The 57,671-nt window shown below is 32.3% G+C and carries 56 protein-coding genes and 1 tRNA gene (2 of these 57 only partly in view); 47 read left to right on the top strand and 10 right to left on the bottom strand.

Features of this window, described 5'->3' with window-relative positions; all coding sequences use genetic code 11:
• The 9 genes from HPY57_12420 to HPY57_12380 all read left to right on the top strand — a co-directional run.
• Positions 1 to 11, top strand: partial view of a sodium-dependent transporter gene (locus HPY57_12420; GenBank protein NPV12582.1) — the 3' end only. It extends 1,447 nt beyond the left edge of the window; the window shows 11 of its 1,458 coding nt (coding positions 1,448-1,458); its start codon lies beyond the left edge, outside the window; it ends in the stop codon at positions 9 to 11.
• 4 nt (positions 12 to 15) lie between these two features.
• Positions 16 to 126, top strand: coding sequence for a MetS family NSS transporter small subunit (locus HPY57_12415; protein NPV12581.1), 111 nt, complete (start codon positions 16 to 18; stop codon positions 124 to 126).
• Positions 119 to 1,189 carry a DNA polymerase III subunit delta gene (gene holA / locus HPY57_12410; GenBank protein ID NPV12580.1) on the top strand — a complete coding sequence of 357 codons (1,071 nt, stop codon included), beginning with the start codon at positions 119 to 121 and terminating at the stop codon, positions 1,187 to 1,189. The genes HPY57_12415 and holA overlap by 8 nt, the downstream gene beginning before the upstream one ends.
• Positions 1,190 to 1,218: 29 nt before the next feature.
• Positions 1,219 to 1,830 (top strand): sigma-70 family RNA polymerase sigma factor, encoded by a 612-nt coding sequence (locus HPY57_12405; GenBank protein ID NPV12579.1) that lies wholly within the window; start codon positions 1,219 to 1,221, stop codon positions 1,828 to 1,830.
• A gap of 3 nt (positions 1,831 to 1,833) precedes the next feature.
• Complete coding sequence (locus HPY57_12400; GenBank protein ID NPV12578.1) at positions 1,834 to 2,433, top strand: hypothetical protein; 600 nt, start codon at positions 1,834 to 1,836, stop codon at positions 2,431 to 2,433.
• Positions 2,434 to 2,528: 95 nt separating this feature from the next.
• A complete protein-coding gene (locus tag HPY57_12395) occupies positions 2,529 to 3,695 on the top strand; it encodes a 1-deoxy-D-xylulose-5-phosphate reductoisomerase (GenBank protein ID NPV12577.1) in 1,167 nt (388 codons plus the stop codon).
• Complete coding sequence (gene rseP, locus HPY57_12390; GenBank protein ID NPV12576.1) at positions 3,682 to 5,052, top strand: RIP metalloprotease RseP; 1,371 nt, start codon at positions 3,682 to 3,684, stop codon at positions 5,050 to 5,052. Before HPY57_12395 ends, rseP begins: the two co-directional genes overlap by 14 nt.
• Positions 5,053 to 5,187: 135 nt before the next feature.
• Positions 5,188 to 6,210 (top strand): PorV/PorQ family protein, encoded by a 1,023-nt coding sequence (locus HPY57_12385; GenBank protein NPV12575.1) that lies wholly within the window; start codon positions 5,188 to 5,190, stop codon positions 6,208 to 6,210.
• The gene (locus tag HPY57_12380) at positions 6,207 to 6,779 is read left to right on the top strand and encodes a hypothetical protein (protein NPV12574.1); all 573 of its coding nucleotides are present in this window, start codon (positions 6,207 to 6,209) and stop codon (positions 6,777 to 6,779) included. Before HPY57_12385 ends, HPY57_12380 begins: the two co-directional genes overlap by 4 nt.
• Positions 6,780 to 7,080: 301 nt before the next feature.
• Here HPY57_12380 and rpsT read toward each other — a convergent pair whose 3' ends face one another.
• Complete coding sequence (rpsT, locus tag HPY57_12375) at positions 7,081 to 7,338, bottom strand: 30S ribosomal protein S20 (protein NPV12573.1); 258 nt, start codon at positions 7,336 to 7,338, stop codon at positions 7,081 to 7,083.
• 138 nt (positions 7,339 to 7,476) lie between these two features.
• Here rpsT and HPY57_12370 point away from each other — a divergent pair, with 138 nt between their 5' ends.
• From HPY57_12370 to HPY57_12310, 13 genes are all read left to right on the top strand, one after another.
• A complete protein-coding gene (locus tag HPY57_12370) occupies positions 7,477 to 8,313 on the top strand; it encodes a 4-hydroxybenzoate octaprenyltransferase (GenBank protein ID NPV12572.1) in 837 nt (278 codons plus the stop codon).
• Positions 8,314 to 8,315: 2 nt separating this feature from the next.
• On the top strand, positions 8,316 to 8,867 hold the full coding sequence (locus HPY57_12365) for a UbiX family flavin prenyltransferase (protein ID NPV12571.1): 552 nt from the start codon (positions 8,316 to 8,318) through the stop codon (positions 8,865 to 8,867).
• Between the two features lie 87 nt (positions 8,868 to 8,954).
• Entirely contained in the window at positions 8,955 to 9,527 is a 573-nt protein-coding gene (locus tag HPY57_12360) for a sigma-70 family RNA polymerase sigma factor (protein ID NPV12570.1), read from the top strand.
• Positions 9,499 to 9,762 (top strand): hypothetical protein, encoded by a 264-nt coding sequence (locus HPY57_12355; protein NPV12569.1) that lies wholly within the window; start codon positions 9,499 to 9,501, stop codon positions 9,760 to 9,762. The genes HPY57_12360 and HPY57_12355 overlap by 29 nt, the downstream gene beginning before the upstream one ends.
• 70 nt (positions 9,763 to 9,832) lie before the next feature.
• Positions 9,833 to 10,231, top strand: a complete 399-nt coding sequence (locus HPY57_12350; protein NPV12568.1) for a thioredoxin family protein — start codon at positions 9,833 to 9,835, stop codon at positions 10,229 to 10,231.
• Positions 10,232 to 10,239: 8 nt separating this feature from the next.
• Positions 10,240 to 10,620 carry a DUF302 domain-containing protein gene (locus tag HPY57_12345; GenBank protein ID NPV12567.1) on the top strand — a complete coding sequence of 127 codons (381 nt, stop codon included), beginning with the start codon at positions 10,240 to 10,242 and terminating at the stop codon, positions 10,618 to 10,620.
• Entirely contained in the window at positions 10,617 to 10,790 is a 174-nt protein-coding gene (locus HPY57_12340) for a hypothetical protein (protein ID NPV12566.1), read from the top strand. Before HPY57_12345 ends, HPY57_12340 begins: the two co-directional genes overlap by 4 nt.
• Positions 10,791 to 10,811: 21 nt before the next feature.
• Positions 10,812 to 11,006, top strand: a complete 195-nt coding sequence (locus HPY57_12335) for a DUF2892 domain-containing protein (GenBank protein ID NPV12565.1) — start codon at positions 10,812 to 10,814, stop codon at positions 11,004 to 11,006.
• 15 nt (positions 11,007 to 11,021) lie between these two features.
• A complete protein-coding gene (locus HPY57_12330) occupies positions 11,022 to 11,678 on the top strand; it encodes a glutaredoxin (protein NPV12564.1) in 657 nt (218 codons plus the stop codon).
• 11 nt (positions 11,679 to 11,689) lie between these two features.
• Complete coding sequence (locus HPY57_12325; GenBank protein ID NPV12563.1) at positions 11,690 to 11,902, top strand: hypothetical protein; 213 nt, start codon at positions 11,690 to 11,692, stop codon at positions 11,900 to 11,902.
• The gene (locus HPY57_12320; protein NPV12562.1) at positions 11,895 to 12,125 is read left to right on the top strand and encodes a DUF1858 domain-containing protein; all 231 of its coding nucleotides are present in this window, start codon (positions 11,895 to 11,897) and stop codon (positions 12,123 to 12,125) included. The genes HPY57_12325 and HPY57_12320 overlap by 8 nt, the downstream gene beginning before the upstream one ends.
• A 177-nt stretch (positions 12,126 to 12,302) precedes the next feature.
• Positions 12,303 to 12,803 (top strand): hypothetical protein, encoded by a 501-nt coding sequence (locus HPY57_12315; protein ID NPV12561.1) that lies wholly within the window; start codon positions 12,303 to 12,305, stop codon positions 12,801 to 12,803.
• A 62-nt stretch (positions 12,804 to 12,865) separates the two neighbouring features.
• Positions 12,866 to 12,941 (top strand) — tRNA-Met (locus HPY57_12310).
• A gap of 104 nt (positions 12,942 to 13,045) precedes the next feature.
• Here the strand turns inward: HPY57_12310 and HPY57_12305 are convergent.
• Both HPY57_12305 and HPY57_12300 read right to left on the bottom strand, forming a co-directional pair.
• Entirely contained in the window at positions 13,046 to 13,816 is a 771-nt protein-coding gene (locus tag HPY57_12305; protein ID NPV12560.1) for an ATP-binding cassette domain-containing protein, read from the bottom strand.
• A complete protein-coding gene (locus HPY57_12300; GenBank protein ID NPV12559.1) occupies positions 13,813 to 14,592 on the bottom strand; it encodes an ABC transporter ATP-binding protein in 780 nt (259 codons plus the stop codon). The genes HPY57_12305 and HPY57_12300 overlap by 4 nt, the downstream gene beginning before the upstream one ends.
• 103 nt (positions 14,593 to 14,695) lie before the next feature.
• Between HPY57_12300 and HPY57_12295 the strand changes: the two genes are divergently transcribed.
• The 12 genes from HPY57_12295 to HPY57_12240 all read left to right on the top strand — a co-directional run bounded on the left by HPY57_12295 (position 14,696) and on the right by HPY57_12240 (position 35,463).
• The gene (locus tag HPY57_12295) at positions 14,696 to 16,354 is read left to right on the top strand and encodes a hypothetical protein (GenBank protein ID NPV12558.1); all 1,659 of its coding nucleotides are present in this window, start codon (positions 14,696 to 14,698) and stop codon (positions 16,352 to 16,354) included.
• Positions 16,351 to 17,340, top strand: coding sequence for an ABC transporter permease (locus HPY57_12290; GenBank protein NPV12557.1), 990 nt, complete (start codon positions 16,351 to 16,353; stop codon positions 17,338 to 17,340). Before HPY57_12295 ends, HPY57_12290 begins: the two co-directional genes overlap by 4 nt.
• Positions 17,341 to 17,344: 4 nt before the next feature.
• Positions 17,345 to 18,643 carry an ABC transporter permease gene (locus HPY57_12285; protein NPV12556.1) on the top strand — a complete coding sequence of 433 codons (1,299 nt, stop codon included), beginning with the start codon at positions 17,345 to 17,347 and terminating at the stop codon, positions 18,641 to 18,643.
• Positions 18,640 to 22,263 carry a tetratricopeptide repeat protein gene (locus HPY57_12280; protein NPV12555.1) on the top strand — a complete coding sequence of 1,208 codons (3,624 nt, stop codon included), beginning with the start codon at positions 18,640 to 18,642 and terminating at the stop codon, positions 22,261 to 22,263. The genes HPY57_12285 and HPY57_12280 overlap by 4 nt, the downstream gene beginning before the upstream one ends.
• A 1-nt stretch (position 22,264) precedes the next feature.
• Positions 22,265 to 23,638 carry a sigma 54-interacting transcriptional regulator gene (locus tag HPY57_12275; GenBank protein NPV12554.1) on the top strand — a complete coding sequence of 458 codons (1,374 nt, stop codon included), beginning with the start codon at positions 22,265 to 22,267 and terminating at the stop codon, positions 23,636 to 23,638.
• Between the two features lie 325 nt (positions 23,639 to 23,963).
• Positions 23,964 to 24,530 (top strand): hypothetical protein, encoded by a 567-nt coding sequence (locus HPY57_12270; GenBank protein ID NPV12553.1) that lies wholly within the window; start codon positions 23,964 to 23,966, stop codon positions 24,528 to 24,530.
• A 40-nt stretch (positions 24,531 to 24,570) separates the two neighbouring features.
• Positions 24,571 to 25,821 carry a tetratricopeptide repeat protein gene (locus tag HPY57_12265; GenBank protein NPV12552.1) on the top strand — a complete coding sequence of 417 codons (1,251 nt, stop codon included), beginning with the start codon at positions 24,571 to 24,573 and terminating at the stop codon, positions 25,819 to 25,821.
• A gap of 11 nt (positions 25,822 to 25,832) precedes the next feature.
• Positions 25,833 to 27,146, top strand: coding sequence for a GAF domain-containing protein (locus HPY57_12260; protein NPV12551.1), 1,314 nt, complete (start codon positions 25,833 to 25,835; stop codon positions 27,144 to 27,146).
• Between the two features lie 172 nt (positions 27,147 to 27,318).
• Positions 27,319 to 28,434 (top strand): PAS domain-containing sensor histidine kinase, encoded by a 1,116-nt coding sequence (locus tag HPY57_12255; protein ID NPV12550.1) that lies wholly within the window; start codon positions 27,319 to 27,321, stop codon positions 28,432 to 28,434.
• A 48-nt stretch (positions 28,435 to 28,482) separates the two neighbouring features.
• Positions 28,483 to 31,782 (top strand): PAS domain S-box protein, encoded by a 3,300-nt coding sequence (locus HPY57_12250; GenBank protein ID NPV12549.1) that lies wholly within the window; start codon positions 28,483 to 28,485, stop codon positions 31,780 to 31,782.
• Positions 31,783 to 31,785: 3 nt separating this feature from the next.
• Complete coding sequence (locus HPY57_12245) at positions 31,786 to 34,293, top strand: PAS domain S-box protein (protein NPV12548.1); 2,508 nt, start codon at positions 31,786 to 31,788, stop codon at positions 34,291 to 34,293.
• Positions 34,294 to 34,305: 12 nt separating this feature from the next.
• Positions 34,306 to 35,463: a hypothetical protein gene (locus HPY57_12240; protein NPV12547.1), complete on the top strand. Its 1,158-nt coding sequence runs from the start codon at positions 34,306 to 34,308 to the stop codon at positions 35,461 to 35,463.
• A 24-nt stretch (positions 35,464 to 35,487) separates the two neighbouring features.
• Here HPY57_12240 and HPY57_12235 read toward each other — a convergent pair whose 3' ends face one another.
• Positions 35,488 to 36,480: an inorganic phosphate transporter gene (locus HPY57_12235; protein NPV12546.1), complete on the bottom strand. Its 993-nt coding sequence runs from the start codon at positions 36,478 to 36,480 to the stop codon at positions 35,488 to 35,490.
• Positions 36,481 to 36,489: 9 nt separating this feature from the next.
• Entirely contained in the window at positions 36,490 to 37,107 is a 618-nt protein-coding gene (locus HPY57_12230) for a DUF47 family protein (protein NPV12545.1), read from the bottom strand.
• A gap of 235 nt (positions 37,108 to 37,342) precedes the next feature.
• Between HPY57_12230 and HPY57_12225 the strand changes: the two genes are divergently transcribed.
• From HPY57_12225 to HPY57_12205, 5 genes are all read left to right on the top strand, one after another.
• A complete protein-coding gene (locus HPY57_12225) occupies positions 37,343 to 39,208 on the top strand; it encodes a family 10 glycosylhydrolase (protein ID NPV12544.1) in 1,866 nt (621 codons plus the stop codon).
• A 47-nt stretch (positions 39,209 to 39,255) separates the two neighbouring features.
• Positions 39,256 to 39,540, top strand: a complete 285-nt coding sequence (locus HPY57_12220) for a hypothetical protein (GenBank protein ID NPV12543.1) — start codon at positions 39,256 to 39,258, stop codon at positions 39,538 to 39,540.
• Positions 39,537 to 39,857, top strand: a complete 321-nt coding sequence (locus HPY57_12215) for a YbjQ family protein (protein NPV12542.1) — start codon at positions 39,537 to 39,539, stop codon at positions 39,855 to 39,857. The genes HPY57_12220 and HPY57_12215 overlap by 4 nt, the downstream gene beginning before the upstream one ends.
• Complete coding sequence (locus tag HPY57_12210; GenBank protein NPV12541.1) at positions 39,850 to 41,616, top strand: family 10 glycosylhydrolase; 1,767 nt, start codon at positions 39,850 to 39,852, stop codon at positions 41,614 to 41,616. The genes HPY57_12215 and HPY57_12210 overlap by 8 nt, the downstream gene beginning before the upstream one ends.
• A gap of 330 nt (positions 41,617 to 41,946) precedes the next feature.
• Complete coding sequence (locus HPY57_12205; GenBank protein NPV12540.1) at positions 41,947 to 44,109, top strand: hydantoinase; 2,163 nt, start codon at positions 41,947 to 41,949, stop codon at positions 44,107 to 44,109.
• 73 nt (positions 44,110 to 44,182) lie between these two features.
• On the opposite strand, the gene HPY57_12200 is transcribed toward HPY57_12205, so the two are convergent.
• Genes HPY57_12200 through HPY57_12190 form a run of 3 tightly spaced genes read right to left on the bottom strand, consistent with a single transcriptional unit; the run spans position 44,183 to position 47,466 of the window.
• A complete protein-coding gene (locus HPY57_12200) occupies positions 44,183 to 45,652 on the bottom strand; it encodes a T9SS type A sorting domain-containing protein (protein ID NPV12539.1) in 1,470 nt (489 codons plus the stop codon).
• Between the two features lie 19 nt (positions 45,653 to 45,671).
• Positions 45,672 to 47,048, bottom strand: coding sequence for a M20/M25/M40 family metallo-hydrolase (locus HPY57_12195; GenBank protein NPV12538.1), 1,377 nt, complete (start codon positions 47,046 to 47,048; stop codon positions 45,672 to 45,674).
• Positions 47,049 to 47,079: 31 nt separating this feature from the next.
• Entirely contained in the window at positions 47,080 to 47,466 is a 387-nt protein-coding gene (locus tag HPY57_12190) for a DUF1232 domain-containing protein (GenBank protein NPV12537.1), read from the bottom strand.
• Positions 47,467 to 47,731: 265 nt separating this feature from the next.
• Between HPY57_12190 and HPY57_12185 the strand changes: the two genes are divergently transcribed.
• Together HPY57_12185 and HPY57_12180 are read left to right on the top strand one after the other, a co-directional pair.
• A complete protein-coding gene (locus HPY57_12185; protein ID NPV12536.1) occupies positions 47,732 to 48,079 on the top strand; it encodes a hypothetical protein in 348 nt (115 codons plus the stop codon).
• Positions 48,076 to 48,321 carry a hypothetical protein gene (locus HPY57_12180; protein ID NPV12535.1) on the top strand — a complete coding sequence of 82 codons (246 nt, stop codon included), beginning with the start codon at positions 48,076 to 48,078 and terminating at the stop codon, positions 48,319 to 48,321. Before HPY57_12185 ends, HPY57_12180 begins: the two co-directional genes overlap by 4 nt.
• A gap of 21 nt (positions 48,322 to 48,342) precedes the next feature.
• On the opposite strand, the gene HPY57_12175 is transcribed toward HPY57_12180, so the two are convergent.
• Complete coding sequence (locus tag HPY57_12175; protein ID NPV12534.1) at positions 48,343 to 48,696, bottom strand: nuclease; 354 nt, start codon at positions 48,694 to 48,696, stop codon at positions 48,343 to 48,345.
• 131 nt (positions 48,697 to 48,827) lie between these two features.
• Between HPY57_12175 and HPY57_12170 the strand changes: the two genes are divergently transcribed.
• The 4 genes from HPY57_12170 (at position 48,828) to ychF (ending at position 54,554) form a co-directional block, all read left to right on the top strand.
• A complete protein-coding gene (locus tag HPY57_12170; GenBank protein ID NPV12533.1) occupies positions 48,828 to 50,441 on the top strand; it encodes a T9SS type A sorting domain-containing protein in 1,614 nt (537 codons plus the stop codon).
• Positions 50,442 to 50,746: 305 nt separating this feature from the next.
• Positions 50,747 to 51,976: a hypothetical protein gene (locus HPY57_12165; GenBank protein NPV12532.1), complete on the top strand. Its 1,230-nt coding sequence runs from the start codon at positions 50,747 to 50,749 to the stop codon at positions 51,974 to 51,976.
• A 19-nt stretch (positions 51,977 to 51,995) separates the two neighbouring features.
• Positions 51,996 to 53,276 carry a hypothetical protein gene (locus tag HPY57_12160; GenBank protein ID NPV12531.1) on the top strand — a complete coding sequence of 427 codons (1,281 nt, stop codon included), beginning with the start codon at positions 51,996 to 51,998 and terminating at the stop codon, positions 53,274 to 53,276.
• A gap of 195 nt (positions 53,277 to 53,471) precedes the next feature.
• Positions 53,472 to 54,554, top strand: coding sequence for a redox-regulated ATPase YchF (gene ychF / locus HPY57_12155; protein NPV12530.1), 1,083 nt, complete (start codon positions 53,472 to 53,474; stop codon positions 54,552 to 54,554).
• Here ychF and HPY57_12150 read toward each other — a convergent pair.
• Positions 54,551 to 55,366, bottom strand: coding sequence for a glycosyltransferase (locus HPY57_12150; GenBank protein NPV12529.1), 816 nt, complete (start codon positions 55,364 to 55,366; stop codon positions 54,551 to 54,553). The genes ychF and HPY57_12150 overlap by 4 nt on opposite strands.
• A 63-nt stretch (positions 55,367 to 55,429) precedes the next feature.
• Between HPY57_12150 and HPY57_12145 the strand changes: the two genes are divergently transcribed.
• Both HPY57_12145 and secD read left to right on the top strand, forming a co-directional pair.
• Positions 55,430 to 56,050, top strand: coding sequence for a hypothetical protein (locus tag HPY57_12145; GenBank protein ID NPV12528.1), 621 nt, complete (start codon positions 55,430 to 55,432; stop codon positions 56,048 to 56,050).
• Positions 56,051 to 56,160: 110 nt separating this feature from the next.
• Positions 56,161 to 57,671, top strand: partial view of a protein translocase subunit SecD gene (gene secD, locus HPY57_12140; protein ID NPV12527.1) — the 5' portion only. Its footprint extends 391 nt past the window's final position; 1,511 of the gene's 1,902 nt are visible here — the first part of the coding sequence; the start codon lies at positions 56,161 to 56,163; its stop codon lies beyond the right edge, outside the window.

Below are 57,671 nucleotides of genomic sequence, written 5' to 3'. Positions count from 1 at the left end.
AGGTGAAGTAAAATTATGGATTATAGATCAATCATTGTAATGATTCTTTCGATTACGATCGTTTGGGGTGGATTTATATTTCTTTTATTTAAGGCTCTAAGAAATAATAAAATGAAAAATGGCTGATCCGCAGGATATTAAATTATTATTTAATAAAATAAATAACGAAGATATACCTTCAAATGCTTTGATTTACGGGGAAGAGACTTTTTTCATTGATAAGGCAATCGAAAAACTTGAAGAATTTGCAAATAAAAAATCGTTGGAATTCACTAATATTTCTGCTAATGATTACAAGCTGAATGATTTAATTGATCTTGCAAATCAAAATACTTTGTTCAGTTCCGGTCGAATTCTACTGGTAAAAAATTTTGGAAGCTACATTAAATCCAGTCCCTCATCTGATGATGACGGAATAGAATTGAATACAAAATCCTCAAAATCAGCTGGTCCAACAAAACAATTACTCGAATATCTCAAAAATCCAAATCCAGCGACTTATCTTTATTTAACTCATTACGATAAAATTGATATGAGATTGAAATTTTATAAAGACTCTTCCAAGCTAATTCCATTCTTTCATGCTCGACGAGTTTATGAAAAAGAGATATTCGAATTTATTGAGCAGAAATTCCGGGAAAAGAAAATTCAAATTGACAATGAAACCATTAAATATATTTACCTGACAGTTGGAAATAACCTTTATGATTTAGAATCAGAATTAAATCGTTTATTCATTTCAATTGAAGGATTAAAAAAAGTTGATATCGAAGCCATTAAGAAATTTTTAATTCCAATTAGAAAATATTCAATCTTTGATTTACAAAATGCATTTCGGGATAAAGATTTAAGTCAGGCTTTGAGAATTGGATTGAATTTAATTCAAAACAATCAACCGCTCGTTTATATCATAAGTATGCTTCAAAAATACTTCTTCAGCCTTTTGACATTTAATGAAATCAAGAATCAATACAAAGTAGACGAGAAAGTGGCAGCTATTATTGGCTGTCATCCATTTTTTCTAAAGGATTATGAAGCTGCATCCAAACGGTATAAGTTTGAAGAACTTGAAAAAATTTTTGATATTTTGCTAAGAAAAGATATAGAATTAAAATCAATGAACATTAAAGATGATGTTCTTTACACAGCAATGATTTCAGAGATTGGACTGGCAATAAATAAGCTTTGACAGGAACCACTAATACATATCTAAGTTTAATGGATAAACTTGACAAAAAACAATTAGCCGAAAAAACTGACGAAGAATTAATTCTCGAATTTCAGAAGACTAATTCTATTGATATTTATAATGAATTAGTCAGAAGATATAAGGACCCATTAATGAACTTTATTTTTAAATTTGTCGGCTCTAAAGATCTAGCTGAAGATATTTTGCAGGAGACATTTTTCAGACTTTATCGGAATAAAGACTACTATACAACCGTAGCTAAATTCTCTACATGGATTTATACAATAGCAGCAAATCTGGCAAAAACAGAACTTCGTCGGAGGAACAGACGCGCAATCTTTTCAATTCACAGTGGAAATTCGAAAGAAGAAGGTGAAGAAATTAGTGAATATGAACTGCCAGATGAAAGATATCGTCCCGATCTTCAAACCGACAGCAATATAAAAAGTGAAATAATACAGAAAGCTTTGCTAAAAGTTAAACCGATTTATCGTGAGTTAATAATCTTACGAGATATTCAAGAACTTTCTTATGAAGAAATTGCTGAAATTACTGGATTAAAAATTGGAACAGTAAAATCACGGATTAATCGCGGGAGAGCCCGCTTACAAGAACTATTAAAAGACATATATTATGAATAAGCTATGGGAACAAATAATATCGAAAAATTGCTTACAGATTTAAAAAATTTACCAAAACAATGTGCCCCCGAAGGTTTTGAACAAAAACTTCTGGAACGAATTCATAAATACGAAAACAGTAAAACTTCGGGAGAATCAATTTTCAGGAGGTTCATAATTACTTACTATAATCCGATTTATGTGCCTGCTTTGACAATTATTTTAGTTGCTGTTCTTATTGTTAATACGGTAAGCAATAATCAAATTAAGATTAACTCTGTTGAGTCTTCAATTGAAAAAGCAATTCCTGTAATTCAGGAGACTAAACAAATCACAAAAACTGAACCTCAGAAAATTTCGGTTCCAAAAAAACGAGATTATGTCGTCAAACGGGATAAAATAAATTTAAATCTTGGACCAGGAATCAATCTCGATGAGAGGGATTACTCCTCTGAAAATGAAAATCCAAACTCACCAGCATTTGTAAATTTTCCATTCCCAGATGAACCAATCACTATTCGCATTCCGCCTCCTGAAGTTATCTTCAAAAATGAAATGGAAAGATTGAATAACTTCAATCACAATAAAGATTCAATTAGAATGATTAATTCGAGGAGAAAGTAGAGAAAGATATATACGAATTTTTTCTTAGATGTAAGTTTCTGCTCCTTATTTTTTAAGGAAAATTGATATATTGAGTTGAAAATTGAAGTTATTTAATGAAATCTAAGCAAAACATAATTATACTTGGCTCGACAGGTTCAATTGGGACTTCTGCTCTTGAAGTAATTGAAAAGAATTCAGACAAGTTTGCGGTTAAATATCTATCAACTAATACTCGAATTGATTTATTAATTGAGCAGGCTAAAAAATTCAATCCCCAAGGGATCATTGTTACCGATGATAATGCTTACAATCAATTAAAAGAATCTAATTTGCCATTCAAGGTTTATTCACGATCAGATCTTATAAAGATTATTGTTGAAGAAGACATTGATATAGTTATTGCTGCAATGGTTGGTTTTGCTGGGCTGGAATCAACAATAGAAGCTGCAAAGTCGGGCAAAAAAATCGCATTAGCGAATAAAGAAACTCTTGTTGTAGCAGGACACATCATAACCAGACTTGCTCAAGAATTTGGTTCGATTATTATTCCGATTGACTCTGAACATTCGGCAATTCTTCAATGTCTTATTGGAGAGAAAAAAGAACAAATAAAAAGGATAATACTCACCGCATCTGGCGGACCTTTCCTTAATCGAGATTTTGATGATTTTGAAAATATTACAATTGAAGAGGCACTTAATCATCCGAACTGGAAAATGGGAAATAAGATCACAATCGATTCAGCTACGATGATGAACAAAGGTCTTGAAGTGATAGAAGCTCACTGGTTATTTGGACTGCCGAAAGATAAAATAAAAGTTATCATTCATCCTCAATCAATTATTCATTCAATGGTCGAATTTATTGACGGCTCAATTAAAGCACAGATGGGTATTCCTGATATGAAACTTCCAATTCAGTATGCTTTGAGTTATCCCGAGAGATTTCCCATAAGTTATTCATCAATGGATTTTATGAAATATTCTCAATTGACTTTTCTTGAACCTGATTTTGAAAAATTTAAATGTCTGGCTCTTGCTTATAAAAGTCTGGAATTAGGTGGAAGTTATCCCGTTATTTTAAATGCTGCTAATGAAGTAGCTGTTCAGAAGTTTTTAAATAATGAAATTAAATTCACACAGATCCCTGAAATTATTGAAGATGCACTTGATAAGTTTGGTTCTACAAAAGAACTCGATCTTAATGAAATTTTTGAATTTGATGCAAAGGTGCGGTCTTATTATCAAAAATCAACCAAGGTGAATTATGGAATTTCTTAATTCTCTTCTTTATTTCGTTATCACAATCGCTATTCTTGTTTTTGTCCATGAGTTTGGCCACTTCATTGCAGCAAAACTTTCAGGAATGCGTGTTGATGCTTTTGCAATTGGTTTTGGTCAAAGATTATTTGGTTATAATAAAAAATTGGGTTTTAGTTTTGGCTCTCTTCCCAAAGATGTTGATCTTGAAGGCGATACTGATTATCGAGTATGTATTCTTCCACTTGGCGGTTATGTTAAAGTCGCTGGAATGATTGACGAAAGTTTGGATAAAGATTTCCTTCAACATGAACCAAAACCCTGGGAATTTAGATCTAAGTCAACAGGCAAGAAACTTTTCGTTCTATCAGCAGGTGTTTTAATGAATGTATTGCTTGCTTTGATGATATTTTGGGGAATTAATTTTGTAAAACCTTCGCAGCACCTTCTAACAACTACAATCGGATATGTTCCGCACAAAAGTGCACTTGAGCTTGCTGGATTTCAAACGGGTGATAAAATTCTTTTCATTGATGATAAACCAGTTAAATATTGGGATGAAATTTTGAATTTCATCTTTGTAAAAAAGATTGGTGAAGAAATTAATGTAAAAGTAGAAAGAAATGGAAAGGTTATAGATCTTCAAATTGAAAGCAAACTTCTTCAAATTGATAAAAAAACAGGATTATCATTTTTGCCAAGAGAAACAAAAGTGTTTGTTGCTGATGTAATTGCAAATTCTCGAGCCGAAGCAGCTGGCTTGAAAAAAAACGACACAATTCTTTATGTAAATAATCAAGAAATAATCTCATCCAGGCAGTTAATTGATATTATCAGTTCATCGCCTGAAAAACCTCTCGAGATGGTTATTAAAAGAGGTAATGATACCCTAAAAGTACAAGTCACCCCAACTAAAGATGGAAAAATTGGCATCCTTAGCGGAATAATTATTTATGCCCCAATAGAATTTGAACATTATGACTTTTTGCAGGCAGGTCTAAAAGCTTTTGAAAACATCGGTGAAAATATCATGCTCTTTTTCTCAATCATTGCTAAAGTCATCACTGGAAGAGTTGAGTTTTCAAATGCATTTGGTGGACCAATTAAAATTGCTCAGATGGCAGCACAAACTGCGGACATTAATTTATTGAGCTTTATTAATTTTATTGCCCTTCTAAGTCTTAGTCTTGCAATTATAAATATTCTTCCGTTTCCAGTTCTCGATGGTGGTCACATTATAATTGTTCTTCTTGAAGGAATACTAAGGCGAGAAATTTCTCCTAAAGTTAAAATTATAATTCAAAATATTGGGTTTATAATTTTGCTTTTATTTATGGCTTTTGTGATTTATTCTGATATTATGAATTTTAACAAGTGATTTGACTTCAAATTATTTTATCGAAAACTTACTTGATTTTTTAATTTCTGATTAAAATATTGTAATTAACAAAGAGAGGACAATCGACATACCCAAATTGCTACTATGTTCAATAAACTAAAGGAAGGTGAAAAAATGAAAAAGCTAATCTTCACTCTCGTTTTATTTGTCATTTCTTCTTCTGCCTTTTCCCAGGGTATGTCGGTTGGCAAATACTCTGGAGAATTTTTAGCAATTGGAGTTGGCGGGCGAGCTCTTGGAATGGGAAGCGCATTCACTGCTATTGCTAATGATGTATCGGCTGGTTATTGGAATCCTGCTGGTTTAACACGCCTCGATTATCCTCAAGCGATGATAATGCACGATGAAAGATTTGCAGGTTTGGTAAACTATAATTATGGTGCAGTAGCTCTTCCGTATAAATCAGATATGACGCTCGCTTTTAGTGTAATTAGACTTGGAGTTGATGGAATTCCGGATACTAGAAATGCTTTAGTTGATCTTAATGGAAATCTTAATCTTGATGATAATGAGATCCTGGACTATTCAAAGATTACAGAGTTTAATTACGCTGATTGGGCATTTCTTTTTTCATTTGCAAAAAAATATAATGATAAAATTTCTTACGGAGCTAACTTAAAAGTTATTAAGAGAGACATTGCTGAGTTTGGTGCCTGGGGAATTGGTTTCGATATTGGTGCAATTTACTCACCTTTTGATGATTTGTATCTCGGTGCAAATTTACAAGACATTACAACAACTATTGTCGCCTGGGATAACGGAACAACTCAATTAATTTCACCAACTTTGAAAATTGGAGCCGCTTATCAGTTAAATGTTTTGAAAGGCACTCTTACCCCCGCTTTCGATGCTGATATAAGATTTGAAAATAGAAGATTTGCTTCTATGCTTAATGTTGGTCCAGTTAGTTTTGATTTCCATTCTGGACTTGAATATACTTATGATAATCTTATTTCAGTTAGATTTGGTTACAATGATGTCAAGCAATTGACTTTAGGTGCGGGAATTGTGCTTCCAAAATTAAATATTGATTATTCGTTTGTTAAGTTTGATCGTCAGGGGGAACTTGGAAATACCCACAGAATTTCATTGATGTTAACTCTGCAAGAGCCCAAATATCAAAGATTGAACGATTGAAGAAATTATTTGCAATAATTGTAGTTGTAATCTCTGTCTCGGGATGTCTCCCATCATTAAGAATAAGTGAATCAGAATATCGGATATTCAAACTCACTAATGAGAGGGCAGAATCGCGAGACAGAGATTTTTTTGTTTTGGTACCTCCAAATTGGTTTCCAACGAAAGATAATAACTACAATGCAAATGAAATATGGCTTGTCAATGAAAACTACACATCGGTTATTGTAGTCAAAAAAATTAATTCACTATCAAAGCAAATTGTAAAAGCTCAAAACGAGCAATTAATTTCTCTTGCTCGTACCTCATTGACTCTACATAAAAGAAAAAATGAGAAATCCTTCAGACTAAATCTGACTCCAAAGCTTTTCAAGAATGGAAATTTAATCTATGCATCTTTTGAATATGGCTTTGGTGATCATCAAATTGCAAGAGTCGTTATCACCCAGGCAGATGATGATTATTTTGAAAGCATAGCTTACACAACCGGGAAAGGATCTGGTAAAATTTCGTTAATAGAACTTTACTCCGTTCAGGAGAGTGTCATTTCAAGTCTTAAAAAATTTTAGTTAATATCTATTTTTTAGTGAAATTAAATTATTCGCCGATCAAATCAATCCCTTCTAAAATAATTCGTGAAAATCGTTTTTATAATGATTGTGAATTAAAAACATATCATCTAAAAAATGAACTTTAAAATTCATAGAGCGGTGAATTCAATTGAAATGGTTACAAGATTTTGGATTGGTTGAGATTAAATTTAGTATGGTATTATTATTTTCAGGAATACAGAGGTTAAGGCTTAATTTAAAATAAAAAAGCTTTTTGGCGTGTACCAAAAAGCTCAAAAAAGAAAATATAATCTTTTATTTACTTTTCGAGTTTATTAATAAACAAAGCCAATTTTGACTTTTGATTGGAAGCTTTGTTTTTATGGATAATGCCTTTAGTTGCTAATTTATCTAGCAGCGAAACGACTTTGTTATAGGCAGCTCGTGCAGTTTCTTTATCTTGAGCAGTTCTTACTTTCTTTATCCAGGTTTTTAGCTCGCTCTTTCTTGCACGATTCATCGCTCGTCTTTTCAGGCTCTGTCTATGTCTTTTAATAGCCGATTTATGTGTAGCCATCAAATCTCCTTATTTTTCACAAATTTAAGTAAAAATTAAGTTGTTTCAAATTTAATGATATTGAAACAAATCGATGCTTAAAACTATCATTGAACAAACTTTATAATTAAACTAAATTGCATTAAAATTTGTGAAATTATGGATATCAAAAAATACCTTAACTTCATTAAAGTTGAACATACTCTTTTCTCGCTTCCACTCATCTATGCTGGTGTTTTTTTAGCCTCTGATACTTTTCCGCCTGTAAGATTGCTTTTGCTTGTTTTGTTCGCTGCAATATTTGCCAGAATCTCTGCAATGACAGCAAACCGAATAATTGATGCAGAAATTGACCGAAGAAATCCCCGAACAAAAGCTCGTGAAATTCCAAGTGGAAAGATTTCTTATCCTAAAGCATACCTAATTTTGTTCATCTCCCTTGCTGGTTATTTTGGGACAGCTTATTTGATATCAGAATTTTGTTTTTATCTTTCTCCAATTCCAATTGTAGTCTTTATTTTTTATCCTTATATGAAGAGATTTACTTACTTCGCTCATTTCGGTGTTGGATTAGGTTTATCAATGGGACCACTCGGTGGTTGGTTTGCAGTCAAAAACTCATTTGAAAATATAACTCCAGGCGCTTTATTGAGTTTATTCACTTTATTTTGGGCAACCAGTTTCGATATAATTTACTCAACGCTTGATGAAGAATTTGATCGAGCGAATAATTTGAAATCATTTCCAGTGAAATTTGGTAAGAAGAGAGCTCTTTTTTATTCTGTTGTTTTACATATAATTTCTTATGTCTTTCTTTTCTTACTTTTTATTTCGCAGACAAGAAATATTTTATCGTTTCTGTTTTTAATTGGCGTTGCGGTACTTTATTACTTCGAACATAAATTTGCTGAAAAAGATGTAGAGCTGGCGTTTTTCAAACTAAATGCTGTTGTCAGTTTTGTAGTGTTTTTAATGGTAATAGTTCGAGGAGTCTAAAATTGAAAATAGTAGTAGGAATTACTGGTTCATCGGGATCAATTTTTGCAGTTGAATTTCTAAAAAAAACAGAAGCTGATAAATTTTTAGTTGTTAGTAAATGGGGTAAGGTTGTTCTTCAAGATGAAACGGGGGAGAGTGAAAATACACTTCGGCCTTATGTTAAAAATATTTTTAAAGATTCTGATTTAACCGCACCGCCAGCGTCTGGTTCAAATTACTTTGATGCTTTTGTTGTAATTCCTGCATCCACATCCACAATAGGAAAGATTGCATCTGGAATTGGAGATACTTTGATTACTCGCACAGCTCAAGTTTGCCTGAAAGAAAGATATAAAATGATCTTGTGTGTGAGAGAAACGCCGCTTGCTACAAACACACTTGAACAGCTTTCTTTTCTTTCCCGTGAAGGTGTAATTGTTATGCCTATATCTCCACCAATGTATTTTGTACCGAAAACAGTTGATGAATACATCAATGCATTCGTTAACAAACTTCAACAGGTTCTTGGGCTTAGACGAACCGGCGGATGGAGAGCTGAAGAGTTTGAATGAAAAGCCTTTCAATTACTCCTGAAATCAACTTCAGATTTTCATTAAATTGCATTCCGATTAGAAACTTTTTAATTAATAATTCATCCAATGATTGAACAAAAAGAATTAGAACTCATTGAACGAGCCAAAGCAGGAGATAAAAAAGCTTTAGCTGAGCTGGTTACTAAATACGAAAAGACCATTTTTAGTTTTGCATTTAAAATTTGTCGTAATCGTGAAAAAGCCGAAAACACGATGCAGGAAACATTTATGAGTGTTATAAAATCCCTGCATCAGTTTGACGGTAAGTCGAAGTTCTCAACCTGGCTTTATCGCATTGTGGTAAATCATTGTTTAATGATGGCTCGTTCTGAAGTTCATAAAGATAAATTTCATTCTATTGATGAAGAAGAGTTTGATTTTGAAGAGCCAGAAGTTAAACATTGGTCAGATTTACCAGAAGACAAATTACTTAATGATGAATTAAAAAAAATAATGGATGAAGCCATTGAAAAACTTCCACCAGATTATCGAATTGTTTTTATGTTAAGAGATGTGGAAGGACTTTCAACTCAAGAAACAGCTGAAACACTTGGAATTAGTATTCCAGCAGTAAAATCAAGATTACACAGAGCAAGGTTATTTTTAAGAAATGAACTTAAACCTTACTTCGAACAATAAATTGACCTGCAAGGAAGTTATCAATCAGGTCTGTGAGCATCTCGGTGAATTACCAGATTCACCACTTTGTGTTGCAATTCAGGAACATCTCAAGGAATGTGAGAATTGCAGCAATTTTTATGATCAACTCGAAAAAACTGTAAAACTATTCCGTGAATATAAAACGGATTTGCCCGAAGGTGCTCACGAGAGACTTTTAGCTTTTTTGGGATTGCAGGATAAGGACGATAAATAAAAGACACTCGATCCATCCATCAAACCTTCCTTGAAACTTTCATAATTTTATCTCATCTTATTGTGTGACTATGGTTTATGTAATAATTTTAATTTTTGGATTTTTAACTCTCTTCTTTGCTTTTCAATATTATTTGATTTTTAGAAGCAAGAAGATTTCTGGTCAAACAATTGATCTGGGTAAGATTAGACCAGAATTGCGAAACTATTTCGATAAAGACAAGTTGTTGATTTATTTTTATTCACCAAATTGCTCTGCTTGTCGTTATCAATCACCAATAATTGAAAAACTGAAAAGATTTAATTATAATGTTTTAAGTGTGGACATATCGAAGGATTTACAACTTGCAAGAGTCTTTGGAATTATGGGAACTCCAAGTATTGCTCTTATGAAAGGAAATCTTGTGAAAGAATTTTTAATCGGCTTTCAAGATGAAGAAAAATTATTAAAAGAATATCAATCCATTTAATGGGAAAAATGAATTTCACAGTTCAAGTAAATAAGCCGTTTGATCAAATCTTAAAAGAGATTGAAAGTCTCGCTGAAAAACACAGTTTTCGTGTCCAGCACATACATCGTGTAAGTGACATATTGAATGAAAAAGGTTTTCAAATTGAAAACTATTCTATTGTTGAGCTTTGCAATCCAAAATTTGCTCATCTTGTTTTAAGTCAGGATAAAAATTTCGGTTCAATTTTGCCTTGCAAAATTCTTGTTTATGAAAAAGACGGGAGAAATTACATTTCAGCACCAGATCCTGTAGAGATGATTGAAAAACTTGGGATGAACCAAATTAGTGATGTGGCGAAGCAAGTCGAAAGAATCATTAAAGAAATAATTATCGAGGTAAGTCAATGACAATGCTTCAAGTGGCAGGTGTTTTGATTGGCGGAATATCTGGATATTTTATCGGAAAGTTTTTCAGTAAACATACTATGGGTGTTTGTCCTATTTTATGTAATCCCAAAATATCAACTTTATATTTTGCTTTACTCGGTTATTTAATTACAAGTAACAAAAATCTGTAACAAATTAAAGGAGAATTAAAAATGAAAAAGAATGTTGGCAAAACAGATCAGATTTTAAGAGCAATTTTAGGTGTTGTTCTTCTAATTTTTGCAGTAATTGATCCATCAAAAAACTGGTGGGGATTTTTAGGATTTATTCCTTTATTAACAGCTTATTTTAGATTTTGCCCTGCTTATTTACCATTTAAGATTAATACTTCAAAAGATGAAAAATAAGAAGAGGTGATGTTTATGTTTATTGATGAAAAATTGCAAAAAGAAATTTCAAAACAGTTGTCGGTTTTGAAAAAGGACGTAAAGATTGTAATGTTTACGCAGGAAATTGAATGTATGTACTGCCGTGAAACAAGAACTTTGCTTGAAGAACTCGTTCAAACTTCAGACAAACTCAAACTCGAAGTTTACAATTTTGTGATTGATAAAGATAAGGCTGAATTATATGGTATTGATAAAATTCCAGCCATAGTAATTCTTGAAGGTGAGGGTGATAAAGATTTTGGTATCAGATATTATGGTATTCCTTCAGGTTATGAATTTGCATCCTTGCTTGAGGATATTAAAATGGTCGGGACAGGCGAAGTTGATTTAAGCGCGGATGTAATTGAAAAAGTAAAGGCAATTGATAAAGATGTTCATCTTCAAGTTTATGTAACTCCAACTTGTCCATATTGTCCTCGTGCTGTTATTGCTGCCCATAAGTTCGCTTATTTGAATCCAAAAATTAAATCGGATATGGTTGAAGCAACTGAATTCCCACATCTTGCAAGAAAATATAATGTAATGGGAGTTCCAAGAACGATAATTAACGAGAATGATTTCATTGAAGGAGCAGTCCCTGAAGATATGCTGCTTGATAAAATATATGAAAGCATTGGAGTTATTTCGTGAAAGAATTGATGATGTCAATTACTCGAAAAAAATATTTTAAACTTGTTTTATTTTCTTTGATTGGATTTATTGGCGGTTATCTTTACTATTATTTCATTGGTTGCTATAATGGAAGTTGCCCGATTACTTCAAAATGGTATACTTCAAGTTTATATGGGATGTTAATTGGAGCAATAGCTGGTTTCCCGACTGCGGAGAAAAAAGTGGAGAAAGAAAATGAGTGAGACATCGACCAAAACAATTACTAAAGAAATTACAATTGAAGAATTGGTTGTGTTAAAACCCGAAGCGGTGAAATATTTAATGGATAAAGGAATTCGTTGCCTTGTTTGCGGTGAACCAATCTGGGGAACTCTTGAATCAGCATCAAAGGAAAAAGGTTATTCAGATGCTGATATCGAAAAATTTGTTGAAGATCTAAATAAATTATATAGAAGTTTTAAGTGATAATACACTGATATCTTGTTTAATCTTATTTCGAAAGATAATCATTCGATTCAAACAAAATTAATTTATATTTCTTTGTTTCTGAGATAATATTTGTAAAATCTCCCTGCCTTTGAAATCGTCTGTTGAATAGAAACAGGTTTTATACTAACTTTAAACAAAATAAATGGCGGGAAGATGAAACCCTTAATTCTTTTATTAATCTTTTCGATATCAATAGCTTTCTCTCAGAATAAATGGGATATCTATTCAAAAGATTATAACTTTGGGCTGTTACCAAAAGAAAGAATTGAAAAAGACCTAAATGGTGATTTTAAAGTTTACGACCGAGATTATAACTACGGACTGATACCTAAAAAGCAAATCAAGAAAAATTATGATGACAGTTATCAAGTGTACGATAAAGATTATTTTTACGGTTTAATTCCAAAGCAAAAAATTGAAAAAGATTTCTCGACTGGTTACAAAATTTATGATAAAGATTACAACTATGGTATAATTCCAAAGATTTCGGTTAAAGAACAATCGAATAATGAAATTTTGATATATGATAAAGAATACAATTATGGTCTTACACCAAAACAGGTTTTGAAGAAAAGATCTGATGGAACAATAGAAGTTTACGATAAAGATTATAATTTTGGATTGACACCGAAAAAGATTATTAAGAAACGATAGAGTTGATAAAGACAAAATTTTGAGAGCATTTTCAAATTTTGTAAATTTGCAATTGAAAACACCGCGGGGTAGAGCAGCTGGTAGCTCGTCGGGCTCATAACCCGGAGGTCGCAGGTTCGAATCCTGCCCCCGCTACCAAGTTAAAGCCGAACGAAAGTTCGGCTTTTTAATTTTAAATTTTCATTTGATCTAATTTAACTCTTCGCAAATAATAACTTTTTTACTCCTGCTAACAGAAGAATTTAAAATGTTTTTATGCCGAAAGATTGAAAAAGAAATTCTGCATATTTTGAAGACGGTTTAGGAATTTTCCTTTTACCATCAAGTCGGTCGATATTTATTATCTCAATTATCTCTCCATCTTTAATAAAACCTATTCTATTTGCAATTTTTAAAAGATAAGGAAGTTCATGTGAAATGATAAGAAATGTAGTTCCATATCTTTGATTTATCTCCTGAAAGAGTTTAAGAAGATTCAAAATTGAAGCTACATCCTGCGAGGCAAAAGGTTCATCTAAAATCAGAAGATCTGGTTTAAGAATTAAAAGTTTTGCCAGAGCTAGTCTTTGAAGTTGCCCGCCGCTTAATTGAGAAGGATAAAGAACAAGGACTTCATCGCTTAAGCCGACAAGATTTAAAATTTCTTTTTTAGAATGAAACCATATTTCCGATGGTTCTTTCTTAAGTTTTAGAATTTCATTAAAGGCTTTATCAATTTTTTGTAATGGATCATGAGTGGCTGTATAGTTTTGAAATAAGAATTGAATTTTGTGTTCAGGTTCTATTCCAATGAACTCTTTTTCGTAGAAATACTTTTTACCCGCAGTTGGTTTTTCAAGTCCCGAAATAATTTTTCCAATCGTAGTTTTTCCAGAGCCGGATTCTCCAGTCAATCCAAAAATTTCTGATTTATATATCTCAAGATTTACATTATTTAATATTTTTTGAATTGAGTTTCCAACTTTTACTTCAAAGGAGATGTCTTTAAGTCGTAAGATTATTTGATTATTCATAATTTTAATTGCTTGTATGAATTCAAGAGTAAATCAATCTCGAAATTATTTGTGTTTTCTGTGAATTCGTCTTTCATTGAAAATGGAATTAGTTTTCCTTTTGTTAAGAATAAAACTTTATTTGCAAATCTTTCGGCAATTGAAAAATCTTGAGTTATAAAAATTAAAGCCGCCTTTCTGGTTTTTACATAATCAGTTAATAAACTAATGAGTTGATTTGAGATTGGTTTATCTAGTGCTGAGGTTGGTTCATCTGCGATTATTAGTTCAGGATTTGAAGCAAGAACTCGAATTGCTGAAAGACGCTGCAGCATTCCCCCGCTTAATTCGAAAGGATATTTATTAAGTATTTGATTGTAATTAACTAAATCTAATTCATTCATCAACTGGATAAAATTTTCAAATGGGATGTTTTTCAATTTGCTTATTTCTTCGAGTTGATTTTTAATACGATAAACAGGATTAAAAGCTGAGAATGGATTTTGTAGAATGTAGCCTATGTTTTGTCGTCTAATTTTTAATAGACTTTTCTCATCAACTTCAAGTAGATTTTGATCTTTAAAGAAAATCTTTCCTTCTATTGAAAAAGTATTGGGATTTAACAATCGAGTTAGACTCAAAGCCAGTGTGGTTTTCCCTGTACCATTTTTACCTAAGATTATTAGAATTTCTGATTGATTACATTTAAAGTCTATTCCGTTTAAAATGACCCTGCCTTCTTTTATTACAGAAACTTTTAATTTTGCAATATGAATAATGTTATTCTCTTCAGACATTCTTTTTCTTATTTCAAACTTGAAGTCAATATATTAAATTGATAAAAAAAATCATCAATGACGGTTAGGAATAATCGATGAAAAAAACTTAATTTCCTTCCTTTTGATATTATTCATCTCTTTTAATTTTTTTTCTTGCAGGGAAAAAGCTGAATTCTCTCAAGCGAAGGTTTCCCAATCCGAGCTTTTTATTGCAATTAAAAACGATGTAGATTTTTTTAATCCACTTTATTCGAATGATATAGTTTCTGGTTTGATCAATGATTTAATTTTCTCCTCATTAACTTATTCTGAATTTATTTCTGATTCAGGCAAATTAGTTTACTATCCCAATCTTGCTGCAAGCTGGGAAATATCCAACGACAAAAAAAGCATCACTTATACACTGAAAACTAATTTGAAATGGTCTGATGGTGAAAAGTTCACTGCTAAAGATGTTCAATACACATATTACCTTTATACCCATCCTGATGTAATGAGCGTAAGGCAGGATATTGAGAGATTTTTTATTCATGATAAAAGTGGAATGGTTGACTATAAAAAATCATTTGTGGTCTTAAATGATTCAACTATTACATTCAATTTTTCATCAAAGGTTGAAGATCCTTTATTTGTGACGGGTCTCCCCATTCTGCCAGAGCATATTTTCAAGAAAATTCCATTAAAAGACATTTTTAATCACGAAGTAAATTTTAAACCAGTCGGAATTGGTCCTTATAAAGTTGAAAACTATCAAAGACAACAACAGATTGTTCTTGTAAAGAATGAGCCGGATTATTTTGATAAAATTCCACTTATAAAAAAATTAATATTTAAAGTAATCACTGATTATACATCAAGGATCAATCAATTAAAAAATGGTGAAGTTGATTTAGTTACCGATGTTCATCCTTCCGATGCTGAGATTTTGAAAAGAGAATTTCCACAAATAAAAGTAGAAAAGATCAGCGGCAGAGATTATGATTACATAGGTTGGAATAATATTGATCATCAGATTTATAGGAAATCTAATGGTAAGGTTATCAAACCGCATCCATTATTTGGTAATAGGGAAGTTCGACTTGCTTTAACTATGGCAATTAATAGAAGAGAAATTTTGAATGGTTATTTCGGTGAATTTGCGCACTTAGCTGAATCTCCAATATCTCCTATTTTTACAGCGTTTGTGAATCCTTCACTAAAAACAATTCAATACAATCCTGAAGAAGCAAAAAAAATTCTTTATAAGAATGGTTGGAGAGATACAGATAGAGATAAAATTCTAGACAAAGATGGAGTACCATTTAAATTTAAACTAACAATTGCGTCCGGTAAGCCTCATCGTGAATTTGCCGCAACTATTATTAAGAAAGATTTACAAAAAATTGGAATTGATGTTGAAATTGAAATACTTGAAACTTCTTTATTCTTTTCAAATATGTTTGAGAAGAAGCTTGATGCCTGGATTGCTGGATGGACAATTCCACTTGACCTTGACCTTGAACCTTTCTGGGGTTCTGATTTGAATAAAAATATTTTTAATGTCTGTAGTTATCAAAACCCTGACATTGATCAGATTTTTTCTGAATTGCGTAAAACAAATTCATTTGAAGAAAAAAGGAAACTAATACTCACATTTCAGGAAATTTTGCAACAGGACCAACCAGTTACATTTCTATACTGGATTGATAATATCATAGCTTATAATCAAAGATTGAAGAATACCAAATTCAACCCAATTGCTTTCACAAATAGAATCTGGGAATGGTACATCGAGAAATGAGAAAGAGATTATCAAAGTTCATATTGACAAGATTTTTATCTTCAATTGTTATGATTTTAATCCTTGTTTGTGTTGTGTTCTTTTTAATGCATATTTTACCAGGTGATCCTTTTCAACAATATTATTCTCCAAAACTTGGCAGTGAACTCTCTGAACAAATTAAAAACGAGTTTGGTTTCGATAAACCTATCTCTCTTCAATTTCTTAACTGGATTAAAAATGTGCTTAAAGGTGATTTTGGATATTCAATTATTTATAAAAAACCTGTTCTAGACTTGCTCGCTGAATCGATCCTTGTGACCTTATCAATTTCTCTAACTGCTTTTGTACTTCAAATATTTATTACAATTCCTCTTGGACTATTTCTACTCAAAAATTCCGGCAAGAAAATAGATTTGATAATTGATAAACTTGCTTTGGTAATTTACAGCGCGCCATCTTTTCTTGTTGCAATTGTTCTTATTTATTTCGGCTCAATCGTTTTAAAAATTTTCCCTTCATCTCAAATGTTTTCTTATAATTATTATGAAATGAATTTCCCGCAAAAACTTCTTGACTTAATACATCATTTAACTTTACCTGTACTTACATTGACTATTACATCAGTCTCTTTTTCAATTCGATATTTAAGAGAAAGTTTGATAAATGTAAGCAACGAAGGTTTTATAATCGCATTACGAGCAAATGGAATTCCCGAAGATGTTATCAGGAAAAAACATATACTTCCAAATGCATTAATCTCATACATCACAATTCTCGGAATGGAAATAGGTTCATTGCTGAGTAAAACATTAATCACCGAAACAGTCTTTTCTCTTCCTGGAATGGGGAAGTTGATGGTCGGTTCAATTTTCACTCGAGATTATCCTGTCATTATTACTTGTGTAATGATTTCTGGTTTAATGGTAATAATTGGTAATCTGCTTGCTGATATATTAATTGCCCGCTTTAATCCAAGATTTTCTTTCGATATAATATCTCATTAGAATTATGACTGAAAAAAAGATTAATATCAATCTTTTCGCAGTTTTAATTTTCACTTCAGGGCTTTTGGTATTAAGCATTGATAAGATTTTTCTGGGTTTAAAGTTTTTGTATTTCAAAATTTCGTCACTTGATTTAAGCTTCGGGCAAATTCAAGAATTAGACTTTATATCTGGCCTCCTGTTTTCGTTAGTATTCATAATATTAACGATTTTATTTGTATTGAATTATTTCAAGCTCTTGAAATTAAAGCTGTTTGAAAAATTAACTCACTCCCTGAGAAAAGTTAATACAGAATTTTTGATAGGAATTGATTTAGCTTACATTCTCATAGTTATAACATTAACAGCACCAATAATCAGCCCTGATAATCCTTCTTTTCATAAAGACATTCAATTAACTAAATTTCTCAAACCATTAGAGAGTGTAAAGTATGTGAAATTAAAATCAAAAGAAAGTAGATTAAGCGAATTAGAAAAAATCGAAAAAATTTTGTTTGAAAGTTTTAATGAAGAGAATAAAATTTATTTCGAACAAATGAAAATTGAAGGTTCATCAGTTCATTTAATCAAAAACATGTTGATTGATAAATTTTCAATAGATGAAATCGAAAATGAGAATGGAAAACCAAATATTTATTCAAAAGTATTTTTACTCGGCACAGATGAATTTGGCAGAGATTTATTAAGCAGGATAATTTATGGAATACGCATTTCTTTTTTTATTGGCGTCTTATCTGTGTTTGTATCATTTTTGCTCGGAAGTTTAATTGGCTATTCAGCTGGTGTTTTTGGGGGTTTTATAGACAATCTGTTAATGCGAGCAGTTGATTTCTTTCTTTCATTTCCAATTCTTTTCTTTGTGATTTTTTTAATTGCGTTCCTGGGCAATTCAATCCTTTTGCTGATACTTGTATTCGGTTTTTCGGGTTGGATGTTTATAGCTCGCCTTGCAAGGAATGAAACCTTAGCCTGTATGAAAAAAGAATTTGTTCAGACTTTGCTTCTAGTTGGTCAAAAAAAATTTAAAATTGTCTTGAACCATATTCTTCCAAATACTTTTGCTCCTATTTTGATTACATTAATTTTTCAATTCAGTAATGTGGTTATTGCAGAATCGGCATTGAGTTTTCTCGGACTTGGTGTCCAGCCTCCTACGCCAACTCTCGGAGGAATTATCAAAACGGGTTATGATTATTTTTCCTCAGCAAGCTGGATTTCTTTTTCATCGGGATTTGCATTAATTATAATTGTATTAACATTTAATCTGATTGGAGAAGGACTTAAAAAGTCTGATTTAAAATGATCATAAACTCGAGATATAAAATATTAAAATTTCTCGGAAGCGGCAGAAGTCAGGTTTTTCTTGCTGAAGATTTACTTCTGCCGGGAAAGTTTTATGCAATAAAAATAATTCCATCAGAAAAATTAAATCTCGATGAAATCGAATCTTTAAGAAGCGAATTCAATCTTCTGTACAGCTTAAATCATCCAAACATCGTTAAGGCTTATGAGTTTGGAGTAATTACAGATTGTGATGATACAAGTTATCTCGACTCTTATTTTTACATTTCTGAGTATGTTGATGGTAAAAACTTTTTAGATTTTTTTTCATCTCCGGTTCAAGGTGAGCATCTCGAGGATTTTTTGAGAGCATTAAATCAAATTTCTTTAACTCTCTACTATATTCATCAATTAAATATTATTCACTATGATCTGCGTCCTGAAAACATATTAATTGAAGGTAACGATAAAAACAATTTGAATATAAAACTGATTGATTTTGGATTTAGTGCATTAAAATCTTCTTATGTAAAAGGAACACCTCTTTATATTTCTCCAGAATTAATAAGTGGTAAAGAAGTTGATCATAGAACAGATTTGTATTCACTTGGGGCAACGCTTTATCATGTTTTAAAAGGAGAGCCGCCATTCTATTCTGAAAACGAAATTGAGCTCTTGAAAAAGCATCTTGAGGAGAAACCTCAAGGTTTGCCCGATATTTATCCCGATTTTTTGAGACAAATTGTTCTAAAACTTTTAGAAAAAAATCCTGATGATAGATTTCAAAATTCGCTTCAAATACTTGATTTGATTCCTGAAAATTTCAGGAAAATAGAAAATATCTGGTACATTCCTCGAGTTCATTTCGCACGAGAAGAAGAATTAAAAAAATTAAAAGAATTTTCGAAGCGAGAAAACAATAATCTATCTACCATTATTATCATATCAGAAGAGGGAATGGGTAAATCATACTTGTTGAAAAAATTTATTGATCATCTGGAAAATCAGAGAAACATTTATTTTTTTCTGAATGTCTCAAAAGAGCAAAGCTCAACTTATAACATACTTGATGTTTTGCTCAATCAAATTGAAAAAATTATTCGTCTTAAAAAGTTTGAGAATGAAGACAATTTAAAACTGGAAATTAAGCGTGTTAGAGATTTATACAGCGCTTCGATTAGCCAGGCCGAGTATGTTGAAAATAGAAGAAATTTTCTTGCAGAAATACTTATTGATCTAGCAAGAAAACTAAAGTTCTTCGTTATAATCGATGATTTTCAAAATCTTGATCAAAGTACAAAAGAATTTTTCTATTACATTTTCCCATCTTTAGAAGATTTAGGTGTAAAGTTTGTTGTTGCGGTTGATACAGCTTTTATTCGATATCAAGAGATTGAAAAAATTAAAAACCGCGAAGAAATTATTCTTTCACCGCTTTCTAGGGATGATATTATTAAAATGCTGAGGGCTTATTTTAAGTTCAATTTTCCGTATGAAGATGTAACTGATTTGCTTATCGAATATACTTCCAGATCAATTAATGAAATGAATGAGTTGTTAAGTAATCTGTTCTTTGAGAAAATAATTATTTTCAATTCGACAGGTTTTAAACTTAATTATGAAAAACTTCAACAAATAGACATTGAACAACTTTCTCAGAAATCTTACGAATTAAAAATTCAGAATCTCACATTGATCCAGAAAAGGATGCTGGACTTATTATCATTAATTAATTTCCCAATTAATTTAAAAGATCTTTCGAAGATCTTAGATATAGAATTTAATCAGCTCAAAAAAGAGAGTGAATTTTTAAGTTCATTCGGATGGATTGAAATTTCTGGCAGAGATGAATTAGTGTTTTTCCCATCTGGGGGAATAAAAAGGTTTATAGTTTCGAAAACGAAATACGATCAGGACCTTAATTTATCGTTGGCTCGGTTTTTTGAGAAAGAAAACTATCCATCTTTCATTACAGCTGAATTTTATGAGCGAGCAAATTTTAAAGAAAAAGCTTTAGAGTATTATTTGAGAGCAGCTTCAGAAGCTGAAAAATATTTTTCTTTTTCATCAATGGAAAAATATTTATTAAAATGTATTGAACTGGAGAATAGAACTGATGAACTAATTCAGATTAGATTTAATCTTGCGAAATGTTACTTTAATCAGGCTGAGTTTAAAAAGGCAGAAGATGTTCTAAATGAAATTCTAAATAAAACTATAAAAGATGAAAATAAACTCTTCGAAATTTATTTAATGCTCGCCATATTAAAATATAAAACAGGTAATATTGAAGATGCATACGATAATTTCGATAACGCATATCGCTATGCCCGAACAGACCAACAAAAGGTAGATGTTGAATTGCAGGAAATTAATCTTGAACTGAGTCAGGGTAACTATACTCTTGCGATGAGTAAATGCAAAAATCTTCTCAACGATTATTCAGAAATTTTATCTCCTGCAACCAGAGCAGCTGTTTACAATAATCTTGGCATAGCAAATTCAAAAGCTGGATTTTATTCCGATGCAGTGTCGTACTTTAAAGAAGCCCTCGAGATTTACGAAGCCCAAAATAATAAAATTAAGTCATCACAAATTTTGATGAATCTTGGAAATGTTTTTAATCTACAGAACAAACAAGAAGAAGCATTAAGATATTGGAAACAAGCTCTGGAGCTAAATGAATCCATAGGTGATCTTTCAAAAAAAGCATTAATATTAAATAATATCGGGATTTCTTTTTTTGAAAACATAAATCTTGAAGAAGCAATTAAATATTATAAAGACGCACAGGTAATTTTTGAAAAAATTAATGATCAATTTGGTGAAGCACTATCGCTTTATAATTTAGCAGAGACATCTTTTTTGATGAGTGATTATGAACTGGCGCTGGATTATGTGAATAAATCAATTCAACTTTCGATAAAGCTGGTAGATGTAGAAGGGCAATGTCAGGGTTTGTTTTTGCTAGGACTGATTTATTATATGTTTAATCAAAAGGAAAAACTAAGAGAGGTTTCTTCAGATTTAATTAAAATTATCGAAAATCATAAAATGCAAGCTACTCAATTACAGAATTACCTTTATCTTGAAGGCTTATTAAGTCTCGAAGAAAAAAACTATTCCGATTCAGAGATAAAACTCAATTTAGCAAGAGAACTTTTTAATGAACTTGATGGAAAATATTTTTACTGCAAAAGCACTTTAGATCTAATGCGATTAAACATTTATACGGGTAATTTTTCCAATATCTTAACATTTTATAATGAACTCCAATTGAATGATTATTTTAACAAAAACAATTTACTAATCGCAGAAGCAAACTTGATCCTTGGAGACGCATCAAAAAGACCTGGTTCGAACTTACCTGAATCATCTCTCTTTTATTATACACAAGCAATGAAACACATTGAGAATGCATATATTGGAGAAGTAACATACCAAATTCTGGTCGCAATTGGTGAAGAATATTTAATCAAAGGGGCTGTTAATAAGGGGCTTGAGTATTTTAAAAAAGCTAAGCTCGTTATTGACTATCTTGGGTCTAAGATTTCAGATAACAATTTCAAAATTTCTTATTTTGCACATCCATTAAGGAAAAGAACACTTAAAAAAATCGAGAAAGTAATTAATAACTTCTGATATGGGAAGTTTAGACAAAATAAAAGTTGTAATAATTAATTCTAAAGGCACACTCGAAAATATTGACTGGTTATTTAAGACAATTAAGGATGTCAATATTTCTCAAGTAGAGTTTAGTGAAGCTTCAAGTGAATTTATCATCAAAATTCAGAATGCATTATTTGTATTTAATCTTAATTCCTTAAGTAGTGAGATTTTAGATTTCTTCAAGAAAATTGAGGGAATAATAAATCCTAATAATGTATTTATTTCATTAAGCAATGGTCAGGCAAAAGAGTTGACACTGATAAGTCGCTTAGGTTTTACAAACATTTATTATTTCCCTGATGATGAATTCGTTTTAAGAAATGATGTTGTTGAAAGAGTCGATTCCTTAAAAACACAATTGGAAATTCAAATTAATAGGAAGAAAGTTTATCAAAAATTTAGTTTTGAAAATTTAATTGGCAAATCACCAAAATTTCTTGAGTGTGTAGAGATTGCAAAAAAAGTTTCATATAAAAGTGATGCAACAGTTTTATTGTTAGGTGAAACTGGAACAGGAAAGGAATTATTTGCAAAAGCAATACACTACAACTCGAATCGTGCAGAATCTCCTTTTATAGAATTGAACACCTCCGCAATCGCCGAAAATCTATTCGAATCTGAACTTTTTGGTTATGAAAAAGGAGCTTTTACTGATGCAAAAAATTCTAAGCCGGGTTTAATGGAAATTGCTGAGAACGGAACTATTTTTCTTGATGAAATAGGTGACTTAAATCTGAGTTTACAGGTTAAGTTATTGCGCGCAATTGAGAATAAAACTATAAAAAGAGTAGGCGGTATTAAAGATATAAAGATTGATTGCAGAATTATTGCAGCAACAAATCAAAACTTAGACAGATTAGTTGAAGAAAAACTGTTTAGAGCTGATTTATACTATAGATTAAAAGTAATTTCTATAAGTTTACCGCCATTAAGAGAACGAAAAGAAGATATTGTTCCATTAGCTGAATTTTTCTTAGACCAATTCAATAAGAAATATAACGAAAACAAAGAGGGATTTACGCAGAAAGCTAAACAGCTTCTATTACAATATTCCTGGCCTGGCAATATACGTGAACTTTCCAATGTTATTGAGCGGGCTATTCTTTTATCTGATACAAGAATAATTAATGAAAAATATATTCATCTAGGTTCAAGCGAAATTCTTTCAACAATGAAGAAAAACTTTATTGAATTGAAAGTGGAAATTGATAAAGCAAGAATAGAAGATGTAACTTATGATTTAGCGCGGGAAGTATTAAAACTTGTGGATGGTAATAAGACTCAAGCAGCAAAAATTTTAGGAATTTCACGTCCAAGTCTTCTAAAGATCTTAAATGAAAAATATTGATCAAAAGCTTGTAAAAATTTTTTACAGTTAAAATCAAAGCAATAAACAATGTATTGCAAAACAAAAAATTAACAGCAGATTGTTAAAATTATTTTTTCGTAAAAGTTTAAAATTCTACTAAAAAATTTTAATATTTCGTGGCTTTTTTCATTCCTATTTAATATGGGTTAATTAATAATATTAGCAAAGTGAGTAATATTAGCCACTAATTTTTATCCTAATCTTATAATTAATCTATTTTTTAAGCTTTTTCATTGGGCATACAAATTGACTTTTAATATACAGTTAAAAAAAACATGTTTAACAAAAAAATCAGGAGAGTACCATGAAAAAATTAACAATTTCCCTCGTTGTTGTGCTTTTTGTCAGCACACTTTTAGTAACTGGTTGCCAAGAAACAATTTCGCCAGTTGCACCAGTTGACCAATCATTAACCCAAACAATTCAGGACAAGAATACTCCCCCTGCAGGAGTTACTTTCCTTAGAGCAATTACTAATCCAAAAATGAATTCTATCAGTACAGTTGCAACCGCAAGTGCAACTCTTGATCCTGCTGTTGGTGGGGTAGTCGGTGGAGACGAAACTTTTGGAAATTATGTTTACATTCCACCATTCACATTTAATGAAACAACTACATTCACAGTTACTGCCGCCGATCAAGAATTTAGCTGGGTTGAGTTCGGTCCATCGATGCAATTTAATGGAAATGTCGTTGTTACTTTAGACTTTTCTAGATTTGGTTTAACTCAAAAAGAGGCAAAGAAACTTAAAGTCTATTATTTCAATGAAGAAGCAGGCAAGTGGGAAAAAGTAAAAGGACCATATTATTATACTGAGACAAGTGTAAGTTTTAGAACAGATCATTTTTCAAGATATGGATGGGGTAATTAATTAATCTATTGGATAGTTTAAATGCGAGAGGAATAATAAAATGGAAAGAATTAAGAAGTTCATAAATGAGTTGTTCGAGCTATCCAGTAGATATTGTGGTGAAAATCTAATTAACGACTTAAAAATTATCTTAGAAAAAGCGGAAAAACTTGAGCAGGAGCTTCTACTAAAAGTCAGAAAAGATAGTAAGGATGATTTAAAGGAAATAGACGACATTCGAGTTAAATTTTATTCCGATAATTTACTGAGTTTCTGTCAGAAAAATTTAAAGGAAGATCTATATTTAGGTTACCTTCTTGAGCTTGGAAAAATTTGTCTTGACTTTGGTGAAGTGAATTATTCAGAATATGTATATTCACTACTAATTCACCTTGCAGAGAATAAGAAAAAATATTTAAGTCTTGTTGCACAAGCCTATTTTAATAGAGCGGAAGTTTATGTCCGTTCATCAAGATGGAAGCTGGCTGAAAATGATTTAAAGAAAGCACGCCAGATTTTTAATGAGAAAAAAGATAAAAAAGGCCTTGCGCGGGTTGATAATCTGACAGGAATTATTAAATCTGAAAAAGGTGCAATTAAAAGTGCATTAAAAAATTTCAATGATGCTTTGAGTGCATTTTCAAAGATGAAAGATGAACTCTGGATTGGTATCGTTGAAATGAATATTGGAAATTTAAAGACAATTCAAAGCCATTGGGATGAAGCGGTAACTCATTTTAAGAGAGCATTAGCTTCTTTTGAAAAGTTAATGGATCTAAAGCGCCTCTCTTTGGTGCGATATAATATGGGAATGCTCTTCAAAAACCGTGGTGAGCTTGAAGCCGCACTCACAGAATTTGATCGAAGCCTTGAATATGCACTCGAAGCAAATTATTATTTATCTACTGGGTTAGCCTACCTCGGTAAGGGAGATGTTTATGCTAAGCTGGAAGAATACGCTATGGCTATGGAATATTGTATAAGAGCGATGGAAGTATTTTACAAAATTATGGACAGAGTAGGTTTAGCTGATACATATAAGATCAAAGGTATAATTCAGCGTGATACTTCCAACTTTGAAATTGCAGAAACATATCTGCTAACGAGCTTGCGATTAAGCGAAGAAATCGAAAGTTTGTTGAATTTTGCAGAAGCTGCTTATGAACTTGGTATTTTGTATCGAAAGTGGAATAAAGCAGATTTAGCAAGGGAATATTTGAAAATTTCGGAGCAATATTTTAGCAAGCTCGGTGCTAAGGAAAATCTGGAAAGAGTAAAAATTGTAATCGATAGAACAAACAGTTCAAAGTAAAGGAATAGATTATGCGTTTCGCCGACTTTATATCTCAGCAAAATAAAATTTTCTCTCTGAATGATGATGCAAGTCAGGAAAAGGGTTTAGGTCAAGAGAATATAGAAATGATATTAAATATTGTACAAAAAATTAATAATTCTCTAATTCTCGAAGAAGTATTAAACCTTGTTATGTACAATGCAATTAAGCTTGCTCGAGCAGAGAGAGGTTTTCTCCTCCTCCTGGATGACTCCAATGATTTGAGATATAAAGTCGGCATGAATATTAATGGCGAATTCCTTCCAGAAGAAGATTTCGAAATAAGCAAAAGCGTTGTGAAAGATGCTTTTGACTTAGGCGAAACTATCTACATTGAAGATGCCAGAGCAGATAGGAATTTCCAATCACGTCAAAGCATAATGAATCTTGAACTTCAAACAATAATATGTACACCTTTAATTACCAATGGCGAAAAGATTGGTGTAATTTATGTTGATAGTAAAAAACTAACCAATCTTAAAAAATCTGAAACTATCAGAATGTTCGAAATTCTTGCTGGACATGCTGCTATTGCAATTCGGAATGCTAAACTATATCATAATCTTGATCGTGCCTTTAATGAAGTTCAAGAGATGCACGAAAAGTTAATCAAATCAGAAAGACTTGTATTAAAGAAAGAATTAAATGCTCAAATTGGTCAGGAAGTTCAGAACTTTGTTCATCTTGCATTACTTGAAAACGAAAGTGTCTTGAAACGAATCCAGAGAATAAATGAAAATCAACCGGTTGATGGAGAAACTTTAGAACAACTAATCCAGAAACTTGAGATTGCCTCAGAGAGCATTAGAAAGATACAAAGATACGCACAAGCTCTAATTGCATCCACAAGATTTGAAGTTTCTAAAAATCTGGGTGATATTAACAGAAGCATTAGAAATATTGTTAGTTACATCAAGAAGACAAAGAAATTTAAAGAGGTAACTTTTGAATTAAACTTAGACAAAGTTCCATTACTTGAATACGATCACGAACAAATAGAACAGGTTATTATAAATTTGATTTCAAACTCTGTTGAGAAAAAATCTGACTGCCACATAAGGATATCAACCTTTCATGATCAGGAAAGTAATCAAGTTGTTGTAAAAATTAATGATAATGGTCCCGGCATTCCTCAGGATATACAAAAACAACTTTTCATTCATAAAATTAATACAGGCGTTGAAGGCAAAGGTTATGGATTATTGATTGTGAAAAAGATTATTGATAATCATAATGGAAGAATCTACTACGTATCAGAACCAAACAAAGGGGCAACTTTTTATTTCTCCCTTCCTATCGTCTGATGTTTGTCCTAAATTTCAAATGGATTATTTTGCAGTAAGAAATTTAAGACACATTTCCTAAATCTAAATTTTTATTTTTTTTACTTTAATTCTTTTTAAATTTTATACATAAGTTTGTAAAGAATTTAAATCGTAAATACTTGTAATCGATAATTAATAAAAAATAAAAATTATGGAACCAAAACTTGAATATTTCAAGATAATGATTGATAAAATTCCAGTCGGAGTAATTGTTTTTGACAAACTGGGCAAACCTGTTTATCATAACGAAGCATTTGAAAAATTGTGGGGAATTAAAAAAGAACATCTTGAGAATTATAATTTATTTGATGATAAAATTTTAATGACTTCAAATCTCTTAGATAAAATAAAACAAATTTTTGAAGCCAAACAGACACTTTTTCTAGAGGGATATTACGATACTCTTTTAGAACAAGGTAAAGGTTATACAATCTGGGTTGAATCAACTTTATTCCCACTTCTAAATGATGAAGGTGAAGTAGAATATCTTGTAATTACACATAAAGATATTTCAGAAGTTAAACTTGCTCAGGAAGAAATAAGAATTGCTAAAGACGAAGCAGCTGAAGCAAATAGGTTGAAAAATGCATTCCTTGCCAACTTATCTCATGAAATTAGAACACCTTTAAATGCTATAATTGGTTTTGGTGATTTAATCCTTGAAACTGTGAAAGGCAAAGTAAGCGAATCTGAATTCGATTTGATTGGAAATTTTCAAATTGGAATTAAAAGATTATATAGAACGCTAACGCAAATACTTGAGCTTTCTCAAATAGACACGGGTAATTACCAGATCAATATTGAACCAACTAATTTAAAGGAAGAGGTTCAAAAAGTTTTAAGTGAATTTAAGTCTGAAATAGAAAGTAAAAAATTGGAAATTTTTCTCAATTTAGATGAGAAACATCTACAAATTCTGGCTGATAAACCCGCTCTGAATAGAGTTTTAACAAATCTTATAGAAAACGCAATAAAATTCACTAATAAAGGTTACATTAAAATAGAAACTTTTCCAAATAAGAACGAGACAATTTTATTCTGTTCAATCAAAGATACAGGAATTGGAATTAGCGAAGAATATTTAGATCATATTTTTGAACCATTTAGTCAGGAAGAGGATGGATTTAATAGACCATATGAAGGCAATGGACTCGGACTAGCGTTAACGAAACGATATCTCGATTTAATTAATAGTTCAATCACCGTTGATAGTGTGAAAGGAGTTGGGACTACATTTACATTTACATTGCCAATTTTTAGGAATTAAGAACATCAACAAGTTATTTATTTCATTGAAATATCTTGATTGAATTTTATGAAAGAAAAAATTGAAAATATACTTTCACGAAATACAATAATTACGATTTTCGTAATTCTTACCCTGACAATTCTTGGGTTGGAGTATATCCTTTATCAGTTTGAGAGAAACAGATTAATTGATGAAGAACAAAAATTTCTTCGACTTGTTGCAGAAAAGGAAGAGAAAAATCTTTCTGAATGGTATGTTGATACAAAGATTTCTTGTGAAGTTTTAACAAAGTCAGAAAATTTCAAAGGGCTGTTATTAAGTTATCTGAGAAATCAAAATGATCTGAGAAATCGTACTTTACTTGATGATTTTTTTAAGAAGGAAATCGTAGATAAAAAATTAATCACCATTGTTATTTACGATAGTTCTTTTAACAGAATTTATTCATATCAAAATATTCTTTATGATATTAGCCCATCGACTAAAAGCGAAATTTCTGAGTTCGATTCTGAAAATTATTTCTTTGTATCAAAAATCTTAAAGAAAAGAAATCCGATTTATGAAAACATAATTCCAATCTGTGAAATTGCAACGGGTATCTTTACCAAGCCTAATCTTTCAAAACCGGATTACTATTTAATTCTAATTTCCGACGCTCGAAAAACTATTTTTCCATTGATTAATACTTTTACCGCACAAAAATCAACTCTCGAAACACTTCTCCTTGCAGAAGAAAATGGCGAATTGATTTACTTAAATGAATTGAGATTTCTCTTCAGTTCAGATATAACATTAAAATCAAAAACTGGAGCTGAAGAGATTCCTGGTAAAAAAATGAATGTTTCGAGAAAAGGAATAATAGAGGGTACTGATTATAGAGGTGAGAAAGTTTTTGCTTATTCGACTTATATACCTTTATTGAACTGGTTCCTTGTAAGCAAAATCGACAAGAAAGAAGTTCTTATATCAACTAATAAAATTTTATATACAATTTCTGGGTCAATCGTTCTTATTCTTTTCCTTTTCATAGTAGTGCTTGGTGTATTGTGGAGAAGAGAAGAAGTTGAGAAAATAAAACGAGAGCTTGAAATTCAGAAGATGCAAAATCTGATGACTCAGAAATACCAGATTATTAGTAAATATGCTAATGATGCATTCTTCCTGATAAGCAAGGATGGAACTATTGTAGAAGCAAACGATAAAGCTGTAGAAATGTATGGGTATTCTTTAACTGAGTTAAAAGGGAGACCGTTTGTTTTACTTGAGGCTCCAGAAAACCGTGTTGAATGGGTTAGTTTATTAAATCGATTAAGAAACGATTCAGGTTCAGTTTATGAATCTATTCATATCAATCGAACAGGGCACAAGTTTTTTGTAGAAATTTCTGCGAAGATTATTTCAATTAATAATGAATTATTCTTGGTCGCAATAATTAGAAATATTGAGGACAGGAAGAAAACCGAATTCCAGTTAAAGGAATCAGAAAAGAAATTTCATACACTGTTTGAGCAGGCCTATGATTCAATTTTGGTTTTGAAAAAGAATTTAATTGTTGATTGTAACTCTAAAGCTGGTAAACTATTTGGAATTTTAAAGGAAGATCTTCTCAATCAAAATTTCGAAAACTTTATTGCGGAACCAGATGAGAAGATTGTCAACGAAATTCTGGATTTAATTGAATTCCCTGAAAAAGGAGAAGGGAAATCTTTTTATTTAAAATTGAAGCGAACTAACGGCGAAATTTTTGATGCTGAGATTAATCTGAGCATTGTTGAACTAGGCGGCGAGAAAGTTGTTCAAATGTTCATCCGAGATATAACAGAACGAAAGAAATTCCTTGAATACTTAGAAAAATTAACTCGTGCTGTTGAGAATACTGATGAGATGATGATGATTACTGATGTCAATGGTGTGATCGAATATGTAAATCCTGCTTTTGAAAGAATCACAGGATACACTCTTGAGGAAATTAAGGGCGGAACTCCAAGAATTTTAAAATCCGGAGTTCAGCCAGATGAATTTTATAAAGATCTATGGCAGACAATTCTATCCGGAAAATCCTGGCAAGGGATTCTGGTCAATAAAAAGAAAGATGGAAGTTTATATACTGAAGAAATGCTCATTTCGCCAATTAAGAATGAAAATGATCAGATAGTTTCATTTGTCGCAATTAAAAAAGATGTAACAGAAAGAATTAAAGCAGAAGAAGAATTAAAACGAGCAAGATTAAAAGCAGAAGAGTCCGATAGAATTAAAAGCAATTTTCTATCAATGATGTCTCACGAAGTTAGAACACCGCTCAATGTTATTCTTGGTTTTCTTGATATAATTAAAGGTGCGATCGATCCAAATGATTTTCCAGAGAAAGATCATGTTTTTAGTGTAATCGAAAGAAACAGCAAGCGACTAATAACTTTAATCAATGACATCATTGATATTTCAAGAATTGAATCTAATGAGATGAAACTTAATTTTAATATTTATGATGTAAAGACATTATTGAAGAATGCAATTGAAGAATTTGTTGATGAAGCTGCTGCAAAAGGTCTTGAGTTAAGAGATGAAGTAAATATTGAAAATGTATTTATCAAAGTTGATGATTTAAGATTTAATCAGATAATGTCCAATTTAATTTCAAATGCAATTAAATTTACTTCCAGAGGAGGAGTTACCGTATCAGCCGAAGTCAAATCAAATAAAGTTTATGTCTCGGTTAAAGACACAGGTATAGGAATTCCAAAAGAATATTTTCCACATTTATTTGAATTTTTCCGTCAGGCTGAAGAAGGATACAATCGGAATTTTGAAGGTGCTGGACTCGGACTTGCAATTACTAAAAAATTAGTTACAATGATGAATGGTGAGATTTATGTTGAAAGTGAATTGAATAAAGGTTCGACATTTACCGTAGTTTTTCCAATTATTTCGGCAGATTTGGAAGAGAAGATTGAAGAAATACAGGAAGAAAAAGAACTAATTGTGGTCGAAACTGACGAACCAACAATTTTAATAGTTGAGGACAATAAAGATAATTCATATTTCGTTGAAGTAATTTTGAGTAAGCTCGGATTAAAATATTTCTCAGTAACTGATTCAGAACAAGCTTTTGAAATTCTAAAAAACAAACACATTGATTTAATCTTAATGGATATTAGTCTAACTGGTGGACTAAGCGGCGAAGATGCTTTGAAAATAATAAAAGGAAATCCAAAATATCAGAAGATCCCTATCATTGCTATGACAGCTCATGCAATGCTCGGAGATAAAGAACGTTTCCTTTCTGTTGGATTTGATGATTATATCGCAAAACCTTTTACAATGGAACAATTATCTCAATTATTGTTCAAATTTTTAAGAAAAAACTAACCTATGAAAAAATTTGTCCAATTCAACACAAAGACTTATCTCGTTCCTATAATTTTCTTGGTTTTGTTCATTGCTTTTGGAGTTTACTCCTTCCTGAGAATTCAGAGTCAGATTGTTGATTACTATGTTAATAAACTCATCAGCATAAGTCAGGTGCAGGAAGTAAAGATTAATATGTTTTTTGAAAATGTTCGATTTAAGTTGGGTTCTCTAAGATACTCTCCAACTTTAAAGAGTGAATTAAAAGTTTTAACCAGTGCAAATAAGTTTAGTCAAAATCCAATTCTTGATGAGTTGTTTGATAATAAATTTTCAGAGTTCGGATTGCTGGAAGTCTTAATATTTGATACAAAGGGGAAATTGATTTACCAAAAAGGTCCTAGTATTGAAGACAGAAATTTTGTAGATAAATCTAATTTTAATTTTGACCAGGATAGTATTCTAATCAGTGAATTGTTCTATGATAATAAAACAAATAAATCTGTTTTTGAAACTCGAGTTTTATTGCCCTTTGATAATAATAAATCTTTTGTTTTTTACGCTCAATTTGATGCAAGGAAATCTTTGTACAAAATTTTGAAGAGCGATTTTGAGCAATTAAATGGTTTTGAATCGATGTTAGCTCAGGTAAGAGATAATGTTATAACTTACATTTCTGATTCTCGTTATCTTGGAAACATTGCCTTTAAATTGCAAGAAGCTTTATATCCAATTCAACTTAATCGAGAGTCAAGAACAAGCGGGAAAAAATTTTTTGAGGGTCTCGATTACAGAGGTCAAAAAGTTTATGCTTATGTGAATTTCCTTCCAAAGTATAACTGGTTTTTGCTAGTTAAATTTGACCAGGAAGAAATATACCGAGAATTGAAAAAAATCTATTTCAGAATTTTTGGGACAATCTTTGCTGTAACAGCAATATTCTTTGGAATAATGATGACTTATATTAAGAGAGAGAAGGAAGAATTAATCAAACAAACGGATTCACTTAGAAAACAAAAAGAATTAATTAAAAAGCAATATGAATACATTACAAAAATTGCAAATGATGCAATTGTGATTGTTGATAATCAAAACCGAATTGTAGATTACAATGACAAGTTTGTTGAATTTTATAAAATTGAGAAACCTGAGAATATGTCTTTAAACCTTTTAGATTATTTCTCCGAAAACCTTAAAAATCAATGGAAAGATTATTTAAAGAATATCAAAGAAAACAACGGGTTAGTTTTTGAAGCGGTTACTAAAAAAACTGACGGTGAAGTTTTTAATGTCCAGATATCAGCCAAATATGTTGAGATTGAAGAAAATGAATTTCTTATTCTTATCATTCGTGATTTTGAAGAAAGAAAAAGAATCGAGGATGAATTAAGAAATGCAAAATTTAAAGCTGAAGAATCAGATAGATTGAAAAGCAATTTTTTGAGTATGATGTCTCATGAGGTTCGCACACCAGTGAATATAATCCTTGGCTCTGTAGATATACTAAAAAACGAAATTGATCCTGACACATATCAAGCAAATGAACATTTATTTGATATGATTACCAGAAACAGCAAACGACTTCTTACATTAATCAGTGATATTATTGATATTTCGAGAATCGAATCAAACGAACTGAAGCTTGAATTCATAATAAGGAATGCTGAATCTCTAATCTTAGATGTGGTTTCCGAGTATGAACAAACAGCAAAACAAAAAGGCTTACAGATAATTACAGATTTTAAGGCAACCAATCCTTACATTAGAATTGATGAGGTTCGCTTCCAGCAAATAATTACAAATCTTCTAAACAACGCAATAAAATTTACTTCAAAGGGTGGAATTACTATTACTACAAAGAACGAAGGAGAAAATCTTTACATCTCAGTTAAAGATACAGGAATTGGAATTCCTAAGTCTGCATTGAAAGATATTTTTGGATTGTTCAGACAGGCACATGAAGGCTATAGCCGAAATTTTGAGGGCGCAGGACTTGGACTTACCATCACACAAAAATTGACGAAGATGATGGGTGGAGAAATTTATGTTGAGAGTGAAGTAAATGTCGGTTCAACTTTTACCGTTTTATTTCCTGTAATTAAATCCGAGGAGCTCGACGAAAATCTTTTGAAATTACTGGAAGAAAGACATAAATCATCTTTCAAACCTACAATTCTAATTATTGACAATGATAAAGATGATCAATTTTATCTTGAATCTTTGATGGTCAGGCTTGGCGTTGAATATTTCACAATTCAGGAAGGTAAAAAACTTGTTAGTTTCCTTAAACATAAACCAGTTGACTGCGTGATTTATTCTATCAATATTCAGAATGAGATTGAAGCTGAGAAAGTCGTTGATGAAGTAAGAAATAAACTGAAACTAGAGAACCTAAAAATGATTGGTTTACTCTCACCCGAATCAATTATTTCAGAATCTCGCTTAAAAGAACTTGGCTTTAATCAAGTTAGAACCAAGCCAGTCTCATTTGAAGAACTTTCAAGGATGCTAATTCAGGTAATGGCAACTTAAAATGGAATATTTATGAAAAGAATAAAATTTTTGATTTTATTGACAGGAGTATTGTTTATTTCTTGCAATGCAGATAAGAGAACCGAAAATATTCAACCGAATATTAGCAAGGAAATTAATTTAGAGAAGTTGTTTCCTCAAACTGAGGATTTTGCTGCTGAACCTTTACTCGTTTATTTCAGAGAAAAAATCGAGAGTAAAGATTTCAATGAATTCAAAAAAGCCAATCTCAATAATCAACCTGAAGATAAACAAAAAGTACTAAAAATGATCCTTGACGAAATTGAAGCTCAAGGTTTTGTGAAAAGCATCACGGGAGTTTATGTTGAGGTTTCAAGAAATGTAACTTTTAGCATAGTTTACTTTCAGTTTAAAAATGCAGAGAATGCATCAAAAGCACTTCCGTTCTTAGAGAATTTATACACTGAAATGATAGGTCAAGAATTTAAGACAATTGATGATAAAAGGATTCTGGGCGACGATCAAAAAGTTCTTTATACTATGTATTCAGGTATTCCTATTTACCTTGCTCTCTATCGAAGGGATAATATTGTTGTTCTTCTCTTTGTGCCCACAAAAGAAGTTTTCCCCAGAATTTTTCCAATCAGTTCAATTCGTTTTCCGGTAGAAAAAAATTTTTATGTTTATTCTGGATTGCCAGAATTTGCAAGAGTTGAGAAACCAACAATTGCTGAATTGAAAGTCCCAACAGATGATTATTACATTCCTAACACATCAGCTTTGAGGGAACTTGCCGAAGAAAGATCAAAAATGTGGATGGAATATTTTTCGAAATATACTTCGAATGCTAAAGAAGTCACTCAACAATTTTTTGCTCTGGCTGATAAAAAATTAATGGATTTTGCTTTAGCTTATGTTGATTTTAGATACAGTCAGAATTTAATTCCTCAAAAATTCCCTGAATGGTATGAAAATGAAGTATTGAAGAGAATTGGGAACAACATCAAGGTAGAACTAATTTCGAAAAAGCCATCACAACCAAGATATGACAAAATATTTTATGAAGGCGGTGTGCGTTATCAATATCCAAAGCTCGGATTTTGTGATTTGGAATTTAAGATCAGTGGTTCTAAGCAATCTCGAAAGGCTCGAATAACTTTTTCAGTTTTTGATAAATATCTTAAGATCACTGAAATAAAAATTCTGTAATCCTAAAAAGATATTCGGGAATACTTAAAAACCATTTATAAAAAATTTAACGATCATGTAAGTAATAATTGAGAAAAGGGCGCTTAGTGGGATTGTTAGTATCCAGGCAATAACAATATTTTTTGCTACTCCCCATTTTACAGCTGAGAAATTTTGAATTGAGCCAACGCCAATTATTGAACCAGTAATTGTATGCGTTGTACTTACTGGAATTCCAAAAGAAGAAGCACCAAATAAAGTAATAGCAGCAGAAAATTCAGCGCTAAAGCCATGGAAAGGTCTTAGTTTTGTTACTCGCATACCAAGTGTTCTGATCACTTTCCAACCACCTGTCAATGTTCCAAGAGCGATTGCAATATGACAGGAAATAACGACCCAGAATGGTACATGAAATTCTTTAAGTAATCCATTAGAATAAAGTAGAGCCGTAATTATTCCCATTGTTTTTTGAGCATCGTTTGTGCCGTGTCCCATCGAGTAAGCAGCTGCAGAAATTAATTGAAGTTGACGAAAAACTTTATCTACTTTTCTTGGAGGCTGATTTTTCACAATCCATAATGTAATTATACTTATGACTAGTCCTAACAGAAACCCAATCAAAGGAGATAAAAAGATAAACAATGCAACTTTTACTATACCGGCAAGAATTAAAGCTGAAAATCCTGCTTTTATAATTCCAGCACCAGCAAACCCACCAATTATTGCATGGGAAACGCTGATTGGAAGTCCATTGTGAGTTGCTGTAGAAGTTAAGATTATTGCGCCAACTAATGCAGAAAAAATCACAGTGTTATCAACGATTGAAGGATCAACTATACCTTTGCCAATTGTATTGGCAACATGAACACCAAAAATAAAAGCGCTTATAAAATTAAAGAATGCTGCCCAGGCAACGCCTTGCAAAGGAGTTAATACCTTTGTAGAAACAACTGTGGCAATAGAATTTGCTGCATCATTCATTCCGTTATAGAAATCAAAAACAAGAGCGATGAAAATCAGGAGTACGACTATTGTCATTTTGTTTTCTCAAGCATTTTTTATGGTTATTGACTCAATGATTCTTGCGACCGACTGGCAGATATCAGAAGCTCTTTCGATTACATCTAAGATCTCTTTTTTCTTGATTAAACTAATCGCATCTTTTTCTTTTTCGAATAAATTTGTCAAAGCTTGATGATAAATGTTATCCGCTTCTGATTCGAGGTGTTTGACTCGATCGCACTCGTCAATTATGCTTTTATGCTGCTTGAGGTTGTGGATGGCGTGATTTATTACTTCGGTTTGTTCTTTTACAATTCTGGCAATTTCATCGGTATAATCAATCTTTTCGCTGATTTTGAAGATTTGGAATCGGGAGGCTGCAACTAAAAGAATATCCGCAATATCATCCATTCGTTTGACTAACTGTAAAATATCTTCCCGATCAAATGGTGTGACGAATGTATGGTTTAATTGGTGTCGGACCGATGAAGTAATCTTATCGCATTGGTGTTCTTTATTTTTTAGATTGGAGACTATGGAATCGATATCTTTTACATCGGTATAAAGTTTATACACATCTCCTGCTATTTCACTTAGCAGGGAGGCAAGCTGATTAAAATATTCGAAGTACTTTTCTTCTTTTGGTATTAATTTCTTTAGCAATTTTTCCTCAAATTGTTATGCAAATTTACAAAACTTAATTTGATGTTTGCTGATTTAATTCTAATTACTATCAGTCTCTTGATTTAATCTATCTTGAGATACTTTAAAGATTATTTTTCAATAAATAGCTGGAATTCTAATTAGAGCAAATACATTGGATTAAATGATTTTCAAATTATTTATATTTGAATCAACCGATTTGAGGATCTTAAAATAATTTAAGTGGACTGGTGTTATGAAAAAATTCTTGTTTATTCTTTTATTGACTTTATTTTGCTCAAATATCTACGCTCAAGAATTAAGAGGAACCTGGATTGCTCGAGATCAACTTGGAACGAAAGAAGCGTTAGCTCAAGCAATTGATTCAATCGCTGCGGCAAATTTTAATGTTATTTATGTCAATGTCTGGAGTCGTGGTTATCCTTTATGGAATAGTGAGGTATTTTATCAACATACAGGCGTTTACATTGATCCAGCTTACAATGGAAGAGACATTTTAGCCGAAGCAATTGCTGAAGCACATAAACACGGTTTGCATGTTGAAGCCTGGTTTGAGTATGGATTTGTTGGAGGTTATGAACCATATTATCCAGGAACAAGCGGAAAAGGGAAAATTTTCGATACTTATCCGCATTGGGTCGCAAAAAGACTTGATGGCGGCGAAAAAGATAATTCAAATTTTTACTGGATGGTTCAAACAAGAAAAGATGTTCAAGATTTTTTAATTGCCCTTGTGATGGAGATTGTCAGAAATTATGATGTTGATGGAATTGAACTTGACCGTATTCGATATTCTTCACTTCAATATGGATATGATAATTATACTGATTCACTTTATCGTGCTGAGCACAATGGAACACCACCGCCAACAAATTATTCGGATCCAGCATGGATAAGATGGAGAGCAGACAAACTTAATGAATTTCAAGCAAGGGTTTACGACAGCGTTAAGACTTTCAGACCAAAACTTAATCTTTCAAATGCCCCGAGCTTATATTCAGCTTCTCAATATACTTCGTATAATAACTTTTGCCAAGATTGGGTTTGGTGGGTAAACAATAATAAAATAGATAATGTGCAGGTTCAAATGTATGTTGAAACGCCTTCTTCGTTTTCGAGCATTTTAGATTTTATGCAATCGATGGTTAATGACAAGTCAAAAACATTCCCATCGTTCGCTGTAAGTCCTAACAGCAATCCATTGCCAGCTTCAACTGTTTTCCAATTTATTGATGTGACTCGTTCAAAAGGATTTAAAGGCAATGCAATCTGGTATTCAAATGATTTAAGGAATTACTTTCAAGCTTTGAGAGAGAATCGTTACCAGCAGAAAACATATCCGCCATTTTCATCACCTGATTGGAGAGAGTATAAACAAATCGTAAGAATTTCTGATCAAACAAACGCAATTCGGTTTGGAAGCTGGACGGCAAGTTTAATCCCGGGTTATGAAGGACAAACAATTTACACAACAAGCACCGATTCAGCTTCAGTAAGTTATTATTTTGATGTTCCAGTTTCGGGTTATTATGATGTTTATGCTTTTGTTGTACCTGCACCAGATCAGGCAAATAATGCCCGATATCTTGTTGTTGATTCTTCGGGAAGTTTAAATGCAGTCATCGTTGATCAAACAAATGCATTGAATAAAAGATGGAAAAAACTTTCTACGGTTTATTTAAATAAGGGAAGAAATTTAGTCCTGATCCTGAGTAATTCCGGAGTTGAAGCAGGCAAAAAAGTAAGAGCTGATGCGGCTTATATAAAATTAAACCGTCAGCTTTCCCCTGATGTAACCACTGATGTTGAGTCTGATTCGCCAAATCTGAATGATAATTTCAATAAAATGAAAATTATTAATTACCCGAACCCATTTAATTCAACTACAACTGTTGAATTTACTTTTCCAGCAAATCAGAAATATCAATTTGCTCTTTACAATTTACTCGGTCAGAAAATAACTTCACATGAAGGTTTTTCTAATTCATCTGGAATTAATCAAATTAGAATCGATTCAATAGATCTTGCGGGAGGAGTTTATTTTTGTTCAGTCAAAGGTGCAGAATTAACACTAACCACCAAATTAATAGTTTTGAAGTAGAGAAATATTAATTAATATTTTATTTATACATTTCGTAAGGAAGAGAAATGAAAAATTCAAATCAAAATGACTACAATCTGTATTGGAGTAAATTTCTTAACCGCCTTGAGCGAGTTGTTGGATGGTTTTTATTTATCACCGGGATTTTAATTTTAGTTTCTTATGGATTGTATCAATTCATTATGATTTTATTAAAAGACACTCAATTAAGTTTACTTGTTAAAGCAGGAATTTTCCTAACGGTCATTGGATTTGTTTTACTTTTATTTTCTGTGATTCGTGAAAGATTAACATTAAGAAAAGGAGATAAATATTCGGAGGTTAATCAATGATTATCACCACAACCGAATTTATCCCCGGTAAAAAAGTAGTAAAAATTTTAGGTATCGTTCGAGGAAACACAGTAAGAGCAAGACACATCGGGAAAGACATTCTGGCTGCATTTAAAAACTTAGTGGGTGGTGAAATTTCTGAATACACTAAATTACTTGCTGAAGCTCGTGAACAGGCTCTCGATAGAATGATAAAAAACGCGCAGGAACTGGGAGCAAATGCAATCATCGGTGTTAGATTTGGAACATCTTATGTAATGCAAAATGCAGCTGAAATAATTGCCTACGGAACTGCAGTAATTATTGAAGATGAATAAAAGCTTCCTGATGAAATTAATTTCAATTCTTGTTAACAAAATATTTCCGATTTCATTACAAATATTAATCTTAATTCTAGTTTTTAGTGAACTGATTTTTTCACAGCCTAAACGAGAAGTTAGAGCTGTTTGGGTCGCAACCAATCATCAACTGGATTGGCCTCCAAAAACTTTTGATCCTGTCATTCAAAAAAAATCTCTCATCGAAATTTTAGATAGTCTGAAAGCAAAAAATTTTAATACAATTTATTTTCAAGTAAGATCTCAGGGAAGTGTTTTATACAAAAGCAGGTATGAACCATGGTCATCTTACTTAACCGGAAAACTTGGTCAAGAGCCATCGTTTGATCCGCTTGATTTTATAATTCAAGAAGCACATAAAAGGAATCTTGAAATTCATGCCTGGTTAAATATTCTTAATGTTAAATCTGGAGATGCACCACTTACTTTTACTGATCCATTACATATTGCTTTATTACATCCTGAATGGATAAAAAAATACAAAGAAGGAAATTCTGTAAGTTACTGGCTTGATCCTGGTTTTCCTGAAGTCAGAGATTATCTGAAAAATCTTTGTGTAGAGATTGTTGAAAATTACAATATTGATGGAATTCATCTAGATTACATTCGTTATCCAGGAGTTGATTTTGACGATTCGCTTTCTTACGAAATGTATGGACAGAAGAAATCACTCGCCGATTTTAGAAGAGAGAATATCAATTCACTCATTGCCTCAATTTATGATACTCTAATTTCAATTAAACCAATTTTAAAAATTGGTTCAGCCCCAATTGGAATTTATGAAAATTTGAATGATGCTCGTGGATGGGAAGGCAAGCATTCTGTTTTTCAAGATTCGAGAGAATGGCTGAGAAGAAAAAAACATGATTACATAGCTCCACAGATTTATTGGGATATTAACAGCAATCCAAAATTTGAAGTACTGGTTAATGACTGGACAAAAAATAATTTCAGTCGTCACATTGTAATTGGAATTGGTGCTTTTAATCCTTCCGTTGAAAAAGAACTGGAGCAGCAAATTGAAATTACGAGAAGATATAATTCTGCAGGACAGAGTTTCTTTAGATATGAGAATATTAAATCGAAGAGATTTTCAGCTTATAAGTTTCCAGCAAATATTCCACCAATGAAATGGAAAGATTCAATTCCACCCAATCCACCATATCTTTTATCAGGAAGAAATCTCGAAGGAAAACTTGGTTTGATTGAGCTTGTCTGGGGAATTCCACTTCCAGCTTCCGATGGAGATACGGCAAAGTATTACAACATTTATAGATCAACTAATTCAAAAATTGATCGCGAGAATCCATCAATGATTCTTACTTCAACTCAGAATTATTATTACTATGATTTTATTCGACGCCCTTCACAACTTGAATATTTTTATCAAGTTTCTTCTTTTGATAAAGGTCATAATGAAAGCTTAAGTGGAAGTGAAATCATTAAAGTTGAGTTAACCAATTTAAAAGAAATCCTAAAACCAGCGTACGCGGATGACAAAGTTGCATTCAGAATTGAAGCTCAAAATGGTTATCTCTTAATTGAATCGAATTCTGAAAATAATGTCTTGATAAATCTATTTGATAGATCAGGTAATAAAATTAGTGAACTTTATTCAGGCAGGATAAAAGCCGGTATTAACTTATTGCAATTTGAAATTCCACAACAACGCACCAAAGAATTTAGTATTAAGATTTTCTTGCCTCAAAAAACTGAAATAATAAATTTCAAATTGTAAACGATTTTAAATTGCATAATCACCTGATTCAATTCTTGAGAAGTTTAAGTTGTTTAATTTTGATCGATAACTTTGATTGAACTTAGAATTTAAATCGTTGTTATTCTAACTTTGAGGTAAAGGAATTGTGATTATCAAAATGAAGATCAATATTTACTAAGAAAGAATAGGTTGTAAAATTCATCAAACTTAATTCGGATAGTTAGTCATTTCAACAAAAGTAATTCTTTATTTGATTGAGAGCGGAATTTTAAAATTATCTAACACTTATAAATTGTTTCGAGCCCCAGTTCATTTTTAAATTGAACATCAATTAATGGTGATTTTTAAATGAGGAAGATCAAAATTGGAATTGATGTTGGCGGAACATTTACTCATGCTGTCGCAGTGGATATATCTGACTATTCAATTGTCGGTAAAGCCTGTGTGCTAACAACTCACACCGCAAAAGAAGGAGTTGCTCGAGGCGTTGTAGATTCAATGCTTAAATTAATTAATGATGCAAAGATAGATCCTGATGAAATTATTTTAATCGCTCATTCTACCACTCAAGCAACTAATGCATTACTTGAAGGAGATGTTGCAACTGTTGGAATAGTTGGAATGGGAAAAGGTATTGAGGGTAAAATTGCGATCAAAGATTTAAATCAGCAAAACATTGAGCTTGCACCAGGAAAATTTTTGCCAACTCGTTTTCGTTACATCGATCTAAACGAAAACTTATCAGAAGAAAAAATAAATAGAGTCATCGACGAATTAATTGATGAAGGTTCTGAGGTAATTGTCGCATCGGAAGTATTTGGAGTTGATCATCCTGAAAATGAAGAGCTTGTTGTAAAAATCGCAAATGAGAGAGGTTTACTTTCTACATCAGCAAGTCAGTTATCAAAACTTTATGGATTGAAAATCAGGACACGCACTGCAATTATAAACGCAAGTATGCTGCCCCGTATGTTAGAAACAGCTAATATGACCGAAGATGCTATTCGACAAAGTGGAATTAAAGCTCCTCTGATGGTAATGCGTTCTGATGGTGGAATTATGGATATTAATGAGATGAGGAAAAGACCAATTCTAACCATGCTTTCTGGCCCTGCTGCTGGCGTTGCTGCTGCATTGATGTATGCGAAAATTACAGATGGAATTTTTATTGAAGTTGGAGGAACCTCGACAGATATTTCTGTTATCAAAAATGGGAAGCCACAAATTAAAAGTGCCCAGATAGGTGGAAATAGATTATTTGTTAGAACTCTTGATGTAAGAACTCTTGGTATTGCCGGCGGTTCAATGATTAGAGTAAACAATCAAGATATTGTTGATGTCGGTCCGAGAAGCGCACACATTGCAAATCTTAACTATGTCGCTTTTTCTGATTTTGATATTGATAATTTTGATGATATTGAACTTCAATTAATTCAGCCCAAAGAAAAAGATCCTTCTAATTATCTCGCAATAAAACGAAAATCAGCCTCGAAACCTGAGTTTACGATCACGACTACTGAAGCGTCTGCAATGCTTGATTTGACAGATGTAGTTGGACACAGTGCCCCTGATAAAAATAAAGTTAGAAAAGTTTTTGAATGGCTTGGTAAAAAATTTAATAAGAAACCTGAAGAACTTGCAAAGGAAATTCTGGAAATTGCAGCGAATAAAATTAAACCAACAATCAAGCAATTAATTCGTGAATACAAACTTGATCCAGACATAATTGAAATTGTCGGAGGTGGCGGAGGTGCACCTGCAATTGTTCCTTTTACTGCTAATTATCTAAATATCAAATTTAAAATTGCTGAGAATTGTGAAGTCATCTCTGCAATTGGAGCTGCACTTGGAATTATTAGAGACTCAGTTGAAAAAAATATTATCAATCCAACTGAAAGTGATTTAATTTCTTTGAGACAGCAAGCGATTGATTCTGTAATTAAAATGGGAGCAAATCCAGATTCGATTGAAACAACAATCGAAATTGATACTCAAAACAAAAAAGTAATCGCAATTGCATTTGGTTCAAGTGAAATGAGAACTAAAGATTTGGGCATCAATGAATTATCAGATAATGATTTAATTGAGATTTGTGCTCGTTCAATGAAAACTGAAAAATCGAATTGCAAAATATCTGGTCGAACTAATCGAATGCTCGCCGTTACTGCTGATGTTTCACAAAAAAGATTTTTTGGATTATTTAGAGATAATCAAACTCGAGCAAGAATAATTGACCGCGAAGGAACAATCAGACTTCAAAATAATGATGCTGTAGTTTTGGAAACTCAAGCTTCAAATTTCAAGCAGATTGTGAGTGAAGTAATTCAGAGATATACTTCCTTTGGAGATGCAGGAGCTTTGCTGCCCGATATTTTTGTGATTTACGGCGGCAAGATTTTAGATACATCTGGATTAATAAACGAAAGTCAAATTCTATCTTTAATCGAACTTGAACTGAAAAATTACCCACCAAATGAAAATATCATTATCCTTGCTGGCAGGAAGAAATAAAAATTCAATTTGCTGTAAAGAAAATTAGTTCTAAAAAATTTTGGGGTTCAAACCAATACTAAATTTTCTAAGACTATTTCAAAAGAATCATCTTTCTGGTTTCGACAAAACTTTGAAGTTGATTTTTTGAGTTGGCAAACTTCAATTGATAAAAATAAACTCCATTTGGTAAGTTATCCGATCTTAGAATTATCTCATATTTGCCAGGGAATTTTGTTTCATTTATAAGAGTAGAAATTTCTTGTCCAAGCAAATTGTAGACTTTCAAATTCACTAATCCTGTTTCTGGAATCTCATACAAAATTTTCGATGAATTATTGAAGGGATTAGGGAAATTCTGGTGAAGCTTAAAATTTTTTGGAATCAATTCACCTTTATTTTCATTTACATCAGTTGTTCTTTTGGGGAAAAAGAAAATAAGATAATCATCGATATGAGCCCGCCAGTTACCCCAGCTGTGTCCTTCGTTGAATTCACGATAAATCATTTCATAACCTTTTGATTGCAATATCGTTTTTAAATTTCTCACAAGCGGGATCAAAACAGCTATATCATATTTCCCGATATCCAGATAAACTTTTAGATGAAGTTTCGGTGAATTTTGAAATCCATCAGATATACTTGAAATTACATTACTTGATTGAGCCGCAACATTTCCAAAAACTTCTGGATGATTAAGCGCTAAATAAAGCGAGATATTGCCACCATTCGATGCTCCTGCCACCGCGCAATTTTCTGCTCCCGATTTTATTCGATAACGATTTCTAATATATGGCAGTAATTCATTAACAATGAAATTCTTAAAAGCATTAATTTGATTACCCGCATATTCAGGAGTTCTATTTACGGGCGGGACAAATACCCCGATGATTGGCTCTATTTTATTATTTGCAATAAGGTAATCTAAAACATTATGCATTGATGCAAGCGAAACATATTCAAGACCATCGTGCATCAAGATCATCGGAAAACTATCAGTTGAGGTTTCATAATTTGGCGGAAGGTAAACTCTAATTGTCCTTGAATTATTTAAAATTGAACTGTAAAAAGTTGTATCTCTCAAAGTTCCGTGCGGGATATTAGGATAATATTTTATTTCCACTGGCTGAACATAATCGGGCATTGCAAGTTCTGAGTTAGGACCAAAGCCGCCTGGACAGGTGCGTGGATTGTTTGGGTCAAGAATCCAGTTCCCATCAACTATAAATTTATAATCAAGTCGAGCATCTCGTTCAAAGATCTTTGAAATATAGAAGAAATTTGTTCCAGAAACTTTATTTAATTTATCAACCGAACTTGACCAGCCATTGAAATCGCCCGAAAGATATATATTATTACCACTGCCGCGATAAATGAAATTTGCAATTGTATCTTCTATGTAAGGAATTCCTTGAGCTTTTGCTACTACCATAAAAGAATCAATCATTCTCATTTTAATCGAGTCATTTGATGCTGCATTGAGACTGCTAATGAAATTTTGAAAATTAGATTGGGCAAAGATTGAGTTATAAAGAATTAAAAAAATTGATAAAATCCTTTTCATAATTACCTCGTTGAGATTTTTATAAACCCTTTTCGCTTAACAGTAAACACATAATTGCCATTGCAGCAGATCCAAGCTCAAATTCTCTTGGATGAACTGTATCGAATGTATCGTTATCTGAATGATGAACATCCATATATCTTTGTGAATCTGGAACATATCCGAACAAAGCTTTAGTGTTTTTGATTTTAGAAACATCAACTCCGCTTCCGCCTTTTCTAATCCAATCGATTTTTGCAAGACTTAAGTAAGGTAAAAAAGATTGCAAGTAATTTAGTGTAGAGGAATCAGTATCAGCATAAAAACCTCTTGGAGTGAATGCTCCTCGATCGGCTTCAATTGCAGCTATATGTTTTTGATTCGTCTCTTGAGAAAATTTTGCATATTCTTTCGCACCTGTTTGACTTTGCTCTTCATCGATAAATAAGACGCATCTAATTGTGCGTTTTGGTTTAATGTTCAGTCGTTTGAATATATCCAGAACTTCCATTGATTGAACGCAGCCTGCACCATCATCATGAGCACCACAACCTTTATCCCAGGAGTCGAAATGTCCACCAACTACAATGATTTCGTTCGGGAATTCATTACCACGAATTTCTCCTATTACATTGTATGACATTACATCAGGTAATTTTTTACACGAAAGTTTTATATTGACTTGAAGATCTGGTTCATTTAAAACTGCATCTGCAAGAAAATCAGCATCCTGATATCCTATAGCAACGGCAGGAATTTTAGGAAGTGAATCAACATAGTTCATAACGCCAGTATGTGGAACATTATCATGTTTGGTTGTGATTGAACGAACAATTACCCCAATCGCTCCATACTTAGCTGCCTCAATTGCTCCAATTGATCTTTGATTGACCGCGCCGCCATATCCTGCAAATGGTTCAACTTCGCCATAATCAAGCGGACGATTGTAAAAAACTATCCTGCCTTTAACCAGATCAGATTTTGATTTTAATTCTTCAAAATTATTCACAATGATTATTTCACCAGTAATTCCATTTTTATCGGTTCCAACGCTTCCGCCAAGAGCAGTGATAGATAATTTTCTGGATTTAAATCTTTTTGATTTTAAAATTTTAGCTTCTTCAAAATTTCCTCTTACCCAGTGGGGAGCCATTACAGGCTGAAGCCAAACAGAATCAAAACCGGCCTCTTCCATTTTTTGTTTTGCCCATTGAATTGCTTTATAAGAATTTTCAGAACCGGGAAGTCTTGGTCCAATCTTACATAATTCCTCAAGCCACTGATATCCTTTTCTTTCGATAAGTGCTGATCTTACAATTTTTTTACTTAATTCATACAAATCATTATCAACTTGTTGAGAAAAAGTATTAATCGGTACAAAAAGAAAAGTCAAAAGAAACAACACGATCTTAATCATCTGGATCTCCTTAATTTTATTAAGGGAAAGATTAAAAAAGTAAATCTTCTTCCTCTTTCTCTTTTTTAGGGGAAGGCTTATAACGATAATAAGGCTGGATTTCGGAGCCAATATATTTTATTGCAGCCGCAATTACACCTAAATCATCTAAATATCCAACAAGCGGCGCAAGGTCAGGTATTGTATCAATAGGTGAAATGAAATAAACTAAAGCAGAAACAACGATTAGTTTTCTATACCATTTTACTGAATCATCTTTAAGATAATTATAAAGAGCTATAATGTCTTCAATAAAAGAAATTTTGTTTTTTGTTTTTTCAATTTTGCCAGTTATCTCTTTATCAATGTATTCAACCTTTTCTTGAAATTTCTTTTCGTCCTCTGGTGTGATCAATATCTCTTTAGGTAAATTTTCCATCTCTTTTCTCTTATTCTTTCGAGTCAAAATTAAAGAATTTTAGTAAGCTATTCCAAAACTTTGTAGGTTCAAAAACTTTTCGCCGGATTAAAACAGAATAAGATTTTCCTGAATGAAAAATATGTTGAATACTTAGATTTTGTTTTTTAAGATTTTCAAAAAACTGCTCACGTTCTCTGGAAGCTTGTAATCAATGATTTAGAGATGTTATGGTCAGAATCTTCACTTATATTATTTTAAAAAGTTTGTTTATTTTTCAATTGAGATGGAAACGAAAACATTAACCTTAGGTTCGATCGTTTTCTGGGGTCTGGTCAGGCTTGCTATTACAATAGTTGGATTGTGGATATTATTTTATTATTTAGATTATGGAACCTGGTGGATGCTTGGAATTGTTTCACTTTATGTAATAGTAATTCACCCAGCAATAATTCAATATGATATGTTTAAGGATAGATCAAAACCAATTGTAAGTTCAACATTGTGTAGCAGTTGTAAATATTTTGATGAGACTGCTGTTTTATGTACAGCACTTGATGAACATCCAGAAGAAAATTATTTACCTTGCAAAGGTGAATTGTGGGAACCAAAAAATTTTGAGAATGAATTATGAAACGAAAAAAAACAGCTAAAAAATTGGAAATAGAATTAAGAGAAGAAGAAAAATCGGATATTAAGTTCTGCACTGAATGCGGAGAAGCATTAGAAGATTTTTCCGTTTCTGATATGGCGAAAGACCCTAAAGCTGTGATTAGAAATTTTCATAACTGCAAGAAGACAGGAAAATTTAAAGGCGATGTTTGTTCAAAATTGTATATGATTTCTCCAACTCCTGAAGAAGATGAGCTCCTCTAAAAATATTAAAAGTAGATTAAATTAATATTTCTTATAAACAGCCAGCTTTTTCTGAACCATTAAATCGTTTACATTGATAAATTTCCCATTCTCTTCAAGCCAGATTTCAGCCAGATATCTTCCATACTTTTCTTTTCTATCTTTTATAGTTTGAATGATTACTTTTTTATTTATTAAAAGATCACGGAGAAAATCTCTTGATTTCAAGCCTTTAGCTCTTTCTTTCCCCTTAATTTCTGGTGCATTAATCCGCGCTAATCGAAGTTTTTCATTATTAATCCAGGTTGAGAGTCCCAGATCAATATTTACATTTATTGTATCTCCATCATAAACTCCAACTACTACAGCTCTGTAATGATAAAGTTTATTTGGAATCATATCTAAATCCTTTTTTCGAATTTTAATTGATTCTTAGTTGAAAAGAAATAGCAGGATAAATTTTATCAAAGTAAAAATCATGAAGAGCAAATTTTAATTTTATTTCATTAAAGTTTATTTTTATGTGTATGAAAAAGCTGGTAACATTAATTATCTGGTTTCTAATTGAAAATCTTTACTCTCAATCTATTTCGATTCAGGGATTTGTGAAAGATAAACAAACTGGTATCGGTTTAGATTCGGCATTTTTAATTCTTGTTAATAAAAATAATTTGAATCAAAAGGATACTTTTTCCACAAACAGCTCTGGTTATTTCTCATTTTTTCTCACATCCGTAAAAGATTTTAAATTTGAAAAGGATTTTTCTGTTTCAAATAATTACCCTAATCCTTTCAATCCTTCAACCAATCTGGATATAAACCTACCATCATCAAATCAAGTTAGCATTGAAGTGTATGATATCATAGGTAAACTAATTGAGAAGAAAACTTTTTACCTTGCATCGGGGAAGCACACAATAGAATACTGGGGAAAAGGAAGCGCGGGAATATACTTTGTGGTGGTAAGATACGGTGAAAAAGTTTCCGCTAAAAAAATTGTTCAACTCGATAATCTTAATGGCGATGGAATTAAACTTAGAACTTCCATTAATGAGCTTCAAAATAAACTCTCAAAGGCTAAAACAAATGAATATTTCTTAATTGCTGAAAGATTTCTTTATGTTCCCGACACAATTGAGATTGATGATTCTCAAAGTAGAAATATAATTTTTACACTCGAGACAGTTCATCAAAATGCAATTTTAATCGATCTGCACAATGATGTTTTGGAAAAAGTTGTAGATGGCTATGATTTAGGAAAATTAAATTCGATAAATCATTCTGACCTGCCAAGATTTTACAAAGGTGGTGTGGATGTTCAGTTGATGGCGTTATGGGTAAGCCCAACTCAATATCCCAATAATCCGTTTGAACAAACATTGAAGATGATTGATTCATTCAAAGTCCAGCTGAATAAATACAGTTCATTAATGGCTCAAGCGAGAAATGCAAGAGAAGTTGATAGCCTTGTTAAGATCGGGAAATTTGCAGCAATCTTATGTGTTGAAGGAGGTCATTCAATCGAAGAGAATATTTACAAACTTGATTCCTTATACAAACTCGGCGCAAGATATTTAACAATTACCTGGAATAATTCTACGAGTTGGGCAACTTCAGCTCAAGATCCACAAGCTGCAACAAAAGGACTTTCCGAATTTGGTCGTCAGGTTATTAGACATATGGATTCACTTGGAATGATAATCGATGTTTCTCATGTTGGTCCAAAAACTATTGACGATATTCTTGAAGTTACCGTTAATCCAATAATTGCGTCGCACTCTGGAGTCAAAACATTACGAAATCATTATAGAAATTTAACTGATCAACAAATTATTAAAATCGCTCAGAAAGGCGGAGTAATTGGAGTGATTTTTTATCCGCCGTATCTAACGACTTCATCTACTGCTACAATTAATAATGTGATCGCTCATATAGATTACATAAAAAATCTTGTTGGAATAGATTACATAGCTTTAGGCTCCGATTTTGATGGTATTGAAAGAGTTGTAGTTGGTCTTGAAGATGTTTCGAAATTCCCAAACTTAACTGAAGCACTTTTAAGGAGGGGATATTCAATTTCAGATATCAGAAAAATTTATGGTGAAAATTTTTTAAGAGTGTTCAGACAGGTTTGCAAATAACAATTAGATAATTATTTAATCCTTCCCGCTCAATTAGTTTTGTGCTGAACGAAATAATTCGAATCCCATTAAAACTTTTCTCGGAAAATTAAATTCCTCTAAAGAAATACAAATTTTGTGTCCTTGCTCAAGATTTAAATGAATTCATATGATTAATTATGAAGTTTACATTATGGGGAGATAACTTTCCATAAAGTTAAAGTGAACTTTAAAGATTAGGACAGCCTAATTTATACATAAATAAATGTTTGACTTTTATGAAATATCTTAAGTATTATTGTGAGTAAAAAAATTATGGAGGATAAATGAAAAAACTTCTTACAATTGCTCTCCTTGTTTTCACCCATACATTAATCTATGCAGGCGGGTTCCAGATAAATGAACATGGAGCCAGAGCAATGAGTATGGGTGGTGCTTTTACAGCTGTTGCCAATGATCCATCGGCAATCTTTTTTAATCCCGCGGGCTTAGCCCAGTTGAAGGGTACACATCTTATGTTGGGTGCGACTTTTATCACCCCGAGTTCTTCTTTTAGAGGACCAGCACCTGCTGTAAATGAATATAAAATGGTCAAGCAGGTTTTTTATCCCATCAATCTTTATGGAACTTATCAATTAAGCAAAAATGTAGTGGTGGGATTAGGGGTAAATAATCCTTATGGTCTCGGTACCAAATGGGATGATAATTGGGTAGCCAGATTTGTAACCACAGAATCTGATTTAAAGACTTTCTTTATTACTCCCACAGTTTCCTACAAGATTTCAGATGATATTTCTGTGGGCTGGGGTTTAGATTTTGTTTACAGCCAGGTTACATTAAAAAGAAAGGCTGATCTTTCACCATTTGCAGGCGAAGCAGATGTAAAACTTTCTGGAAACGGAACCGGAGTTGGTTACCGTTTCGGTTTACTTGCAAAAGTTACAAAAGAACTTTCAGTCGGTTTTTCATTTAGAAGCGATGTGAAAATTTCATTTGAAGGAACCGCTGAAACAAAAGGTCCTGCACAATTACAATCAAATCTTCCAAATGGAGATGTGAAGACAGAATTGACAACACCTCAAAATTTAACTCTTGGTGTTGCCTACAAAGTTCTACCACAACTACTTGTTTCAGCAGATTTTCAATGGGTTGCTTGGTCTTCCTATCGTGATTTAAAAGTTGATTTTGTTGATCCAAAGTGGCCCGATTTAAGTTCACCACGAAATTATTTTGATACTTACATCGTTCGTTTGGGTGGCGAATATAATCTCCTTTCAAATGTTGATTTAAGAGGAGGAATTTTCTTTGATAAAAATCCAGTTCGTGATCCTTATCTTGATCCAACTCTTCCTGATGCAGATAGAATTGGATTTAATCTTGGAGTTGGATACAAAGTGAATAATAACATTAAGGTTGATGTAGCTTATATGTTCCTGCGTTTTGCTGAGAGAACAATTACATCTTCTTTAGTTCATTATGTAGGGAATACTCCATTGAATGGAACTTACAATTCCTCTTCTCATCTTTTCGGATTTAATGTATCCTATAATTTTTAATTAGAGAAAGGAGAAGAAAATGAAAAAGGTCTTATCAATATTAATAATTTTAACAGTCTTTCTCGCAATCGGTTGTGAAGACCGAAGCGAATTAACTCCTCCTTCTCCACCTTCAACTGGTAGTGTTAGCTTTGAAAGATTTGTAACGCTTGGTAATAGTTTAACTGCTGGTTATCAAAACGGTGCTTTGTATGAATCAGCTCAAATGTATTCTTTCGGTAAATTGATTGCTGATCAAGTGGGTGCTGCATTTGAACAGCCATTAGTAGCCGATCCAGGAACTGGTGGAAGATTAGAACTTCAAGGATTGACCTCGACAGGAATTCAGATTTATGTCAATCCAAATCAAGGCCAACCGAAGAATTTAAACTTAAATAGACCATATAATAATCTTGCTGTACCAGGTGCATTTCTTTACGATATTGCTAATGCAACTTCAAGTACAACCTGTTATTCATATGTTTTTGGTGGTCAAGCAAATCCTTTATTTGATCTTGTCTTAAGAGGTCAGGGTTCACAATTAACCCAGGCAAAGGCTCTTAATCCGACACTAATAACTTTGTGGATTGGGAATAATGATATCCTTGGACATGCAACAAGCGGTGGAACTGTACCTTATACTCCTGAAGCTAATTTTGCAATTTTATATAATGCTTTAGCAACTGAGCTTGCAAACACAGGTTCAAAAGTAGTTGTTGCAAATATTCCAGATGTAACCGCTATTCCTTTCTTTACAACTGTTGGTCCAACTCTTTATGCTCAAGGCATAACAGCAGTTTGGGCAGTTAGGGGAGTTGGGGATACAGTGCCAGTAAATGTTTTAACAAATTACCTGACATTGAGAGCTTCTGACTTGCTCGCACAGGGAAAAGGAATGTCAAGAAGCAATCCATTGCCAAATAGTGTTGTGTTGGATTCCATTGAAGCAGCAAATGTGAAAAATGTGATCAGTAATTACAATGCAACAATTGCAAGTGTGGCCGCAGCAAAAGGTTTTGGCCTTGTTGATGCTAATGCATTATTGAACAGGGCAAGGACTGGAATAACAGAAAATGGGATAAGATTTACAACCCAATATGTAACTGGCGGTCTTTTCAGTCTCGATGGAGTTCATCCGACCAATCGTGGTTATGCTATAGTTGCAAATGAGTTTATTAAAGTAATTAATCAGAAATGGGGAGCGAGTATTCCTTTAATTAATGTTTCAACTATTCCAGGAAGCATTATTCTGCCAAAAGGTTACAATCAACTTGGCTTACCAGTGCTTCTCGCAGGTGCTCTTGACAATTTGCTCTTCTAAAAATTCATTCCAGATTTTATTGACTTAACCTAATGTCAGGCTGAGTTTATCTTGGCCTGACATTTTTTATTTTATCGCACTAAAAATCATTTCATCGATTTCAAACAAAATTTGTCTTCATAAAAAACATAAATATTTTTGCAAGTGAAGTTTAAGGATTCATCACATTAAATTAATTAATTGATTGGAGAAACAATGCAAATTGGAATCGTAGGTTTACCCCTTTCTGGTAAAACAACTTTATTTCAAACTCTAACAAAAACTCATCTTGACCCTTCAGCTCTTGCAAAGGGAGAAGCACATCAGGCAGTTATTAAAGTACCAGATGCAAGGCTTGATAAACTTAACGAAATATTTAAACCCAAAAGAAAAGTAAACGCAACTATTGAAATTGTGGATGTTGTTGGTTTGCAGAAGGGTGAAACAGGAAGCACTCAGTTCACAAGCAATTTCCTTTCAAAAGTAAAAACAAACGATGCACTTGTTCAGGTAGTGAGACTTTTTGAAAATGAATATGCACCTCATCCCGAAGGTTCAATTGATATGATGCGTGATATTAATACTTTTGAAACTGAATTTATAATTTCAGACTTATCGATAGTTGAAAATCGAATTGATAAAATCAAAAAACAAATTCAAAAAACTCAGGACGAAAATTTAAAACGAGAAATTCCAGTTCTTGAAAAATGCCTCGATTATCTTAATAAAGAAATTCCATTAAGGGATGCAGATCTGACAAAAGATGAGATAAAAATATTGAGAGCTTATCAATTACTCACATTAAAACCGATGTTAATTGCTCTTAATTTGGATGAAAAAATGATAAACAAAGAAGATGAATTCTTTGATATTCTCATAAAGAAAAAAATCTCTAAAAACACAAGAGCAATTGCTTTCTATGGCAGAATCGAAATGGAGCTATCTGAACTATCCGATGAAGATGCAAAAGCATTTATGGAAGAATATGGAATTAAAGAATCAGCTTTGACAAAATTAATCCGCGAAGCTTATGATTTACTTGGTCTTCAATCATTTTTCACTGTTGGTGAAGATGAAGTCCGTGCATGGACAATTAGAAAAGGTATGAACGCTCAAGAAGCAGCTGGGGAAATTCACACAGATTTTTACAACAAATTCATTCGCGCGGAAGTTGTTCATTATGATGACTTTATCAAATATGGTTCCTTTGCTGCTGCTAAAGAGCATGGTGCCTGGCGGCTTGAGGGCAAGGAATATATTGTCAAAGATGGAGATATACTTACAATAAGACATAACTAAAGTTTTTTATCAATACCGAATGGTGTGAAAGCTATTTTGGATTTTTTTACTTCCTCAAACAATTTCAAATTTTCTGGCAGTCTTTCCTGTAACTTATGATATAGATGAAATTGAATTGCAATATTGTTTAGTGATTTTATTCTTATTCCATTTAATTCAAGTCGAAACTGTAAATCCGTATCCTCTCCAATCGAAGGCGCTTCATATCTTTCATCAAAGCCGTTTACACTTAAAATATCATCTTTGTGAATTGAAAAATTACACCCAAGAAGTCCTCGGGTTTTTTTGTTCACTAATTTTCTCAATGCTTTTGATTTGAAATAGAGACCTTTTTCAAAATCAACTGTTTCACCAAAGATACTATCAAACAGGAGCAGTAAATAATTTTTTTCGAGGAATCCATCTCGAATTTTTTTCTCATCGAGCATAGAGCTGATCTTTTTTGAGAGATTAACCCTTCTGCCAGTGAGACAGACTTTTTCTTCTTTATTCTGAAAATGTTCTTTTAGAAATTCTGAATGAGGGATGCAATCACCATCAATAAAAACCAGATAATTAGAATGACTTTCTACAATTGCACGATTAAGGATTTTGTTCTTTCTGAAACCTTTGTCTTCCTGCCAGATGTGTTTAATTGAGAAATCAAATTGGGGAATTATACTATAAAGTTCTTTAACGACATTTTGGTTTGATCCATCGTCAGCAATTATAACTTCAAAATTTTTAAATGATTGAATTTCGAGACCTGCTAAAACCAATTTCAAATAATCCAATCGATTGTAAAATGAAATTATTAGAGTAAGTTCGGACATAATTTTTTTAGAGTATTAATTAAAGATAAATTTGTTTGTAAAATTAATGATAATGAGAACACGATGAAAAGCAGAAAGAATTTTCTAATTTATCTCAGCGTATTTGCCTTGCTTATAATTATTATTCTTGCTCTCTTATTTTCGGGTAGAAAATCTGAAGAGGATTTAATAACCGAAGAAGTGGATTACACAAAAAACATTCTTAAAAACCCAGGATTTGAAACAGGTGATTTTTCATTCTGGAAACTGGAATTTCAAAGTGACCAGACATCTTATGCATTAATTGATAACATTGTGAAGTTTGATGGAGATTATTCGTTAAACATTACATCAGATAATGATTTTAGACTTTACAGCGTTTCACAGGTGATTAAATCAATTCCCCTTGATAAAAAAATAATTTTTAACGCAAGAATTAGAACCGAAGATGCCAACGCTGTCTTTATACAAATGAAATTGTTTTCTTCAAAGGATAGTTTGATTGTTGAAACAAGAAGCGATACTCTGAAAGGAACAAATGATTGGACATTCATCACAACCTGGTTGAGAACATTAAATCCTGATTCCTACTACTTAAAGGTTGAGTGTTGTCTGGCAGGTAAAGGAAGAGTTTGGTTTGATAAGCTTGAAGTTTTTCCTGTTGAAATAAAAGAAAGGAGTTTTTTCCCGATTCGTATTAAATAATTTTGTGAAAAAAGCATCAAATCTTCAAAAAAATCGAAAATTAATTGTTTTTCAAGACCTCAAGTAATATATTTGAAGGCTAAATTTTCTCATATAAAGAGTGGATTGCTATGAAAAAATACAGATTTAAAATCTTTTTAATACTTGCAATAATTGGTTTGGGAATCTATTTCCTTTATCCCACCATTCAGGATTACTTTAATTCGAAAGAGATTCAAAAAGTTCTTCAGGAACGAAAGGAAACTTATTTAAAAGAGCATCCAAATGCAAAGCCAGCAGAGCTGGATAGGTATTTGACCCAGATTGAGGATAGTATTCGAAATGCTGACCCATCAATCAAAAAGGCTCGAGAAAAAAGAATAAAACTCGGACTTGATTTGCAGGGTGGAATGTATATCGTTCTTGAAGTGAACACTTTAAAACTTCTCGAAAAACTTGCTAAAAATCCTGATGAAAATTTTTATGAGATTCTTAAAGCAACTGAAAACATCGTCAAAGTAAGCGAAGAACCTGTTGTTCAAGTCTTTGCCCAAGAAGCAAAGAAAAGAGGAATCCGTCTGAGCCGATACTTTGGTGAAATTAGAGATGACGATGATAAAATTATAAGTATGCTTGAGAAACAGGCTGAGGATGCTGTTACAAGAGCTCAGGAAATTATACGAAATCGTGTCGATCAATATGGAGTTTCTGAACCGAGTATTCATCTTTCTGGTTCAAGAAGAATAATTGTTGAGCTTCCAGGTGTTGCTCGAAAAGAAGAAGCTCGACAGCTGCTTCAAGGAACAGCATTGCTTGAATTTAATCTTGTCAAGGATCCAGAGTTTACTTTTGCTTTATTGGAAAAAATAAACAAAGTACTTGCGGGTAAACCGCTCGAAGATACACTTGTGAAGGATACAGCGAAAGCTGATACTACAAAGAAGAGCCCTGACCAAATGACTAAAGAAGAATTTGAAAAAGAATATCCTCTTTTCACTGTAGCGGTTCCAAATCCACAATCGCAAACTGCGGATCTATTTGTACGCGAAAATGATAGAACAAAAGTCGAAATGATGTTGAATAGACCTGAAGTGCAGAATGTAATTCCCAAAGATGTGAAGTTTGTCTGGAGTGCAAAACCAGAATTTTATGCTGAAGGTCAAGGTATTTATAGATTATACTGCGTAAAGGCTACACCTGAACTTACTGGTGGAGTTATAACAGATGCTCGGGCAACACTTGATCCGCAAAACAGTTCACCAATTGTAACAATGGAAATGAATGCAGAAGGTGCTCGAGACTGGGCAAGAATTACAGGAAACAACATTGATAAACGTATCGCTATTATTTTGGATGGAGTTGTATTCTCAGCCCCAACTGTTAGAAGCAAAATCACTGGCGGTAGATCACAAATTGAAAATATCGGAACTCTTGAAGAAGCAAAACTTCTCGAGATAGTTTTGAAAGCAGGTGCTCTTCCAGCTCCAGTCGAAATTATAGAAGAAAGAGTGATTGGTCCTTCTCTTGGTCAAGATTCAATCCAAAAAGGTCTTACCTCAGCATTTCTTGGCGGTTTGTTCGTTATAATCTTTATGCTTATCTGGTATAGAACAGCTGGTGGCGTTGCAGATTTTGCTGTGAT

The sequence above is a fragment of the Ignavibacteria bacterium genome (assembly GCA_013177855.1).
Lineage (GTDB): Bacteria > Bacteroidota > Ignavibacteria > Ch128b > Ch128b > Ch128b.
This window is presented reverse-complemented; position numbering and strand designations above follow the sequence as displayed.

Excerpts from the sequence above, each read along its gene's own strand:
- HPY57_12360 (NPV12570.1), top strand. The coding sequence starts at position 8,955 with ATGATTGAACAAAAAGAATTAGAACTCATTGAACGAGCCAAAGCAGGA.
- HPY57_12415 (NPV12581.1), top strand. The coding sequence starts at position 16 with ATGGATTATAGATCAATCATTGTAATGATTCTTTCGATTACGATCGTT.
- HPY57_12300 (NPV12559.1), bottom strand. The coding sequence starts at position 14,592 with ATGTCTGAAGAGAATAACATTATTCATATTGCAAAATTAAAAGTTTCT.
- HPY57_12335 (NPV12565.1), top strand. The coding sequence starts at position 10,812 with ATGAAAAAGAATGTTGGCAAAACAGATCAGATTTTAAGAGCAATTTTA.
- HPY57_12205 (NPV12540.1), top strand. The coding sequence starts at position 41,947 with ATGAGGAAGATCAAAATTGGAATTGATGTTGGCGGAACATTTACTCAT.
- HPY57_12165 (NPV12532.1), top strand. The coding sequence starts at position 50,747 with ATGAAAAAACTTCTTACAATTGCTCTCCTTGTTTTCACCCATACATTA.
- HPY57_12275 (NPV12554.1), top strand. The coding sequence starts at position 22,265 with ATGGGAAGTTTAGACAAAATAAAAGTTGTAATAATTAATTCTAAAGGC.
- HPY57_12400 (NPV12578.1), top strand. The coding sequence starts at position 1,834 with ATGGGAACAAATAATATCGAAAAATTGCTTACAGATTTAAAAAATTTA.
- HPY57_12330 (NPV12564.1), top strand. The coding sequence starts at position 11,022 with ATGTTTATTGATGAAAAATTGCAAAAAGAAATTTCAAAACAGTTGTCG.
- HPY57_12325 (NPV12563.1), top strand. The coding sequence starts at position 11,690 with ATGTCAATTACTCGAAAAAAATATTTTAAACTTGTTTTATTTTCTTTG.
- HPY57_12170 (NPV12533.1), top strand. The coding sequence starts at position 48,828 with ATGAAAAAGCTGGTAACATTAATTATCTGGTTTCTAATTGAAAATCTT.
- HPY57_12385 (NPV12575.1), top strand. The coding sequence starts at position 5,188 with ATGAAAAAGCTAATCTTCACTCTCGTTTTATTTGTCATTTCTTCTTCT.
- HPY57_12395 (NPV12577.1), top strand. The coding sequence starts at position 2,529 with ATGAAATCTAAGCAAAACATAATTATACTTGGCTCGACAGGTTCAATT.
- HPY57_12280 (NPV12555.1), top strand. The coding sequence starts at position 18,640 with ATGATCATAAACTCGAGATATAAAATATTAAAATTTCTCGGAAGCGGC.
- HPY57_12150 (NPV12529.1), bottom strand. The coding sequence starts at position 55,366 with ATGTCCGAACTTACTCTAATAATTTCATTTTACAATCGATTGGATTAT.
- HPY57_12355 (NPV12569.1), top strand. The coding sequence starts at position 9,499 with ATGAACTTAAACCTTACTTCGAACAATAAATTGACCTGCAAGGAAGTT.
- HPY57_12405 (NPV12579.1), top strand. The coding sequence starts at position 1,219 with ATGGATAAACTTGACAAAAAACAATTAGCCGAAAAAACTGACGAAGAA.
- HPY57_12315 (NPV12561.1), top strand. The coding sequence starts at position 12,303 with ATGAAACCCTTAATTCTTTTATTAATCTTTTCGATATCAATAGCTTTC.
- rseP (NPV12576.1), top strand. The coding sequence starts at position 3,682 with ATGGAATTTCTTAATTCTCTTCTTTATTTCGTTATCACAATCGCTATT.
- HPY57_12260 (NPV12551.1), top strand. The coding sequence starts at position 25,833 with ATGCGTTTCGCCGACTTTATATCTCAGCAAAATAAAATTTTCTCTCTG.
- holA (NPV12580.1), top strand. The coding sequence starts at position 119 with ATGGCTGATCCGCAGGATATTAAATTATTATTTAATAAAATAAATAAC.
- HPY57_12285 (NPV12556.1), top strand. The coding sequence starts at position 17,345 with ATGACTGAAAAAAAGATTAATATCAATCTTTTCGCAGTTTTAATTTTC.
- HPY57_12185 (NPV12536.1), top strand. The coding sequence starts at position 47,732 with ATGGAAACGAAAACATTAACCTTAGGTTCGATCGTTTTCTGGGGTCTG.
- HPY57_12180 (NPV12535.1), top strand. The coding sequence starts at position 48,076 with ATGAAACGAAAAAAAACAGCTAAAAAATTGGAAATAGAATTAAGAGAA.
- HPY57_12340 (NPV12566.1), top strand. The coding sequence starts at position 10,617 with ATGACAATGCTTCAAGTGGCAGGTGTTTTGATTGGCGGAATATCTGGA.
- HPY57_12215 (NPV12542.1), top strand. The coding sequence starts at position 39,537 with ATGATTATCACCACAACCGAATTTATCCCCGGTAAAAAAGTAGTAAAA.
- HPY57_12235 (NPV12546.1), bottom strand. The coding sequence starts at position 36,480 with ATGACAATAGTCGTACTCCTGATTTTCATCGCTCTTGTTTTTGATTTC.
- HPY57_12290 (NPV12557.1), top strand. The coding sequence starts at position 16,351 with ATGAGAAAGAGATTATCAAAGTTCATATTGACAAGATTTTTATCTTCA.
- HPY57_12240 (NPV12547.1), top strand. The coding sequence starts at position 34,306 with ATGAAAAGAATAAAATTTTTGATTTTATTGACAGGAGTATTGTTTATT.
- HPY57_12200 (NPV12539.1), bottom strand. The coding sequence starts at position 45,652 with ATGAAAAGGATTTTATCAATTTTTTTAATTCTTTATAACTCAATCTTT.
- HPY57_12210 (NPV12541.1), top strand. The coding sequence starts at position 39,850 with ATGAATAAAAGCTTCCTGATGAAATTAATTTCAATTCTTGTTAACAAA.
- HPY57_12345 (NPV12567.1), top strand. The coding sequence starts at position 10,240 with ATGAATTTCACAGTTCAAGTAAATAAGCCGTTTGATCAAATCTTAAAA.
- HPY57_12350 (NPV12568.1), top strand. The coding sequence starts at position 9,833 with ATGGTTTATGTAATAATTTTAATTTTTGGATTTTTAACTCTCTTCTTT.
- HPY57_12320 (NPV12562.1), top strand. The coding sequence starts at position 11,895 with ATGAGTGAGACATCGACCAAAACAATTACTAAAGAAATTACAATTGAA.
- HPY57_12255 (NPV12550.1), top strand. The coding sequence starts at position 27,319 with ATGGAACCAAAACTTGAATATTTCAAGATAATGATTGATAAAATTCCA.
- HPY57_12190 (NPV12537.1), bottom strand. The coding sequence starts at position 47,466 with ATGGAAAATTTACCTAAAGAGATATTGATCACACCAGAGGACGAAAAG.
- HPY57_12370 (NPV12572.1), top strand. The coding sequence starts at position 7,477 with ATGGATATCAAAAAATACCTTAACTTCATTAAAGTTGAACATACTCTT.
- HPY57_12305 (NPV12560.1), bottom strand. The coding sequence starts at position 13,816 with ATGAATAATCAAATAATCTTACGACTTAAAGACATCTCCTTTGAAGTA.
- rpsT (NPV12573.1), bottom strand. The coding sequence starts at position 7,338 with ATGGCTACACATAAATCGGCTATTAAAAGACATAGACAGAGCCTGAAA.
- HPY57_12250 (NPV12549.1), top strand. The coding sequence starts at position 28,483 with ATGAAAGAAAAAATTGAAAATATACTTTCACGAAATACAATAATTACG.
- HPY57_12160 (NPV12531.1), top strand. The coding sequence starts at position 51,996 with ATGAAAAAGGTCTTATCAATATTAATAATTTTAACAGTCTTTCTCGCA.
- ychF (NPV12530.1), top strand. The coding sequence starts at position 53,472 with ATGCAAATTGGAATCGTAGGTTTACCCCTTTCTGGTAAAACAACTTTA.
- HPY57_12220 (NPV12543.1), top strand. The coding sequence starts at position 39,256 with ATGAAAAATTCAAATCAAAATGACTACAATCTGTATTGGAGTAAATTT.
- HPY57_12245 (NPV12548.1), top strand. The coding sequence starts at position 31,786 with ATGAAAAAATTTGTCCAATTCAACACAAAGACTTATCTCGTTCCTATA.
- HPY57_12225 (NPV12544.1), top strand. The coding sequence starts at position 37,343 with ATGAAAAAATTCTTGTTTATTCTTTTATTGACTTTATTTTGCTCAAAT.
- HPY57_12265 (NPV12552.1), top strand. The coding sequence starts at position 24,571 with ATGGAAAGAATTAAGAAGTTCATAAATGAGTTGTTCGAGCTATCCAGT.
- HPY57_12145 (NPV12528.1), top strand. The coding sequence starts at position 55,430 with ATGAAAAGCAGAAAGAATTTTCTAATTTATCTCAGCGTATTTGCCTTG.
- HPY57_12195 (NPV12538.1), bottom strand. The coding sequence starts at position 47,048 with ATGATTAAGATCGTGTTGTTTCTTTTGACTTTTCTTTTTGTACCGATT.
- HPY57_12270 (NPV12553.1), top strand. The coding sequence starts at position 23,964 with ATGAAAAAATTAACAATTTCCCTCGTTGTTGTGCTTTTTGTCAGCACA.